Annotated in this window: 51 protein-coding genes; 20 read left to right on the forward strand and 31 right to left on the reverse strand. The window is 49.3% G+C overall.

All coding sequences use genetic code 11. The annotated features are described in order from the left end of the window. Positions 1–968 precede the first annotated feature (968 nt). Positions 969–1,775, reverse strand: coding sequence for a transcriptional regulator TbsP (gene tbsP, locus AC1XDK_RS17000; RefSeq protein WP_483351154.1), 807 nt, complete (start codon positions 1,773–1,775; stop codon positions 969–971). 355 nt (positions 1,776–2,130) lie between these two features. Next, entirely contained in the window at positions 2,131–2,418 is a 288-nt protein-coding gene (locus AC1XDK_RS17005; RefSeq protein WP_483351155.1) for a hypothetical protein, read from the reverse strand. Between the two features lie 479 nt (positions 2,419–2,897). Here AC1XDK_RS17005 and AC1XDK_RS17010 point away from each other — a divergent pair, with 479 nt between their 5' ends. Further along, positions 2,898–3,134, forward strand: coding sequence for a hypothetical protein (locus tag AC1XDK_RS17010; protein ID WP_483351156.1), 237 nt, complete (start codon positions 2,898–2,900; stop codon positions 3,132–3,134). 347 nt (positions 3,135–3,481) lie between these two features. Here the strand turns inward: AC1XDK_RS17010 and AC1XDK_RS17015 are convergent, their stop codons facing one another. Both AC1XDK_RS17015 and AC1XDK_RS17020 read right to left on the reverse strand, forming a co-directional pair. Further along, positions 3,482–3,760, reverse strand: coding sequence for a helix-turn-helix domain-containing protein (locus AC1XDK_RS17015; RefSeq protein WP_483351157.1), 279 nt, complete (start codon positions 3,758–3,760; stop codon positions 3,482–3,484). Between the two features lie 1,222 nt (positions 3,761–4,982). Further along, entirely contained in the window at positions 4,983–6,356 is a 1,374-nt protein-coding gene (locus tag AC1XDK_RS17020) for a CoA-binding protein (RefSeq protein WP_483351158.1), read from the reverse strand. A gap of 1,924 nt (positions 6,357–8,280) precedes the next feature. Here AC1XDK_RS17020 and trpD point away from each other — a divergent pair. Beyond that, complete coding sequence (gene trpD / locus AC1XDK_RS17025) at positions 8,281–9,282, forward strand: anthranilate phosphoribosyltransferase (RefSeq protein WP_483351159.1); 1,002 nt, start codon at positions 8,281–8,283, stop codon at positions 9,280–9,282. A gap of 586 nt (positions 9,283–9,868) precedes the next feature. Here trpD and AC1XDK_RS17030 read toward each other — a convergent pair. Further along, on the reverse strand, positions 9,869–13,039 hold the full coding sequence (locus tag AC1XDK_RS17030; RefSeq protein WP_483351160.1) for an FAD-binding and (Fe-S)-binding domain-containing protein: 3,171 nt from the start codon (positions 13,037–13,039) through the stop codon (positions 9,869–9,871). 639 nt (positions 13,040–13,678) lie between these two features. On the opposite strand from AC1XDK_RS17030, the gene AC1XDK_RS17035 reads away from it, so the two are divergent. Together AC1XDK_RS17035 and AC1XDK_RS17040 are read left to right on the forward strand one after the other, a co-directional pair. Further along, positions 13,679–14,017: a hypothetical protein gene (locus tag AC1XDK_RS17035; protein WP_483351161.1), complete on the forward strand. Its 339-nt coding sequence runs from the start codon at positions 13,679–13,681 to the stop codon at positions 14,015–14,017. Positions 14,018–14,184: 167 nt separating this feature from the next. Then, the gene (locus AC1XDK_RS17040; protein WP_483351162.1) at positions 14,185–15,339 is read left to right on the forward strand and encodes an acyl-CoA dehydrogenase family protein; all 1,155 of its coding nucleotides are present in this window, start codon (positions 14,185–14,187) and stop codon (positions 15,337–15,339) included. Positions 15,340–15,453: 114 nt separating this feature from the next. On the opposite strand, the gene AC1XDK_RS17045 is transcribed toward AC1XDK_RS17040, so the two are convergent. After that, on the reverse strand, positions 15,454–16,308 hold the full coding sequence (locus tag AC1XDK_RS17045) for an enoyl-CoA hydratase/isomerase family protein (protein WP_483351163.1): 855 nt from the start codon (positions 16,306–16,308) through the stop codon (positions 15,454–15,456). A 78-nt stretch (positions 16,309–16,386) separates the two neighbouring features. On the opposite strand from AC1XDK_RS17045, the gene AC1XDK_RS17050 reads away from it, so the two are divergent. Next, the gene (locus tag AC1XDK_RS17050; protein ID WP_483351164.1) at positions 16,387–16,821 is read left to right on the forward strand and encodes a pyridoxamine 5'-phosphate oxidase family protein; all 435 of its coding nucleotides are present in this window, start codon (positions 16,387–16,389) and stop codon (positions 16,819–16,821) included. Here the strand turns inward: AC1XDK_RS17050 and AC1XDK_RS17055 are convergent. From AC1XDK_RS17055 to AC1XDK_RS17075, 5 genes are read right to left on the reverse strand one after another with little or no spacing between them, the layout of a single operon-like run. After that, positions 16,818–17,015: a PaaD-like zinc ribbon domain-containing protein gene (locus AC1XDK_RS17055; protein WP_483351165.1), complete on the reverse strand. Its 198-nt coding sequence runs from the start codon at positions 17,013–17,015 to the stop codon at positions 16,818–16,820. The two genes, AC1XDK_RS17050 and AC1XDK_RS17055, sit on opposite strands and share 4 nt — an antisense overlap. Continuing rightward, positions 17,012–17,776 (reverse strand): Phenylacetic acid catabolic protein, encoded by a 765-nt coding sequence (locus AC1XDK_RS17060; RefSeq protein WP_483351166.1) that lies wholly within the window; start codon positions 17,774–17,776, stop codon positions 17,012–17,014. Before AC1XDK_RS17060 ends, AC1XDK_RS17055 begins: the two co-directional genes overlap by 4 nt. Next, positions 17,773–17,982: a phenylacetic acid degradation PaaB family protein gene (locus AC1XDK_RS17065; protein WP_483351167.1), complete on the reverse strand. Its 210-nt coding sequence runs from the start codon at positions 17,980–17,982 to the stop codon at positions 17,773–17,775. The genes AC1XDK_RS17060 and AC1XDK_RS17065 overlap by 4 nt, the downstream gene beginning before the upstream one ends. After that, positions 17,979–18,347: a metal-sulfur cluster assembly factor gene (locus AC1XDK_RS17070; protein ID WP_483351168.1), complete on the reverse strand. Its 369-nt coding sequence runs from the start codon at positions 18,345–18,347 to the stop codon at positions 17,979–17,981. Before AC1XDK_RS17070 ends, AC1XDK_RS17065 begins: the two co-directional genes overlap by 4 nt. After that, positions 18,344–19,264, reverse strand: a complete 921-nt coding sequence (locus tag AC1XDK_RS17075; protein ID WP_483351169.1) for a Phenylacetic acid catabolic protein — start codon at positions 19,262–19,264, stop codon at positions 18,344–18,346. The genes AC1XDK_RS17070 and AC1XDK_RS17075 overlap by 4 nt, the downstream gene beginning before the upstream one ends. A gap of 303 nt (positions 19,265–19,567) precedes the next feature. Here AC1XDK_RS17075 and AC1XDK_RS17080 point away from each other — a divergent pair, with 303 nt between their 5' ends. Further along, a complete protein-coding gene (locus AC1XDK_RS17080) occupies positions 19,568–20,050 on the forward strand; it encodes a GNAT family N-acetyltransferase (protein WP_483351170.1) in 483 nt (160 codons plus the stop codon). 2 nt (positions 20,051–20,052) lie between these two features. Further along, positions 20,053–20,334: a 2Fe-2S iron-sulfur cluster-binding protein gene (locus tag AC1XDK_RS17085; protein ID WP_483351171.1), complete on the forward strand. Its 282-nt coding sequence runs from the start codon at positions 20,053–20,055 to the stop codon at positions 20,332–20,334. A gap of 455 nt (positions 20,335–20,789) precedes the next feature. On the opposite strand, the gene AC1XDK_RS17090 is transcribed toward AC1XDK_RS17085, so the two are convergent. Further along, a complete protein-coding gene (locus AC1XDK_RS17090) occupies positions 20,790–22,445 on the reverse strand; it encodes an acetate--CoA ligase (protein WP_483351172.1) in 1,656 nt (551 codons plus the stop codon). 237 nt (positions 22,446–22,682) lie between these two features. On the opposite strand from AC1XDK_RS17090, the gene AC1XDK_RS17095 reads away from it, so the two are divergent. After that, positions 22,683–23,456 carry an SDR family NAD(P)-dependent oxidoreductase gene (locus tag AC1XDK_RS17095; RefSeq protein ID WP_483351173.1) on the forward strand — a complete coding sequence of 258 codons (774 nt, stop codon included), beginning with the start codon at positions 22,683–22,685 and terminating at the stop codon, positions 23,454–23,456. A gap of 122 nt (positions 23,457–23,578) precedes the next feature. Further along, a complete protein-coding gene (locus tag AC1XDK_RS17100; protein ID WP_483351174.1) occupies positions 23,579–24,397 on the forward strand; it encodes an enoyl-CoA hydratase/isomerase family protein in 819 nt (272 codons plus the stop codon). Positions 24,398–24,680: 283 nt separating this feature from the next. Here AC1XDK_RS17100 and AC1XDK_RS17105 read toward each other — a convergent pair whose 3' ends face one another. The 3 genes from AC1XDK_RS17105 to AC1XDK_RS17115 all read right to left on the reverse strand — a co-directional run bounded on the left by AC1XDK_RS17105 (position 24,681) and on the right by AC1XDK_RS17115 (position 27,371). Continuing rightward, on the reverse strand, positions 24,681–25,520 hold the full coding sequence (locus AC1XDK_RS17105) for an acyl-CoA thioesterase (protein WP_483351175.1): 840 nt from the start codon (positions 25,518–25,520) through the stop codon (positions 24,681–24,683). A gap of 299 nt (positions 25,521–25,819) precedes the next feature. Then, positions 25,820–26,269: a MaoC/PaaZ C-terminal domain-containing protein gene (locus AC1XDK_RS17110; protein WP_483351176.1), complete on the reverse strand. Its 450-nt coding sequence runs from the start codon at positions 26,267–26,269 to the stop codon at positions 25,820–25,822. Between the two features lie 118 nt (positions 26,270–26,387). Next, positions 26,388–27,371 carry an MBL fold metallo-hydrolase gene (locus AC1XDK_RS17115; protein WP_483351177.1) on the reverse strand — a complete coding sequence of 328 codons (984 nt, stop codon included), beginning with the start codon at positions 27,369–27,371 and terminating at the stop codon, positions 26,388–26,390. 1,373 nt (positions 27,372–28,744) lie between these two features. Here AC1XDK_RS17115 and folP point away from each other — a divergent pair. Further along, positions 28,745–29,584, forward strand: a complete 840-nt coding sequence (gene folP / locus AC1XDK_RS17120) for a dihydropteroate synthase (protein ID WP_483351178.1) — start codon at positions 28,745–28,747, stop codon at positions 29,582–29,584. 536 nt (positions 29,585–30,120) lie between these two features. Here folP and AC1XDK_RS17125 read toward each other — a convergent pair. Both AC1XDK_RS17125 and AC1XDK_RS17130 read right to left on the reverse strand, forming a co-directional pair. Then, on the reverse strand, positions 30,121–31,083 hold the full coding sequence (locus AC1XDK_RS17125; RefSeq protein WP_483351179.1) for an MBL fold metallo-hydrolase: 963 nt from the start codon (positions 31,081–31,083) through the stop codon (positions 30,121–30,123). 55 nt (positions 31,084–31,138) lie between these two features. Then, complete coding sequence (locus tag AC1XDK_RS17130; protein ID WP_483351180.1) at positions 31,139–31,645, reverse strand: gamma carbonic anhydrase family protein; 507 nt, start codon at positions 31,643–31,645, stop codon at positions 31,139–31,141. Between the two features lie 355 nt (positions 31,646–32,000). Here AC1XDK_RS17130 and AC1XDK_RS17135 point away from each other — a divergent pair, with 355 nt between their 5' ends. From AC1XDK_RS17135 to AC1XDK_RS17165, 7 genes are all read left to right on the forward strand, one after another. Continuing rightward, positions 32,001–33,389 carry an acetate--CoA ligase family protein gene (locus AC1XDK_RS17135; RefSeq protein ID WP_483351181.1) on the forward strand — a complete coding sequence of 463 codons (1,389 nt, stop codon included), beginning with the start codon at positions 32,001–32,003 and terminating at the stop codon, positions 33,387–33,389. Beyond that, positions 33,386–34,105, forward strand: coding sequence for an acetate--CoA ligase family protein (locus AC1XDK_RS17140; protein WP_483351182.1), 720 nt, complete (start codon positions 33,386–33,388; stop codon positions 34,103–34,105). The genes AC1XDK_RS17135 and AC1XDK_RS17140 overlap by 4 nt, the downstream gene beginning before the upstream one ends. Further along, positions 34,098–34,562: an acyl-CoA thioesterase gene (locus AC1XDK_RS17145; protein WP_483351183.1), complete on the forward strand. Its 465-nt coding sequence runs from the start codon at positions 34,098–34,100 to the stop codon at positions 34,560–34,562. Before AC1XDK_RS17140 ends, AC1XDK_RS17145 begins: the two co-directional genes overlap by 8 nt. A 134-nt stretch (positions 34,563–34,696) precedes the next feature. Next, positions 34,697–34,867, forward strand: coding sequence for a hypothetical protein (locus tag AC1XDK_RS17150; protein WP_483351184.1), 171 nt, complete (start codon positions 34,697–34,699; stop codon positions 34,865–34,867). A 112-nt stretch (positions 34,868–34,979) separates the two neighbouring features. Beyond that, positions 34,980–36,071, forward strand: a complete 1,092-nt coding sequence (locus AC1XDK_RS17155) for a cupin domain-containing protein (RefSeq protein ID WP_483351185.1) — start codon at positions 34,980–34,982, stop codon at positions 36,069–36,071. 372 nt (positions 36,072–36,443) lie between these two features. Further along, complete coding sequence (locus AC1XDK_RS17160; RefSeq protein ID WP_483351186.1) at positions 36,444–37,316, forward strand: fumarylacetoacetate hydrolase family protein; 873 nt, start codon at positions 36,444–36,446, stop codon at positions 37,314–37,316. Positions 37,317–37,664: 348 nt separating this feature from the next. Next, a complete protein-coding gene (locus AC1XDK_RS17165) occupies positions 37,665–39,317 on the forward strand; it encodes an acetate--CoA ligase (protein ID WP_483351187.1) in 1,653 nt (550 codons plus the stop codon). Between the two features lie 439 nt (positions 39,318–39,756). Here the strand turns inward: AC1XDK_RS17165 and AC1XDK_RS17170 are convergent, their stop codons facing one another. From AC1XDK_RS17170 to AC1XDK_RS17195, 6 genes are all read right to left on the reverse strand, one after another. Next, positions 39,757–40,038, reverse strand: coding sequence for a 2Fe-2S iron-sulfur cluster-binding protein (locus AC1XDK_RS17170; RefSeq protein ID WP_483351188.1), 282 nt, complete (start codon positions 40,036–40,038; stop codon positions 39,757–39,759). Positions 40,039–40,040: 2 nt separating this feature from the next. Beyond that, positions 40,041–40,523, reverse strand: coding sequence for a GNAT family N-acetyltransferase (locus AC1XDK_RS17175; protein WP_483351189.1), 483 nt, complete (start codon positions 40,521–40,523; stop codon positions 40,041–40,043). Between the two features lie 458 nt (positions 40,524–40,981). Next, entirely contained in the window at positions 40,982–42,367 is a 1,386-nt protein-coding gene (locus AC1XDK_RS17180) for a UbiD family decarboxylase (RefSeq protein ID WP_483351190.1), read from the reverse strand. After that, entirely contained in the window at positions 42,367–43,866 is a 1,500-nt protein-coding gene (locus tag AC1XDK_RS17185) for a UbiD family decarboxylase (RefSeq protein ID WP_483351191.1), read from the reverse strand. The genes AC1XDK_RS17180 and AC1XDK_RS17185 overlap by 1 nt, the downstream gene beginning before the upstream one ends. After that, positions 43,863–44,366: a hypothetical protein gene (locus tag AC1XDK_RS17190; RefSeq protein WP_483351192.1), complete on the reverse strand. Its 504-nt coding sequence runs from the start codon at positions 44,364–44,366 to the stop codon at positions 43,863–43,865. The genes AC1XDK_RS17185 and AC1XDK_RS17190 overlap by 4 nt, the downstream gene beginning before the upstream one ends. Before the next feature lie 296 nt (positions 44,367–44,662). Beyond that, positions 44,663–45,277: a hypothetical protein gene (locus tag AC1XDK_RS17195; RefSeq protein WP_483351193.1), complete on the reverse strand. Its 615-nt coding sequence runs from the start codon at positions 45,275–45,277 to the stop codon at positions 44,663–44,665. Positions 45,278–46,109: 832 nt separating this feature from the next. Here AC1XDK_RS17195 and AC1XDK_RS17200 point away from each other — a divergent pair. The 3 genes from AC1XDK_RS17200 to AC1XDK_RS17210 all read left to right on the forward strand — a co-directional run bounded on the left by AC1XDK_RS17200 (position 46,110) and on the right by AC1XDK_RS17210 (position 50,007). Beyond that, positions 46,110–47,414 carry an RNA-guided endonuclease InsQ/TnpB family protein gene (locus tag AC1XDK_RS17200; protein ID WP_483351194.1) on the forward strand — a complete coding sequence of 435 codons (1,305 nt, stop codon included), beginning with the start codon at positions 46,110–46,112 and terminating at the stop codon, positions 47,412–47,414. A 126-nt stretch (positions 47,415–47,540) separates the two neighbouring features. After that, positions 47,541–48,893: a 7,8-didemethyl-8-hydroxy-5-deazariboflavin synthase subunit CofH gene (gene cofH / locus AC1XDK_RS17205; protein WP_483351195.1), complete on the forward strand. Its 1,353-nt coding sequence runs from the start codon at positions 47,541–47,543 to the stop codon at positions 48,891–48,893. 448 nt (positions 48,894–49,341) lie between these two features. Then, a complete protein-coding gene (locus AC1XDK_RS17210; protein ID WP_483351196.1) occupies positions 49,342–50,007 on the forward strand; it encodes an MBL fold metallo-hydrolase in 666 nt (221 codons plus the stop codon). Between the two features lie 36 nt (positions 50,008–50,043). On the opposite strand, the gene bioD is transcribed toward AC1XDK_RS17210, so the two are convergent. The 8 genes from bioD to AC1XDK_RS17250 all read right to left on the reverse strand — a co-directional run bounded on the left by bioD (position 50,044) and on the right by AC1XDK_RS17250 (position 57,086). Beyond that, the gene (gene bioD / locus AC1XDK_RS17215) at positions 50,044–50,715 is read right to left on the reverse strand and encodes a dethiobiotin synthase (protein ID WP_483351197.1); all 672 of its coding nucleotides are present in this window, start codon (positions 50,713–50,715) and stop codon (positions 50,044–50,046) included. Further along, the gene (locus AC1XDK_RS17220) at positions 50,712–51,968 is read right to left on the reverse strand and encodes an aminotransferase class I/II-fold pyridoxal phosphate-dependent enzyme (RefSeq protein ID WP_483351198.1); all 1,257 of its coding nucleotides are present in this window, start codon (positions 51,966–51,968) and stop codon (positions 50,712–50,714) included. The genes bioD and AC1XDK_RS17220 overlap by 4 nt, the downstream gene beginning before the upstream one ends. Next, positions 51,969–53,036, reverse strand: coding sequence for a (S)-8-amino-7-oxononanoate synthase BioU (gene bioU, locus AC1XDK_RS17225; RefSeq protein WP_483351199.1), 1,068 nt, complete (start codon positions 53,034–53,036; stop codon positions 51,969–51,971). A 9-nt stretch (positions 53,037–53,045) separates the two neighbouring features. Beyond that, the gene (gene bioB / locus AC1XDK_RS17230) at positions 53,046–54,149 is read right to left on the reverse strand and encodes a biotin synthase BioB (RefSeq protein ID WP_483351200.1); all 1,104 of its coding nucleotides are present in this window, start codon (positions 54,147–54,149) and stop codon (positions 53,046–53,048) included. A 185-nt stretch (positions 54,150–54,334) separates the two neighbouring features. Beyond that, complete coding sequence (locus AC1XDK_RS17235) at positions 54,335–54,898, reverse strand: hypothetical protein (protein WP_483351201.1); 564 nt, start codon at positions 54,896–54,898, stop codon at positions 54,335–54,337. Then, positions 54,895–56,247: an NRAMP family divalent metal transporter gene (locus AC1XDK_RS17240; protein WP_483351202.1), complete on the reverse strand. Its 1,353-nt coding sequence runs from the start codon at positions 56,245–56,247 to the stop codon at positions 54,895–54,897. The genes AC1XDK_RS17235 and AC1XDK_RS17240 overlap by 4 nt, the downstream gene beginning before the upstream one ends. Then, the gene (locus AC1XDK_RS17245) at positions 56,244–56,678 is read right to left on the reverse strand and encodes a transcriptional regulator TbsP domain-containing protein (protein ID WP_483351203.1); all 435 of its coding nucleotides are present in this window, start codon (positions 56,676–56,678) and stop codon (positions 56,244–56,246) included. Before AC1XDK_RS17245 ends, AC1XDK_RS17240 begins: the two co-directional genes overlap by 4 nt. A gap of 69 nt (positions 56,679–56,747) precedes the next feature. Continuing rightward, complete coding sequence (locus AC1XDK_RS17250; RefSeq protein ID WP_483351204.1) at positions 56,748–57,086, reverse strand: DUF7344 domain-containing protein; 339 nt, start codon at positions 57,084–57,086, stop codon at positions 56,748–56,750. Between the last annotated feature and the right edge of the window lie 585 nt (positions 57,087–57,671).

The raw sequence follows: 57,671 nt of genomic DNA on the forward strand, positions 1-57,671 counted from the left end.
CTTTCCCTGTGTACAGTCGCTCTGCCTTATCGAATCCTATGATCATTATATTACTCCGCACATACGTAAAGTGGACTCACGAGATACAAAATATGGAATAACTCTCTTGCGAGTCATTCAAACCCCAATATCGACTGATTAGGTTGCATAAGAATAAAAAATAAAATCCTACTGTACTAATACTATTTGCGGCCTATTCAGACCGCATAGGTCGGATAGCTCCCATCCGACTCATTCGATTGCCACAGGAGAACGCACTCCCCCCTTTGTAAGTCCTAACCATCGATGTGAGACAAATGTTTGCTGAGGTGCGTTTGAGTGGCCTATATCTTGTTGAATCTCTTCAATGGGCTGTAATCCATTTCATGGGCATCAGAACGGATACACGAATGTGACCAATCCGAAAGACTATGTGAACTCATAGCATGCAGAGAGATGTCGGGTAAATGTTGTCATCTGAACCACAATTCCCGACGAACGTGGGGCCCAATTACCCCTTTCCCGCATTTTGGACGTATTGAAGAACGCACTGATTCGGTCTTAGCATCGAAACCTCTAATAAAATTACGCAGATCGCCGGCTGAAAATCTCGGATATTTGGGAGTTGTGGTAATAGTAGCTCATAAGCACTGAATCCCCGAATTGGAACTTTCGTGAAAGGCGTGGTCGATTAGTATCGAGTGGCTAGCCCAGTTCAGAGCCTTCGGCACCGTTGTAGTCATGCTAATTCTGTGTACCAGGTGTCAGCAGCATGCCGACGGCGGATACGCTTCATACTCAAAATGGCTACTATTTGCTTAGTGACCAGCTTGACTAGTAGTATCTCGCTGATTTCCCCTCGTTTTACTGTTATTATTCTGCAAGACAGGTCAATAACAGATTCTTCCGCCTTTCTACAGCCAGAGCAGATAGAGTACCTCTGATAGATTCAATTTGAGCTGAAAGTTCATTTCACTCTTCAAATCACGCTATGTGGTTGTCTGCTCGGCGAGATGCTCGACATCCTCCAGATCATCCGGAACGAGAATCAACCGAAGTCGCGGGCGTCCAACCTCGATAGGAACTTTCTCCGTCTTTATCAGACCATGATCCTCGAGTCGAGTTTTGGTTCGCGAAAACGTCGCTTTACTCGCCATCCCGGTATCTTCGCCCCACTTACTGATGTCATAGAATAGTAATTCGTTGTTCGCACCAACCAACAGAGCAATTGTAACCGCGTCGAGTTCATCGTTTTCTCCCGGGATTCTATCAACCGATTCAAAGACCATCATAAAGTCGTCCTCAACCTCGTCTCCGAACTCCTCGCTAAGAGTTTCTCGGACATGCGAAAGGGGTGGTGTTCGCAAATTGAATGTATCACCATCCTCCCAATCGTCTGAAAAGGCTGACTGGATGTTTTCCACTAGTTCTTCGTCTTCTGAATGCAATCCAGTTAGCTCGCCATCTAATGATACAACCGTCACAACCTGTTCGTCACTAACCAGCAAGGAACTTCGTGCAATATCAGTTGTGTTGCGAAGTTCCAGTGTGTCCTGATCGATTAAGTCTGCAATCTGGCTTGCAAGGATGAAATCCTCTGTCGAAGATTTCAATACATCTGATGATGCGAGCACCTGTAGATTAGGTAGAACACCCTCAAAGGATGATGCCGTCTCCATAATTGTTCGAAACACTACCGGTTCCGGATTAACAACGAGAACGGAGTCTGCGTCTTCGAAGAGTGCGTGAATCGTATTATCGAGTTTTTCATCGAACACTGCAGTTTGTGTGGACATACAAATTTCGACTATCTGCACTCTCTTTGTTCTATTTAGATTACTAATTATAGGTAGGAGCTAAAATTAGAGGATAGAACAGACTATCGTGATAAGTTGGTGTTGAAAGACTTTTTAAGAATAGTCTAATTTGTTTTGAACGGCGTGATTACCTGCTGGATATTGTTTATTCAAAAAGGAATCGTTATCGAATGTATTGTGCTTATCTGATCATCCTTCGGTTACGTACGACGTTTACAATCATATGCTCTTCTGATAGAATAACTTGATTTTATCTAATTGTTTGGTTATTATAATATGCTAACATTCTGGATCGTTCGGTAGTAAGTCTTTCTCAGCATACTAAGGGTCGCTTCTACACATCTATTTTCATTGTAGCGAATCTCTGTTCTAGGTCATCGAGTTTTCTATTTATCTCACTAATAAATTCGGAACTCTGATCAGTTGTAACTGCACCGTTCTGTGTTGGAACGATTAGGCTTTCATCTTCTAATATCCGTAATGAATATCTCACTTTATGTCTTGGATGACCGGACTCTTTAGATAGTTTCACGATTCCGATTGGTTGGTCTGTCACGATATACTGGAGCAATTCGAGATGTCGTTCAAGCATCTCTATTTGCTGTTCAGCGTTACTGATCATTCTACATAATGACTTAGAACGGTATTTGTTAACTCTTATCTCTGCGCCAATTTTTGACTTTCTCACCGATCGCCTCAATCTTCACCACCCGGCGTTCTCCACTTTCTACAGGTGGTTCTTCAACTATCGTCGCGCAATCAACTATTGAAATATGGCACATTTCATCAGAGTTTAGTGGATCGTTTGTAAACTCTCGTTTGAGGTGGGTGATCGTATACAGTCGCCATCTTTGTCGATCTCTGTACTAAGCACATAAAAGGATTCATCGAATAGTTCCTTTGAGTTCCTGCTTTACTTTCAAATAGAACTATTCGCATGAATCTACCGATCAGTGTTTTGGGAGTTAGTCCCTATGTTTGTTCACTCAATATATTCTTAATTAATAAATAAAGTTAAAAGGTCAATCAAGAATCATAGACACTCACGAACGCCTTTCGTCCAAAGATTTACTTAGTCCGCTGCCAAGACCATTAGTAACAATGACTTCGAATGAGACATCTCCACACACACCACTTGCGCAAGAAGCACTCGACGCACTTACAACAACATTCGAGAATGAAAGAGAATTCACATATGAGCGAGCATATGCGACCCTCAAAGAGAAAAAGAACCTTGAGCGACCTGCGGCTGAGGACATTATTGAACGACTCTACATGAACGGCTATCTCTATGTGGTTGAGGGAAAACTTCGGTTTACTGACTACGAAGCCAAATAACGAAATCGCTATCACTTGTGGGGAGTTCACAGTACTCTGGTCTGCACAAATGACTGTGCCTCAAGTCGACTTTGTATGTATGATTTCCACGATCATTGTGGCGTGCTACAGGCTGTTTATGGTGGCCTAGAGACGCCTTGCTGATTCGTTTTGTTGCTTATAATTGGTTTGTGCCCAGTGTACGATGCAATAGTAGGTATAACTGCTCTGAAGAAGTTTAGTTTGTGACTTTTGACAATAAAATGTATTTTCGATTCATCAATTTTCCGTGCATCTCGTAATTCATTCCATTATTGGTTTGGATATCGGTATCATGAGTGAAGCTGGAGCGCTGGTTTATATAGGGTTTAGTTATCAAGTTTGAGTGAGTAATAACGCTTGCGCGCATCTCTAAGTAGAGGGCGGGATTCAATTATGTCCACTTCTTCGAGCCGATTTAATGCATAACGAACGGTCCGTCCAGGAAGTAGAGTTTTTTCCTGAATTTGTTTCTGAGACAGTGGATCATTGTAATCGAGTACTTTTGCAACTAACTTCGCACTCGGTGGTAGCTCAGATAACAACTCGATAGCTTTAGTTCTGTTCTGATTATCGCTATTAAGCTGTGCAGTTGCTGGGGATCGCATTACGATACCTTATGAGGACACCAGTATAATAATTTGGCTGTTGAAATCTACACTTCGACTTAAAAATTAGAGGATGGGAACTCTTCAAAATCTTTCTGAATCAGCCTTATAAATAACTAAATGTGTCGTTTACTCTCGCAAGATTTGCGTAGAACATATGGTCCCGATGCACTGTGTTCAAAATTTTGAACAAGAGGGTAGGGTACCGCGGTAGAGAAACCACAAGTAGTCATACCGGTGCCAGAGGTTTTCACGGTCATTTTCGCTATTTGCTAATGATTTGTCCGAAGATAATGATTCATCGTGACTCTCCTTAAGCTGTATTCGAGAGGAGGTGCCGATGCAGTAACATTCGCTGCGTCGTTAACTTCTATTTGATCAAACAAATATAGCGAGTAACTTTTTAATCAAGCAGTATAGAACCTCTTATCCAAAACTACCCACCATGCCACAACACCGAGAGTCAAGCGGATCGGCTCCGTAACTAACAAGTTAGAGGATTCTAACTGCGTGGTGATCTATCATTGTACCCTTTTGATGGCAGTGACCGTGGTAAGTTGGTGATTCAGAAACTGGTTTCCACGTGATTTCAGCTATAGCTTCAGCCTCATTTCCGTTGAGTAGGTTGAGAGCATCCAACTGGATTCTTACAGCGTCAAATGGCTCTGTGAATACACCACCTCAATCAATTTTGCAACCAGATTATCGAGAATTTATATAATAATCATATTTTAAGAATGGTTTAGTGTCAATTTAGGTGTGTGATTTAGATTTCCCGACTACTTCGATTTTATCGAAGTGGTTAACAATGGTTCTAGAGAGGTTTGTCTGTGTTCCCACATGCCGAAAAATGTTGCATTCCTAACTGGCCTGTTACAGCTATAGGATTGTAATGTAAATATTGGATCGTCTTTTCTATACATGAATGAGTACGTCACAGCTGATCTCTGGTGGTTACCTAAGTTTGAGAACATTGTGATTACTCGAGGAGAATCTGAAACCATTTTACTATGAATGAATGAATGAAGGTTATCCGTTCAAATGTTTTTAAGCAAAGAAATAGCCTCTAATACCCTCCTTCGTTGTTTATTCGCTGAATCTTCGCCCCTATTCTACTTCGGTAATATCGAACCGACCTTAGGATTAGTAGAACGGTTTTACTCAGCTGAACGCAGCATAAATAGTAGTATGATGAACTGATGGGATGCAGATAATTATAGATTTATCGGTTCGATCGGTGGACAACCATTGGGGTCGACTTTTCGTTATTAGAAATCGATTCCACAAGTGATGAAACGGCATATGCACCCCTTTCTGGTGAATCAAAGGTGGGTATCCCGAGATCTTCAATTTGCCAACGTTCTTCTGCAAGAGCGTCATGAGGACCAGCGACGGTAAAGAGGATCGGTTTATCAATCTCATCTGTTAGTGTTTTTAGGGTCTTGACGGGATAACCGATGGCCTCTTCGTAGATCTGATAGACTAGAATAATATCGATGTTCTCATCCCTTGCCACAGACTCAATGACGTCGCCAAACTCGGGGATAGGTCGTCCAGTATCAACGGGGTTATCAGTGAAGGTGATACCGGGGAGAATTTCGTCAATCTGATCCTGTGTTTCCTTATCAAGATTTGGAAATTCAATTCCACGATGTTTGAGGTAGTCCGCGATTATAATACCTGGTCCTGCCTGTGCTGTAACAACTCCAACATTTGGTCCATTAGGTGACGGTGTATTTGCTATTGCTCGACTCGCATCAATCAATTCAGTTATTGAGGAAGTTAATACGTTCCCCGAACCTGAAAACCCTTGCCTATAGGTATCGTAGTTCTGAATGGGAGCTGCCGTATGTGCTTGAACCATGTCGTTAATATCCTCATTCCCTGCTTTGAAGGAGATAATTGGTGTCGTAGAATTACGACAAATTTCAAATATGTTTTCGATATTGCTGGTTCCTTCAACGTGAAGGGCAATTGCATCGGTTTGTGGATCCTCGTCAAGTTTTGGAATAATTTCTTCAAATCCTGTATTTACTCGATTTCCGAGTCCAAACATAGCTGATACACCATAGCCCTCTCGGTCTAATTGGAACGCGGTGGTCATACCAACCCCCCCGCTTTGAGCGACGACCGCGACATTTCCCTTCTCTATGTCACTGACGCCCCTGACAAACGATGCGTATAGATCTCGTTCAGGCAAAATATATCCTGCAGTATTTGGTCCGATAATGGTTATACCGTATTCATCTGCAATCTGTTCCACAGTTCTTTGTAGATCCTTTCCTTTTTGATTGACTTCAGCAAATCCACCGGCGAAGACTACTGCTGCACCGATGCCTGCTTCACCACACTCTTCGAGAATACCTGGCAATATCGAACCAGGTACACAGCACAATGCCAAATCTGCGTTTGTTTCATGAACGGAGTCAACGAACTCATAACCGAATACACTTCCTGAACTCGAAGGATTAACAGGATATATCGGAGTGTCGTACGACTGCACATTAGCCATTGTATCATTTCCAAGTTTCCCCGACGATTTCGAGGCACCAATAACAGCGATTCCATTCGGCTCCAATAGGGCAGACAATCCCATATATAGAGTTAATCGATTATAATAAAATAGATTTCGGCTGCAGCACTATCTACAACTACAGATGATTTCCGATTCTCACAATAGTTGCTTAAAAACTCGGTCATAGAAATAAGTCACTGACTATGATTGGATCTCACTTATTTTTATGTATTATTTTCCTAGGTAATGCTAATTACTGGCACAGATGTGAGTGTAAAAATGAGACGTGCTGGTAGAGAATGATTGAGCTAGTCTCAGTTGCAACAAATAGCAAAGAGTTGAAATTGGACTACAAATAATTATTGCTGGACCCATAACCGATGAAAGCGATCGGTCAGTAGCACTAATCGAGGTATCTCTTAGCAATATTTTAGTGGTATCATTTACTCTGGGTTTGTTTTCGAGTTCATATTGATGTTTTTCAGTCTCCCTCGTCTTTACTGAATAATTTGCAGAAGGCTCACTTTCGTATTGAGTGTAGTATACAGATTTGTTTACAACAAACAATTTGTATCTGTAATGGTCTTATCTTCTGGGGCCTCTTGCTGTGTCAATTCTTTACGATCGTATAACCGTAAAGAAAATCTCGAAGACCATTACACAACTACTATTGTAATGTTGATGGCTCCTAACTGTGTCACTTTTGAACTATAAAATTCTATATAAGTGTTTACAAATACTGAATACGACAATACGATTTTGAAGAGGCTTATACCTTGATTCCATTAAAAAAGGTGTTTGAACCCGTTTTGGATCCGATCCGGTATTCGTTTTTCATCTGATTGAAGCACCTCAATACAAATCAGGACGCAATCTTCTTCACGCTCCTATTCAGAGAGGGACATTCCTTACGTCTAATCAAATTTTCCCTCATAATGAGACCGCAGCAGACTCCACATACACCTAGATGACATTGGTATATCAAATCTATCCTCTGATTTTTCTACAGTTTTAAAAATAAATGTGTTTTTGGAACCTCAATTGCAGCGCTTTCATTGACGAATCCGACTCTGAATTCCTCTACTATCGTTATTCTAGTGGTTTTCCAAAAATCTATTAGCAGGTTGAGCCTAAGCTTTGTTCACATGCATACCACTTCTAAACTTCCTCCTTTATTAGATATCACAACTATACTTTTAGATATCACAATTAAAATTACGAATAAGAGAGTATAACTAGATTGCCGACGTGGTCCATTAGCTAATTAATTTATTTACATTTAGTAATGTATAATTTATTATATCTAAAGTAACTATACTGTCGAAACTGATATATCCTATCAATACTAACGTCTCGATATGGGTTCAGTATCCAATGAAAATTCTGAGCTAACTGTTAGCGAACAATCTCAAGATGCTGGAACAACTATATGTCCATGTTGTGGTGTTCCAAACGACAAATTTTACAGATATTGTCGAGAATGTACCGCATGTTTACGTGACTCCTCTAATGCTCAATATCGAATGTTATCAAGGGTCGCTTAATTCAGTGAATGAGTAAACATGGGAACTGGCATTGTGTGTGGCTTTTTGCCAGATTGGGTGTGTCGTTAGCTGCTATTAGCAGTGTGGATTCGCGCAGTGGTGAACGATGTATTCAAGTTCCAACACAGACAGCGCATATTCAGCGTGCAGGTTTTGAAAGCCATTATTGGTGACGACGAGTGGCGATCTCATTGTGCGTTTATCCAAGGTGACAAATGACGTTTCGATAAAACGTAGCTATCTTAGTGAGGTTCGTCACATAAAGTGCGGTGTGGCTAATTGGGGCGATGCCCGGGATGACAAGCATATGTCCTATACTTTGAACGACTTTGTGGTTTCTCTCTACGGGAGGGTTGTAATTGGTTTACTACTATCGACCGTGGGCCACTCGTACCCAACACTAGACCACAAGCGTTATTTGATGCTCTCTCTTGGCTACTATCGTACTAAACTAAACATCGATGAACACAATAGAGTATTATATCAGCTACGTAAGCAACGGAGGGACACTCAGTGTTGAGGAGGCTCGCGAAGTTTCTCGATTGCTATTGAAAGACGCCACGGAGACTCAGATCGGTGCATTACTCGCTTCTCTTCGCACAAGAGGAGAAACTGAAGCTGAGATTGCTGGTTTCGCAAAAGGAATGCGTGATACGATGCGGACAATCAACCCTGCTGGCTTTCCACTTGTCGATACTTGCGGTACAGGGGGTGACGACTACAATACAATCAACGTTTCGACAATCAGTGCGATTGTCGCAGCGGGAGCGGGCGCGACGGTCGCCAAACACGGAAACTATTCGGTCTCCTCTTCCTCGGGAAGCTCCGACGTACTAGATGTCGCTGGTGTACGTATCGAGGCGGAACCACAAGACGTCAAAACCGCAATCGAGCGCGACGGGATCGGATTCTTGCATGCACCAGTCTTCAACCCGATGATGGAGACGGTTATCGATCCACGCAGGGAACTCGGAATCCGAACTATATTCAACATTCTCGGACCATTAACTAACCCCGCTAGTGCCGACGCACAGGTACTCGGTGTCTACGATCCGGAGCTAGTGCCGATTATTGCTAAGGCATTGGTCCGATTGAGGGTCGACCGTTCACTCGTTGTACACGGTTCCGGACTCGATGAGATTGCAATCCATGGCGCAACGACCATCGCTGAAGTCACTGGTGACTCTATCGACGAATACACCATCGACCCCTCCGACCTCGGATTGGGGACCCACGATATTGAATCGGTATCCGGTGGAACTCCCGAGGAGAACGCGGCAGATCTCCGCGGAATACTCCGCGGTTCGGTCACTGGTGCGAAGCGTGACATCGTACTTGCGAACGCTGGTGCGACAGTGTACATCGCTGGCCTTGCTGAAACGCTCGAGGAAGGAGTTGACTGCGCTCGCGAGGCAATCGAGTCAGGTGCCGCCGCCGCTAAACTTGAAACTCTGTGTGCGTAGTTTTGTAGCCAAAGAGAGTTACCTCAAAGAATTTAGGGTTTGAACTGTACCACGCTGTCAATGGCCGAAGGACATTGTTTCTCAATTTATCACGATCATCTCTATGAACCGTCGATGCACAGTGTCTCTATTAACAGAACACAGATAATTGGGAGAGCGGACTATACACCGGTGATGGGTATTCTGAACTTCGTGCCCGATTCCTTCTCTTAGGATGGTCGTTATACGACGATTGAGAATACTGTTGCACAGGCACACGAAATAGACGGGGTATGTGAAGACGTAATTGATTCCATCTCTTCAACGACTGCGAGAGGGGTACTCGGTTACGACACTATAGCGAGTATCTTCGTTGAGAGTCAAGCTCTGACCGCTGACAATTCCGTCATGGCTCAACGGGGTGAGAACCGAAGCGAACCCATATCCCTGTTTATCACTCACTGTCCTGGTCACATTGACGACCTTTTCGCCACCAATCAGATATTCCGCGTAAGATGTATGATAAATAAATTTTGACGGCAACCAGTATCCCTGTCTGTGAAGAAGTGAGACCACTCCCACATCCATTCGTTTTGTGAGGTGCTAACTATTGGAGTGCACTATCGAGACGCTCGATCGGTGTCTGGATACGTCCGACGTGGTCGCTGAGTTGCGTACGGCAGGAAGCACCGGGAGCAACGACCTCCTCTCCGAGGCTCGCATCTACTTGGTCGTAGAGGATAGAGCCAATTGCCTTGCTCATCGAGTAGTGTTCTGCCTCGTATCCGAACGATCCAGCCATTCCACAACACGTCGAGTCCAATGGGTCGACACGGAATCCAGCCCGCCGCAAGACGCCGACCGCATGATGATCTTTCTTGACTGCCTTCTGGTGGCAGTGACCGTGGTAGGCGAGTGCTGTATTCGTGTCTGTTTCAGGGAGTGCCGCATCAAGCCCGAAGATGTCAAGATACTCCATGACACCGTAAGTGTTCGCCGCAAGGGTTTCGACGTCAGATCCAGACAGGAGGTCGAGGTAGTCCGACTGAAACATCACCGCGTCGGACGGTTCGACAACGACTACGTCCCACTTCTCTTCGACGAGGGGTGTCAACGCCTCAACATTTTCCTTAGCAATCCGTCGAGACTTGTCAAGGAACCCCTTCGAGTGGGCGGGGCGACCACTGTCCGTTTGTTTTGTGAGAGCGACATATATACCTGCAGCTTCGAGTACTCGGACCGCAGCTTTTCCGGCTTCTGGGTGGCTGTAATTTGTGTACGTGTCCGGAAACAACAGCACTGACCGGGTCGCTTCCGACTGTGAAACCGTCGTACCACCCCTCTTTTCGAACCAATCTTGGAGAGTTTCGCGCTCGAATGTTGGGAGATCTCGGTCAGCGGCGATGCCGACCGTCTTTTCCATGAGTGTCCGGGCACCCGGAAGGGTCGATGCGACGTTCGACAGTGGGGCAAGCATGGAGCCGACCGCCGACAGTCGGTCGATGTTCGCGAAGAGGTGGTCTCGGAGGCTCGCCCCGTCGCGCTGATGACGTTCGTGCAGCATTTCGACCTTCATCTTCGCCATGTCAACCTCACTCGGGCAGTCGCGGGCACATCCTTTGCAGCCGACACAAAGGTCAAGCACCTCGTTGGCAAATTCGTCGCTGAACTGCTCGTCTTTAGAGAGTTCGCCGCTCATTGCCTGCCGAAGCATGTTCGCCCGTCCGCGGGTGGCTTGGATTTCCTCTCCGGCTGCGCGGTAGGTTGGACACATCACGCCACCGGTGGTCTCCTGTTCGCCGCGACAGCCGCCACATCCGTGACAGAGCTCCGCCATTCCTTGGAATCCATTTTCGTTTTCCCAGATGAGTTCGGGCTCGAAGCCGGCGTCGAACTCGTAGTCCGGATCAAATCGGAGATGCTCGGTCATACTGTGAGCTTCGACCGGTCCGCCCCCGGGTTCGTGGGTCGGCACATCCTCGTCGGGGGCAACGCCGCAGACGTTCCCCGGATTGAGCAACCAGTTGGGGTCGTAGGCTGATTTCAAGTCGCGGAACGCCTGCCAGAGTCGGTTGCCGTACAGTTTCTGATTCCACTGGGTCCGGGCGCGGCCGTCGCCGTGCTCGCCTGAAACCGACCCATCGAACTCGACGACAAAGTCGGTCACCTCATCGGCGATGGTCTCGAAGGTTTCTAGCCCCTCAACCGTCTTCGTATTGACGAGCGGGCGAACGTGGAGCACGCCCGGTCCGGCGTGGGCGTAGAAACTTGTATTCGCGTCATGAGTGTCGATGACTTCTCGAAAGCGCTCGACGTACTCGGGGAGACGTTCGGCTGGCACGGCACAGTCCTCAATGAACGAAATATGCTTCTCGTCGGTCGTCCGCGACAACAGGATCGGTGCAGCGGCCTTGCGCATCTTCCAGAGGCCTGCCCGTGATTCGGCGTCGTGGGCTTCGATCGCGGCGAAGGCGCGTGCATCGGCCGCCGGTTCGACGCCCTCCGAAGGCTCACCGAGCGGTGTCGCGGACGGGACGCGCGCCGCGAGGAGGTCAGCGACCTGCTGATGACCGTGCGCCTCAGAGTCGGCGTAAAACTCCACCAGCAGCGCCCCGCGAGTCCCATCAGGAAGCGACGCGGCGACGTCGTGGAACTCAGCTGTGTCGAGCGCGAGGTCGACGAGCACGTCGTCGATGAGTTCGACTGCAGCGGGGCCATGCTCGAGGATAGGCGCCACATCGGCTGCGGCATCGACCACATCCTCGTAGGTTAGCAGTGCGACTGCCTTCGTCTCCGGAACGGGTTCAAGTGAGACGGTCGCCTCGGTGATGACGGCGAGCGTCCCCTCGCTCCCAGCGAGAAGGCGTGCGAGGTTCACCGTACCAGGGTCGCTATCGGGGTCGACACCCGAGTCGTCCGGAAGCGGTCGCTCGCCTCTGGCTTCGTTAATGAGGACATCGAGATTGTACCCGGAGACGTTGCGCTTGAGATCCGGATAGCGAGCGTCAATCTCATCGGTCTCTTCGTCGAGGACGCGAATAATTTCAGCGTAGATTCGTGGGAGGAGATCGCTGTCAGGGCCATCCGATCCCCATGCTTCCGCATTGGGGTCGGACTTCTCCCGCAACTCGTCGACCGCAACCTCGCCGAAACGAGTCACCGTTCCATCCGCCAGGACTACCTCGACTTCCTCAACATAGTAGTCGGTCTTGCCGTACACCAGTGAGTGAGCGCCAGTCGAGTTGTTGCCAATGGCACCGCCGAGCACCGAGCGGTCGCCAGCCGCCGGATCAGGGCCGAACTTCAATCCCTCTGGGGCAACCGCACGGTTGAGATCAGCAAGTACCGTCCCAGCTTGTGCGGTTGCCGTTCGACCACTGGCATCAATGGTCAGTATATTATCCATGTAACGCGAGAAGTCGAGCACAACAGCCTCGTTCACAGCCTGGCCAGCGAGACTAGTGCCACCTCCTCGGGGGAGAACTGGAATTGCTCGTTTCGCACAGTATGTTACTGTCCGCGCGACATCGACTGTTGACGTCGGCATGACGACCCCGATAGGCTGGATTTCGTAGGCACTCGCGTCAGTCGCGTACAGTTGTCGAGTGTAATCATCGAAGCGCACGTCACCATCAACGAGTTCGTCTAGATCCGTGATAGTCGTCGAACGGTCAGCACGGTCGGCTGTATAGTCATACGTTGTCGCTGGGTATTGAGTTGGATCTGCAGAGTTACCGTACTCCATCGGATCGATACCGGCGTTGTCACGTCCCGCCATCTTACAGCCCCCATCCGAGTTGAATCGGGACAATGGGACTGCAGGCCCTTCTGTAAGAGCTATTGGTTAAGAGTGATACACTGGTCCGGAGGATTTCCACGTCAAAGCTTGACATATTTTTTAGGGCAACGCGTTGATTGGATAGTTGTGGTCTATTTGGTGATTATTCATTGAATTCATGCTTTTGGATATCAGCATAGGGATGCTGATTGTTGCTCTCGATGTAGAGCGTTCGGGCAGTAGTCTAATGAACACCTTGCTTAGTCCAAATGAATACCGGATTGCGAGAGACATAAACCTTCGTTAACCGCACAAGATAGTCCTTGAGTTCAACTCTTTTATTTGGATCCTTTTCGTACGATAAGAATTCGAGAGATTCCAATACGTACATTTCGAATTAACTATCCAGTGAACAAACTGACGTCGCCTTGTCAGATCCGTGAGCTTACCGCAAGGGTGGATGGCGACCAGGAGAAGGACGACAGGCAAGTAGACACCCATTCATCGTTCTTCAGACCCTAGCGGGACGATGTCGCTTGGGTCGGCAAAACAACTTGATCATCGCTTGGAGGCTGTTCGGTAAAAGACCACTCTGATTCTGCCCACACAGTTAACTGTTAGTCGCTCGGATTTCATGGTGTGAGCTCAAATAACGACGAGCAGAGTGAAGCGTTCATTGAAAATGCTCTTCTCACCGAAGTGTTCGGACTTCATCCTCAAACCAGAGTGCTTGCTGCAATGGTGACTAAACACGACGAAAACCTCGCTGCATTCACCGAGAGCGAGTTACGTCGTATCGGAGGAGTGGATTCAGATGAACTCTCGGAAGCACTTGATAAGCTAATGCAAATAGGACTAATCACAGTAGTCGATACGGATACTCCTTCCAAAGCCGCGTACCAACTCAACCGTGGCAATCTCGTTGCAGAACAACTGATTGAATTCAACGAAGCGATCACTCAAAACCTGCGTCAATAGCCAGTAGCTCACACTGTTGGTGAACATACGACTATACAGTTGTGAACGGGTGAAATCCCGAGAAATTCTGGCACCTGATAGAGTAGAGAACAGTTGTTGATTTGGAAACCGACCGGAGGAACTTGAGGACAGAGGGTTTTATTTGAATTGCGGTAAGTCGTACCTATATGGCGCTTATAGAGAGAGCACTCTCAGCTGAGAACAAAGAGATCCGCGACCGCGCACATGAATTCGCCACAGAAGTCGTCGCACCGAGAGCCGAAGAGATTGAGGAGACAGACGAGTTCCCACGTGATGTTATGCAGGCTGCCGCTGACTACGGACTCCTTGGAATCCTCCTCCCCTCAGAGTACGGAGGGCTAGACTCCAATTTTCTCTCGTACTGTCTTGCGGTCGAGGAGGTCGCTCGTGAAAGCGGAGCCGTCGCGGAGAGCATTCAAGGACACACGTTCGCGGCGCTTCCGATAGCTCGGTTCGGTACGGACGAGCAGTGTAAAGTCCACTTGCGACCGATGATCGAGGGTGAGAAAATCGGTGCAATGCTGTTGACGGAACCGGGTGCAGGTAGCTCACCCACAGAGCTTGAGACGATTGCTGAGCAGCAACAGGACGGCTACCTGCTTTCGGGTGAGAAAGCGTTTGGCACAAATGCCGGTGTCGCCGATCTTCATCTCGTAGTAGCGAGAGCTCGTCCCGCGCCAGAGGATTCCCACGGTGTCAGTGTCTTCTTGGTGCCTGGACCCGAGAATGTTTCCGGACTCGAGTTCGACCGGACGCGTTTCATGGGCATGCGTGGCCATGTTACTGGCGATACGACCCTCAATGAAGTATCTGTTCCTGATGACGCACTACTTGGCGACATTGGTCAGGGATTTCGAATCGCGATGGGGACGATAGACATGGCACGCACTGGCCTCGGTGCGATTGCTACCGGAATCGCTGGGTCGGCGTTTGATCGTGCGGTGGCATATGCTGGAAGTCGTGAGCAAGGTGGACAAGCAGTAGGGAACTACCAAGCAGTTCAGGTGCTCGTCGCCGATATGGACGCCCAACTTGACTCGGCCAGACATCTAGTGTTCGACTCTGCCGCTGCCCTTTCTTCAGGGGAGGGAAGCACTCGCGCTTCTAGTAAGGCCAAGTTTGTCGGCAGTGATACCGCAGAGTTTGTCACACGGAATGCCATTCAGATTCACGGTGGCAAGGGGTATCGAAAGGATCTCCCCCTTGAACGATACTATCGAGATGCAAAGATTCTGAGTCTCATCGGTGGAACAACCGAGATTCAGAAGACAACTGTTGCCGGTACTGTGCTCAATCTCTGATTCCGCACAGATATTACCTCTTTCCATCGATTAGTTTAGACCCCTACACGACTTCTGCTCCCTGTGATTCTCAGGGAAAGTAACGTGTCGGGCATCCCTGTAACGAATTTTATCTTATCGCTCGGAGTCGACTTCTGATGGATCGGGAACGTCCTTCTCTCCAAGTTCTGCCTTGACGAAGTCCGGCTTGCGCTTTTCGAGAAACGCTGAGATTCCTTCCTTGGCACCAGGCGTGTCGAGTAATTGGTTCTGTAGTTCCGTCTCGTACGCCAGGGCGTCCGAAAGTGGAAGTTCCATTCCGTGATTGACCGCAAGCTTGTCGAACCCGACGGCTTTGTTCGGGAGCTCGGCCACCTCATGTGCGAACTCGAGTGCCTCTGCCTCTGCTTCGCCCGCGGTAGCGAGTTCATCAAACAATCCAAGATCATGCGCTTTCTCGGGTGTGAGCGTATCACCAGACAGCATCAGTTTTAGTGCTTTCGAACGGCCAATGTATCGAGGCAGCAACTGAGAGCCTGCTTCACCGGGGATGAGACCTAGGTCAATTTCGGGAACACCGATACTGTACTCCTCGTCGTTTCCGATGTATCGGATGTCTGCTGCAAGGGCAATCTCCAGTCCGCCACCCATACAGTGACCATCGACAGCGGCAATGAACAGTGTGTCCGTCGCGCGCATTTTCATGAGCACTTCTTTGCTCGTCTGACTTACTTTCCCGACGTGCTCACTGGATTCCTCTTGGAGCCCCTCAATGTCGTATCCCGTCAGGAAGAATCGATCGTTTCCACTTGCAAAGACGACGACACGGACGTCGTCATCGAACCGGACACTCTCTACAGCAGTCTGGAGTTCCAGAACCGTGTCAAGAGTGTGTGCGTTCGCTGGCGGACGGTTCACCCGAAGAATACCGACGTGATTGTTTACTTCTGTACTGAAGTCAGTCAACTCGAGCTCGCTGAACGAATTCATGCAGTATGTTATCCTCGGACCATCTACTTATAGGTTGATGTACGAAACGTTGAACCGGATCCCTGCCGAAATCAAACTGTGCCACGAAACTACGAAGAGATATCCCTCACGGATGACGAACGACATGAACTCCTTGAGAACGCGCCAGTGATGCGGTTTGCGAGCGTCGGAGAGAATGGACTTCCGCACGTCGTCCCGGTAGCGTTCGCGGAGATCGATGGTCTCCTCTGTTTCGAAACGGATGAAGACTCTATCAAGACAGCAAACGTCAGATCTACCGGCAAGGCTGCAGCTGTCATTGACGCTGGTGCGAGTGAGTATTCACAACATCATGGACTGATGTGGCGCGGTGAGGCAACCGTCATCGATGACCGTGAGATGGAGAAGGCAATCGAACGGGCATTGTTCGGGACGGTCAAATCGATTCCAGACTCCGGCGGCCATGCCAGAGTGAAAATAGCGCTGGAACCCAAGTCCAAAGTGTCGTGGGATTTCAGGAAACTCAGTCCCTAACGACCAGTATCTGGCCGTTTACCGTCGTATTTTATACGTTCGAACATGGTTCGGCAGTCACGGCAGTAGTATTGGGTCTTTGAAATCTCCGACCCGAAATCCGATTCCTTCTTGACATCATTTGACCCACAGAATGGACACTCAGGCTGGAAATCATCATGTTCGTCTACTGGCTTTTTAGTCACGATGCTCATTCGGCTGCGAACTCTTTGTTTCGAACGCCGACGAGAGAGTCGATAACTGACTGATCGATTCCGCCATTACCGACTCGCCGGCGTTCCTGGTTCCACTCTTCGACAGAGGGCCCTAAGCGGTCGACGGAATCGAGAGCTACGTCCGTCTCTGCAAAGAGGTCTTCATAGTGAGCTAAGACTGCTTCTCGGAGCTCGGCGGCCGATCTGTCAGTGAATCCGGCCTGAACTACTGGGTCTGACTCACTGTCGAATGAGGACGGGCCAATAAAGGCCAGAACCTTCGGGAGTGCTGTTTCGAGCATTGACTGAGTGCTTTCTGGGTCATCTTCGGCGAGCGTGAGGAGTTTAGCGTCGTGGTAGTCGAGATGGAAGTACTCGTCTTCCCCGATTTTGCTAATCATCCCTTCTAAGTTATTGGACGTGATCGAATCGAGCATGTACCAGACGGCTCGGTCCGTCGTTGCAACCGTCACTAAGAACTCCTCCCAGCTTTCACTTTCGGTGTCCAAGGTCGCTGCGTTGTTGAACTCTTCTGGTGATCGATCCCCTTCGAGCCACTCGCTTTCCGAACCTTGTTGTTCGAGCTCCCGGAACAGCTGTCTCACGTGTCCGACTTCGTCCTGTGCGGCACTCGCCCCGCCGATGTCGTCTTCGAGGGACGGTCCGGCAAGCATCCACTCCGCATATCGATGTGAAAGCAGCAGCTTTGTGTCTGCGATGGCTTGAACGTATTCGGTTGTCTCCTCGTTCCACTCGCTCATGCATCCACCTCGGGCGATGGCGCTTTCGGGTTACTGGTCACTTCCACCAAGTTCTCCTCGGCAACGACTGACATATAATCCCAGTCCTCTTCGTTAAATGTCGTCCGCGCGTAGGACTTCGCTAGCCGATCGTTGTCGGCCTCAACGCGGCCGACGTTCAGGGTTTCGTCACCTGCGTTCACACGTGCAAATACTTCGTATCTCATAGACTTATCCCGGATTCACGCATTTTCTCTCGGACCTCCGGTTCGAGCATATCTTTTGACCAGACAGGGTCCCACACGATATCGATTGTTACCGAATCTACGCCTTCGACCGGTCTCAGGATACTTCGGATGTCATTCTGAATGAATTCGTAGGCGGGACATCCCATGCAAGGGAACGTCATTTGGACGGTAACGTCCCTCCCGTCGACACTTACGTCGTAAATCATCCCCATCTCCACCAAACTCACGGGGATGTGTGGGTCTGGGATCTCATCGATAAGGTCCCAAAGGTGCTTTTCAAACCCCGAAGTGTCTTGGCTTGGCCCGACATCGAAATCATCACTACCTGCAGTGTTTACGCTCACGCAAGACCCTCCAGCTTCCCGGATTGGATCATGTTAACATATTTTTCGTTCGCTGGACCGCGAGCCCGCCAGCGGTCGATTACGTCGGACCAGGAAATCGGTTCATCGAATAGCCACTGCTTGTTCTCTGCATCGTACGCAACTGGCAAGTCGTACTCGAGCTCGTATTCCTCTGTTTCCTCGTTGTAGTGGGCCGGCACATCTAGACCGAGCTCGTTACAGAGAGGCACCGATCGGCTCATCCACTCCTGACGGAGTTCGTCGTTAGTGAGTCCCTTGATTGAATATTCGATCTGGTCGCTGTGTTTCTTCTGGTCGTCCGGAAGGCCGAACCACTCGATTGCGATGGGGAACATCCAATCGACAGCATCCTGCAGTTTCTGCTTTGTCTTTTCGTTCTTCGTCGCCAGTCGGCGCATCCAAGTCTCACCATGACGGAGATGGAATTGCTCCTCCTTACTTACTTTTGTCAACGCGCGTTTCCAAGGTGCGTACGAGGTATTCTCGTGAACGTCGCTTAGGAGAACGATTCCAGCTCGGTCGAACAAGCCGTGTGCGGAGACTAGCTCAGCGAAGTTCTCGATCTTCTGGTCGAATCCATAGGTGTTCCTGAACTCGTGGGGTTCCCGACCATATACGAGCTCTTCGCGGCTCTCACCGAGGTCCTCAAGGAGTCGGTAGGCGATGTGGCCGTGTCCGAGCTCGTCCTGAACGACGCTCACACATGATGTGCGTGCATTCAAACTCGGGGCGTTGAGTGATTGCTCGTAGTACGCTGGAGCGCTCATTAGCTCCGTGTCCCCAGAGACCTTCAGGATGGTTTTCAAGGCATCTCGGTATCCCTCGGTCATCTCTTCGGTCGACTCGATCATCCGACCGTTTTGCAGCTCTTGCTTGAACTTCCGTTCGCTAACCATAATTTGGCTTCCTCGTGCAATCGTTATTGCTACCACCATATAACCCTTTGGGAGAATCCAATTACAAAGCTCGAATCGGCCTACAGAGACTCACTACCGGCTGAACAGCTATTGCAGGGCAGGACAATCTCCGGTCGCCTACTCGTTCTGACTTTTACCAATTCCGGGGTAATCAACGCTTTTGAATTGGACATAAGATCTCACCACATTGGTTCTATTATTCCAGAGGTTCATCACAAAGATAGTGGTGCAATCGAGTTATCGAGGATAACCTATTTACCTCCACCTGTTCATCTCGCGAGTATGGATTTTAATATCCGACATGCCACGGTTGATGATGGCGAGGGATTAGTGGAACTCTGGCACGGGTTCACCGACCATCTGGCTGGATTCGACGATAGATACGAGCACAACGAATCGGCCGACGATCGATGGCTTTCATATTTCGAAAACCAACTCGTAGACTCAAAGTATGGCACGGTCATCGTTGCAGAACATGACGGCGACCTAGTGGGGATTCTGGAGGCGCGTATCACCGGCAATCATCCGATATTCAGACTAGAGAATCACGGACATGTATACGGGCACTACGTTGAGGATCGAATCCGTGGCGAAGGTGTTGGAAAAGCGCTCCTCGAAGCAGCCGAAGAGTGGTTCCTCGACCCCGCTCGGGAAGCCAATTTCTACCGCATCAACGTTATCGAAGGGGATAAGAACGCGAGCGAAATCTACGAATCGTACGGCCTACGTGCTGTGGAACACACCTTCGAGAAACAACTCAAGTAACAATGGTAAATACTTACGAAGTGGAATTCGTGGATGAAGGCCTCACAGTCGAAGTCACAGAAAATCAGCCCATTCTTGAAGCGGCTGAACAAGCCGGCCTCGACCTTCCGTATCAGTGTCGAATGGGGGTGTGTGGGGTTTGTGCGGGAATGGTGCTTGAAGGCGAGGTCGACCAGACCGAGGCTATGTTTCTCTCTGACAGCGAGCGCGAGGAAGGGTACATACTTACCTGTATCGCAGAACCCCGATCAGATCTCAAAATCAAAACACAAGAGAGCCCGTAACGCAAACTCGCCATTTTAGACGCTATTCTCGTTCCATACTTTGATGAAGGCTATATCCAAATTCGAATTAGTAATGTATACGATAGGCGTATTCAGACAGGATTACAGTCGTAGTGTTGTAATAGGGGGCGGCGACCGATACCAATCAAATACTGTTACAGTTGCTAAGATCTGGTGTGTGAGTTCCGGCCGATATCAATATACGATTAGTACTGTGATCCGGTGTGTGGGGTCGTTGATCTAATTTTGAAAACGCGGTCATATTTGCCAAGGTGCGGTGTGGAACCTCTACTACTTGGCGTATACTATTTCGAATACGCTAATTGTATACGGCCAAATGGGGCCCAAAACCCGCTACTACCCGGATATTGAGGGATTCATCACGAGGTCAATACACTACAACTAAAAATAAGGTCGCGTCAATGCGGTGATGGCGGATCAGTGTATACAATCAGTTATACCGCTGAATCGAGTTGGGCTTGGTCCTTTTCACGAAGTTCTTTTCGTTGTATTTTTCCAGTCTCTGTTCGCGGAAGCTGCTTGACAAACTTGACCGCTCGGGGGTATTTGTATGGTGCAAGTGTGTTTTTCACCTTGTTCTGCAGTTCGCTGATGAGTTCCTCGCTAGACGAGTATCCCGAATTGAGGATGACGTACGCTTTGACGATCTGCCCCCGCTGTTCGTCCGGGCTCCCGATTACAGCAACTTCACTTACTGCATCATGCCCTTCCAGTACCTCTTCTACTTCTGGACCTGGAATGTTATACCCGCTTGAGATGATGAGATCACCGCGACGGGACTTATATTCGAAGCGACCATCTTCCCGCTGAACGAAGATATCTCCTGGGAGGCTCCAACCGTCTTCTACGACGTCGGCCTGCTTGTCTGGACGGTTCCAATATGTCATCCCCGTTGGTCCGCGAACGGCAAGTAACCCGGGTGTGCCGCGAGGAACATCTTCTCCGGTATCGGGGTCAACGATTTTACACTCGTATCCAGGCACGGGAAAGCCAGTCGCGCTCGAATCGATGTCATCTGTGTGGCGGTGGCTGATGAAGATATGCAGCATCTCGGTTGTGCCGATACCGTCGAGTAATTCGATTCCATACTCCTTTTTGAACCGTTCAAATGTGGTCGATGTCAAAGGCTCACCCGCGCTTAGTCCAAGTCGAAGGGACGATACGTTGTACTCTTCTGGTCCATTTGGGTTCTTTGCGAGGATTTGATTGAACCCCGTCGGAATGGAGCAGAATACGGTAATCCCATGATTTTCAATCGCTTTGAGAAGCGTCTCTGGATTCGCATCTTCGACTAAACTGGTGCTTGCTCCAAATCGAAGGGGAAATGTGACCAAGTCGCCATACCCATAGGCAAACGGTAGTGGTGGATTCCCACCGAATACGTCCTCCTCTGACGGGTCAAGGCAATACTTTGCATAGCCATCTGCAGTAGCTAGCAGTTGCCGATGAGTATGGAACGTGCCCTTTGGTCGACCCGTGGTTCCACTCGTATATAGCATGAGAGCGAGGTCATCACGCTCTGTTTCGTACGGGTCAAGTGTGGATGATGCCTCGTCGATGACGTCGTCGAAACCGAGGTGATCGTGATCAACGTCATTAGATCGATCTGCAACGATAACAGTTTCAACCGTCTCGAGATCGTCTAGTGCCTGCTCAACTTCATCTAAAAGACCGCCGTATACCACGATTGCCGAAACCTCGGCATCGTTCATTATGTACGTGATTTCTTTCGCCCGGAGGAGTTTCATGGACGGCAGTGGCACACCCCCGAGCTTCTGCACAGCGAGACATGCGATTATTGCTTCCGGACGGTTTGGGAACCGAACGAAAACACGATCTCCAGATTCAATCCCTCGGTCTCGAAGTGCGTTCCCAAATTTGTTCACTAGGGTCTGTAACTCGTTATAGGTGATCTCACGGTCATCGAAATATATTGCAACATTATCTCCACGTCCTTCGTCGACGTGTTTATCGACTAATTCAACCGCGACGTTCACCTGTTCTGGGTAATGGATCTCCGGAAGTGGATTGATGAAATCTGGGCGCTCCTCTGCATCCGGCAGGAAATCCTGCGGGATATTAACTTGCATACCGTCTGTACCATTCTGGTTAGACTGAATATACCTTACGGATATACCCTCCGAATTTGGGTTTAAATTATTATTTATGATGGCTGAGTCAGAGCTCGAGCCATTGCATACTAGAAATGAGTGGTCATAGGAACACGTTCGTTGTGCGTAAGCACTCTCTTATCAAAAATATATAGTATGAGGTCGATTCGAATAATCGCTGGATATATCTGTGAGATCGACGACTAACCAGTCGCTATGGGTCAGCCTAATATCGAACAACAGATTCGGTTAGACGGGAAAATCGTATGTATCACGGGCGGTGCGGGAGGAATTGGGACGGCAATCGGTGAAACCGTCGCTTCTCTCGGCTCAGACGTCGCCATCGCAGACGTCGCCGAGGAGAAGGCAAGCGAAAATGCACGCAAACTCGAAGAAAAGTACGACGTCAACGCAATTGCAGTCGAGACCGATGTGACGGCGTATGACGATGCCCAAGAGATGGTCGAGACTGTCGAGGATGAGTTGGGATCGATCGATATACTTGTAAATAATGCCGGTATCGCGAGAGCAGAATCATTCATCGAGACCGAACCCGAAGATTGGGATACTTTGATTGGGGTTGCCCAGTATGGCACTCTGAACTGTACTCACGCCGCTCTCCCGGCGATGATTGCACGAGGTGAGGGCGTAGTTATTAACTTCGCTAGTGGCTCATATCGCGGGAATGATCCGAGACTTTCGATCTATGGAGCAGCGAAAGCAGCAAACGTTTCATTCACAAAGACACTCGCAAAAGAGGTGGGCAGTGAGGGAATCCGTGTCAATTGTGTGTCCCCAGGCACAGTTCGAACACAGGCTACAGAAGAATGGATCGACAAGTATGAGGACTCAATTTCGGAGTCATACGCGCTCAAGCGAGTTGGGGAGCCACAGGAAGTCGCAAATATTGTTGCACTCTTAGCGAGCGACATAGCTGGTTGGGTGACCGGCGAAGTCGTTCACGTCGACGGAGGCTATCTTCGACGATAATCGACGTTCAGAACCGAAGAATATCCTTGGTAGCTCCGGTGACACGACTTCTTCTGGTTATCTTGTATCTTGCTGGATCATTCCCCTAGAGTATATATGGATGGGTCGATAAACCCTGTTTGATGTCTGAACGCGAATTCGACACAATCTCGTGGAGCTTCGATGATGAATCTGGGATTGGTGAGGTAGTTCTCGATCGTCCCAATGCGATGAACGCAATCGACGAAACAATGCAGCGAGAGGTCATCGCTGCCTTTGATGAGTTCCAGAAGGTCGATGAAGAGGCTGACGGCGTCGCGGTTAGTGCCGTGATTATGTCTGGCGCTGGAGATCGTGCCTACAGTAGTGGACTTGATCTCAACGAAATGAAAGGCCTCGATACCCACGATCAGCGAAAACAAATACCCGACCTCTTCTGCGAGGCAACGGATGCGATCGAGTCATATGATGCCCCAGTGATCGCAAAAATCGATGGGCTCTGTTTGGGTGGTGGATTTGAGTTCGCCATTGCCTGTGACTTCCGCTTTGCGAGTGAGGAGAGTCGATTCGGACAACCAGAAGTCAACTTCGGCCTCCTTCCCGGAGGCGGGGCTGCACAGCGACTTTCGACGATTATTGGTGTAAGTCAGGCAAAAGAACTGTGTATGACTGGGAAGCAGATCAGTGCAGAAGAGGCAAAAGAATACGGGGCACTAAATGAAGTTCATTCTGCTGATGAACTCGATGACGCTGTTCAGGAATTCGCGGAGACGCTTGCGAGCAAGCCACCCCTTGCTCTTCGTGGCATCAAGGACGCATCGAACATGACTCGACAAGTCGGTTATAAAGAGGCACTCGATTACGGGGGCCACATCTGGGTCACTCTATCCGAAACTGAAGACTACACTGAAGGGATGGAGGCATACGCTGAAGAGCGAGAGCCAGACTACCAAGGGAAGTAGCGCTCTCAGAGCACAGCCCGGTTGAATTTTTACGTCTAAAGAAAAGATAGTTTGTGAGAAAGATATTGGGGTGAGAGCGGTGACTGAAACTCAAAAGAGAGGGTACCGTATTAGCAGCGCCCAACATATTCCCAATACGCCGGTTTGGGCTGTAACAGACCTACTCGAACAAGTTTACTGGCGTAATAGCATCGAGGAACTTCGCTGCTGTTCTGACCAGATATCCTAGAACACGTTCGAACGGTAAACTCGTGTTACTCGGTTCAAAGGCCGAGAATACGTGTTACTTAAAGGGCATGAGCATTTCTGTATCAAAAGAAATGGGATATCCCGATCGATCATAACATCCGTATTCGGTGATACCCCTGATGTTCGTTTGCCCATTACTCGATAGCTCGTGGGCAATTTGGATAGTCTCATTATCCACTTCAAGAACGTCGCATGAGACTGACAACCTTGATTCGAAATACACAGGGGATAAAAATTCCCAGCTCCAATTTCGGAGATGATACGGTTGCTTTTCACCTTGTAATTCAGCACGGCTTGTTCCTCGTTCACACAAGAACTCTTCGAGCGAAATGTCCGCAAACCGAGGATACTCTTCGAAGTATGCAAGTTCTGCCCCCTCTATATGTGGACTGCGAATATCGAATGCCGTGGAAAATGATGGGTAATTGGATTTACTGGAGGTTTCTTTCACAGCGCCAACTTCGGGACTTCGATCAACACAAGCATCGATGAAATCCGAGCGAGTGTGATCGGGTAGCGGTAATGCAGTTCCAGTAGGAGAAATCGTAACATGAGTCATCCGAGCTGTTGCTAGCTGTTCATCGTCGCCGTTGACTACCTCATACAGTAATTCAATGCTAGAATCCCCCACATTTGTCGGTTTTGTTTCAACGGTTATGGTCTCACCAATCGTTGGATATCGATCAATCGAGGTATGGACTATTACGGGTGCATAAGGGATTCCGTCAGCAGCAAGGATTTCTTCGAAAGAATAATCGAAAGCCCTCGCGATCTCTTGTGTAGAAATCAGCTGCCAATCAAAAAATGATGCACCATGCACAAGCGGACCAACAAGTTCGCCGAATTGCACTGGGTGATCAACAATAGTTTGCATGTTCCGAGGAGTCGTGATCAATGATTATTAAGGTATGGATCTTGAGTAGGAACTCCGGTCTCTATACTATTAATTACACCTTGTTCGTACGTCCATATGAGTCGAGTAGTAACAATCTTGCCCGATACAAAGAATTAAATAATACTTCCATGAGGAACTCGGAGATTAGTTCAAACCAACATCGGTACTCAAGCGCGGGGTTCAGGAGAGAAAACTCAAAAGAAGTACAGCGAGGTGTTTTATAGATAATATCTGCTATTAGTCGTAAGCTCTACCTCAATTTCGGCATATAAAAAATATCAATGATCTTTGCGTGAGAAGATATTCGTTGCACGCCAGAACACCACTTCGTCGCCATCCTCGTTTGTTCCCGTTACTTCGAACTCAATATTCCCCCGACCTTCGTGTGATGTTGAAGCGGTTTTTTTAGTGATTAGACACGTGACATCTATATTGTCGCCCGGTCTAACAGAATTCGGCCATCGTACCTCATCAAGTCCGAACGATCCAGATGTCGCTGTATCATTCAGAAACTCATCCACCAATAAGCGCATACATGAGCTTGCAAGATACCAGCCACTCACAATAATGTCATCTTGTAACGTCTCCATAGACATGTCTTCGTCCGGTTGGAGTAGTTGAGGGTGCCACTGTTCAGCGAATTCTATTTGTTCGTCTCGCTTGGCCGTAAAACTTCCCAAGTCGTGGACATCTCCGACATCAATATCCTCGTAGTAAAGCTTCTTCATCAAACTAATCTATTATCCCTTGTTAACAAAAGTCTTGGCCTTCCTGCCAGGTGTTAATGTACATTTGATTTTTTCACCTCTTTAAATAAGGCAAAAATAATTAAATGTGATTGATCTATTATATGTCTTTAAATAGATCGTCAAGTCGATGGTGTACGTCCGGTTTCGTGGTGTACATTCCACCCTCCTCAGACAGAAGGTTGTTGTTAGAAAGATGGTTTAGGTGTGCATACGCTTCCCCCGGACCATGAAGAATGTGAATCCCGTCTAAATCACCAAATAGCTCTGCACTAACCGTCCATGCATCCATAGCCGACTGCTCAGACAAGATTTTAATAATGCGCTGACTCCGCTCGTGATGATGATCGATGATTTCTTGAGCTCGAGTTGCGGGAGCGTCGATGACGTGTCGGTGTCCGGGGTAAGCACGTTTGTAGCCAGCATCTCGAATCCGGCGTAGTGTGATAAGATACGACTTTAATGGATCTGAAACGCGCACATCTGCTCCACCAACGTTTGGTGTATAGTGAGGTAAAAGTGCATCACCAGCAAACAGCGCCATTCCATTGTCGGCTTCGAATGCAAAACCAATATGGCCGGCTGTGTGACCAGGCGTATGGACGACGGTTAGTTGCTGGTCCCCGACCGTGATAACGTCGCCATTGGTATGCATCACGGGGTCGGCGGGTTCGTCACGTAGTTTATCGTGCTGTTTCAGGAAGTCAAGTAACTCACGTTGGGCAGTCGTCGGCATTCCCCACCGATCGAAAAATGAACGCTGTTGTTCACGAAATTGATTGACTGCTTCCGATTCTCGTGAAATGAGCGGCGCATCAGCAGTGTGAGCATGGACGGTTGCTCCACTCTCTTGCTGGAAAGATCCTGCTAGGCCGATGTGGTCCTCATGTAAATGCGTCAAGAGGATATGGTCGAGATCAGCCACTCGCAGGTCATGATCATTAAGTCCCTTCCGAAGTGCTTCTTCTGTTTGAGGCACTGATACACCAGTATCGATTAGAGCAGTTTCGCTGCCATGAAGTAGGTAAGCATTGTTCTTTCCTTCGAATTCTTTATTGCTCAGCTGGATCGCGTCGACAATCACGACTAGTGAGATGTACTGATCAATAATAATAATCTAGGATATTACCCGGATAGATAACTGCCTTGATTTAAAATAGAGAATAAACTCTCGCGTTCTTTTTAGGAATTGAGGATTCTAAGTAGATACAACATGAAATTAGATAATATCAAAGGGCACTGTCTAGATACGGAAAACCAAGCAACAGCGGTACGGGTGGCGAAGTGTTACCCAGCGATCATAGGTGACTGATTTTTGATATCTAGATTGGCTGCACTGTAAGAAGACGGAATTCGGCTGCTTCACCGAAAACCTAGCCATGATGATACAAAGTGGTTCGCTCGCTACTCCCGTTAAAGACGCTGAAACGCCACTCTACAACAGAATCCCTTAACTAGACAGTGCCTATCAAAATTAACTGTCCGGCCCCTGAACGTTGTATTACTAATAAAAGATTGTAAAGTATACCGATATAAATAGATGTGTTTTATCTTTGTCCTTCTCAATCTACACTGGTTCTACTGCTTCACTCTTATTCTGGGAAGAAACCTTGCTACACCCGAGTTTGTTGTGTTCGATAATATCGCCAAATCCATTACTGTATTTACAGACTATGAATCTTTGTATGCAATAATTAGTCGAATAGAATTCAATCCTCATTCTGATTAATTTTATTTCTACTGACAAAAAGAGTTCTCACTTATTAGACTGGCGATTAGTCAATCGAATTCTCCCCTCGACTTCGTAGATATGGCCTCGCATGTAGAGCCGTTCAACGATATCTTCCGCAGCGGGTCGATCGAGATCCTTTTCTTCGTTGAGAATCGCAAACGCATGTTCATACGTAATCCCTCGCTCACTCGGAAATGCTACGGCGAGCGCATCGAGTGCTTCTTGCGCGAGAGGGGTAAGTGGCGGTTCCTCATTCGAAATCATTCGTACTACTGAATATGTGTACACAACAAGTAAATCCTGGGATGTGATTATGTGTATCGCTGTTTTCTATAGGTTAAGCACTCATTCATTGTCTATTGATTCAGAGTCGATGAAATTTCTATCCACGACGAGGCCAGCTTCGTAGATGTCACCGACAACACGGGAACTGTTTTCAAGCTTATAACATTAACTCGATTTTGGGATGATTCTTTTGAAAGAATGCGGACGACTTTTGAAGGTTGCTCACAGGAAAGATCACAGATGTAAAACGTAAAATCGTACTCGCGAATGCCAGCACAACAATACATGTAGCTGACATTACTGATTTACTCTTTGAGGAAATCGGTGACGCTCGTACGACGATTAAGTCGAATGCCAATATCATCAAACGCGTAGATCTGTGTGCATAGTTCCTAATTCACTACATTTATTCGAATCAAGCAATAACATACAGTAGTAGTATGAAGAAAACACAGGTGTTTGGGAACTCAGATCGGACAGAAGTGATGGGTATCCTAAATGTCACGCCAGATTCCTTCTCTGATGGCGGTCAATATACAACAATCGAGGATGCGATCGCAAGAGCTCGCAAAATTAGTGAGGCGGGTGCAGATATCATTGACATCGGTGGTGTAAGTACGCGTCCTGGAGCGGATCCTATCTCCACGCAGGAAGAACTGGATAGAGTTCTCCCTGTTGTCGAACGCGTTTGCGCTGAGCCCAATATCGAATCACATATATCAATTGACACATACGATTCTGACGTCGCTGAGGCGGCACTCAATGCTGGTGTCGATATCATCAATGACCAAAATGGGCTTGGTAATTCAGATATGAGATCGCTTGTTTCTACCCACGAATGCAAAGCAGTACTTATGGATTCGGTCAATTTACCGGTTGACCCCGAATTCAAACCTGACACTACTGATATAGTTGCTGATGTCCGTGAGCGTTTAAAAGAACGAGTCGCAGACGCTCGCGCAGCAGGTATCTCTGATGATCAAATTATACTTGACCCGGGAATCGGGTTCGCAACGACTGAGGACGATGATCTCGAATTACTTGCTCGAACTGCTGAATTCGTCGAACTTGGCCTACCTGTGCTCATAGGCGCGTCGCGAAAGTCATTCATAGAGAAATTCACTAACCTCTTACCGAACGAACGAGTTTCACCAAGTCTCGCTGCTCACCTAGTCGCTGCAGAGAACGGTGCTGACATCGTACGAGTCCACGATGTCGCTGAAACCGTCAGTGCACTCCAGACGGCAGAAGCATTGTGGAGTCGTCAGCCGGACAGGTGAGGCGTTGAGAACCGAGAGAAGCCAGTGGTTGCCGCAATCGACGGTACCTGCGTTAGCAGCGGCTTCAACCTTATTTCGGTATGCGAGCTCCAGAATCGGAATTTCAAATAACGCCTGGGTTCTCCAAACACAACATCAGTCTCACCCCTGAACTCGGTGGCTGTTCTCGATTCATCCAGAAGGTTTGTGCGGGGAAGGCCAAAGATCTCATCTTCACAAGCGAACTGTTTGACGGGGAGAAAGCCTATACTTTCGGCGTCATCAAATAATTGGCAGACTAGCCCATAACGAGAGTGTAGGAAGCGAGAGCTTCCAGGACTAGCCATTACAAATATCCGGCCACACCGATCGTATGACAAAAGGGCAAGTTAAGGAAAGTCGCACTGCTTACTCGAAACGTCGAGGTGTGATTCGAAAGAGCGCCCGCACAGGCACTAACGCGTCATTTGCAATTAATGAAATCAGATGACTAGGAGATAAGAGAAGGAGAGAAATCTGACGAACGAATGCCGTCTACACCGAAGAAAAATAGGGTCTTAGAAGCGCGTGGACAGTTCGACCGCGTCGATTGCCTTTCTTGTCGCTCGATAGGCAATCGGGCAGTCAGCGACTTGCTCAACGAGGCCAATCGCTTCCGCGTACTCGAGGTGAGCAGCAGCCTCTCCCGCACCCATCTTCGCGTGGATACCGGACATTTCCCCGAAGAGCGTCTGAGCAACATCCCAGGGTGTCATGACACCATCCGCAGATGTCGCCTCCGCGACGGCACGAACGCGTTCTCGATGATGCTGTCTCGTCGTCTTGATACGCTTGGCGAGGTGAACCGTTGGGCCGTGGCCAGGACGTGCACAGGGATCAACATCCAACGCTATGAGTGTGTCGAGGGTGTCAAGGTACGTCGCAAGCGGATTCTTACCCTCGGTACGGGTGTCGCTTCCACCAACGTTCGGCGTATACATCGGAAGGATCGCGTCACCGGTGTAGAGAGTTTGATCCGCTTGAACGGCGACATGACCGCACGTATGACCCGGTGTGTGTCGAAGCGTGAGACCAGCGACAGTATCTCCGTCTTTGTGTCCAGCGACTGGAACAGAGTCAGGCATCGATGACGGCGTATCGCTCTCGCGAATGTCGGAGACAACCCAGTCTGGAACGCCCCACCGGTTGAGCGTCGCTACGTCTCGCGTGAGTCGACGATCTCGTTCGCTCGCGTACTTGCGAACTAGGGGGGCATCCTGCGTGTGCAGGTGGAGAATGGCATCAGCAGCTGCCACTAAACGTGGTGCAAGACCCGTGTGGTCGGAGTGCCAGTGAGTTACAATTACATGGTCAATTGTAGAGAGGTCGACTCCATGGTCGGCGAGTCCAGTACGGAGTGTCGTGTACGGTACGTCACCCGGTGGGCCAGGGTCGATGACGACCCCACGTTCGGGAAATACGTATGTACTGTTTTCACCTTCGGGACCACCGTGCCCGTGAGCAATGCGAAATGCGGTCATGGTCGCGCGAACACATCCTGATCGGTACGTCGCTTGGTCTCTCTTGTTCTTGTAGTCATTCGAATCGTCCGGTTTGCTTGTACTTCTGCCCGTACTTGAGGTAGTGTTCGCACACCTTTTCGATCTCTGCTCGTTGAGCATCGCTCAGTGGACGCGTCTCCGCCGGAACACCGTAGGCAAGGTGTCCTTCCGGGACGGTTTGACCCTGTCTAACGAGACTTCCCGCCGCGACGAGGGAGTTCGCTTCGACTGTTGCATCCTGAAGTACGGCACTGTTTATTCCGACGAGCGAGTGTTCTTGGATGGTCGCGTAGTCGATGACAACACTGTGACCGACAGACACTTTGTCTTCAAGGGTAGCTCCATGGAGCATCGAGAATTCCTGAACGTTACATTTATCGCCTACGATTGTAGGCTCTTCGTCCTCGCCTCCCCGAAGACAGACGAACGGCCAGATGCTCGACTTTTCTCCCACAGTAACATCCCCGATAAGGTAGGACATCTTAGAAACGAACGCTGAGTCTGCTACTATTGGCGACGATCCAAGTATCGATTCTTGCATATCTATACATCTGTTGATTACCTACATGATTCTTGCGCCGTGATCGACGGATTGTGTCTTGGTTCGGACCGTTGTTAGCATTGACAACTGGGTACCTCTGATTTAGCCGCTATTAGGATGTATTGAATCTTACTTACAATCAAGATTACAGCGTCAAGCAACCACTATTATCTGACCTCCTCGAACCCTCTTTAGGATATAACAACCTCCACTGCATCGAAGAGTCCTCTACGGCAACTTGATTTCCGTGATGTTACCTCCTACAGGATTCTTCGCTTTTGACCTATTTTGCATTCCAGAGGTATCGATGAAGCGGTGGGAAAACACTAAGCCAACCGCTAACAGATGTCTTAGTGTGGCACTCCGGAAGTTATTTGAACCGCAGGCGATCGCTGTCGTTGGCGCATCTCAAACCGAAGGGAAAATCGGGTATGAGGCGATGGCAAATACAGTACAGTACGACAAACCAGTTTACCCAGTGAACCCCTCTACGGAGGGGAAATTATTTGGTGAACCTTTTGTCGAATCCGTAACCGAAATCGATGACACCGTCGATCTTGCATTGTGCTGTGTTCCGGCATCGGTTATCCCTGACGTACTAAAAGAGTGTGGAGAGGCAGGTGTTAGGGGTGCAGTCATCTATGCCGGTGGATTTGCCGAAGCAGGTAATGATGGGGAAGCACTACAAGATGCCGCAATCGAAGTCGCAGATAAATACGGTATCAGCCTACTTGGACCAAACACGAGTGGGTTCGTCGTCCCTGGAATTGGGTTGATGGCGTCATTTACTAGCGGTGTCGAGTACCTCAAACCCGGAAACGTTGCTGTCGTAGCCCAGAGTGGCGGTGTCGCCCACTCTTTGGCATTTGGTGCAGCACGAGAAGGCCGAGGCCTCTCAGCGATGGTTGGCCTTGGAAATCGCGCTAACACAGACTTTGCGGAGGTAATCGGCTATTTCGATGACCACGACGTGACGGAAGCCATCGTACTTCATGTGGAAGGCACTGATGACGGCCGTGCATTACTAAGGGCATGTCGGTCTTCCAAGACCCCTGTCGTTGTATACAAAGTCGGAAAGGAAGACGTCGGGGAATTTGCCGAGTCCCATACGGGTGCACTCACGGGTGACCACGATCTCTACCAAGGTGGGTTCCGTCAGTACGGTATTCCATCGGTCGAATCTACGACTGAATTGCTTGATGTGGGTCAAGCATTAGCGTCGTCGCCGACACCGACGGGCCCCAACGTCGGTGTCGTGACTGCACAAGCTGGTCCTGGCATTATCATTGCGGATCGGTTGAAGGGTGCTGGAGCTGCCTTACCTTCTCTGGAGGAGTCAACCCAGGAAACCATCGACGAAATCCTCCCTGGGATTACATATGCTGCAAACCCGGTTGACACCGGCCGCCCGATGCCCGAGTTCGGTGAGGTTATTGAGGCGGTTGCTAATGATCAGAATGTCGACGTAGTGCTTGTCTACGAACTACATGAGGAGGCTCTCGGCTATCCGGTTGACAAGGTTGATGGCCTCGCCGAAGCTGCCGGCAAGCCGGTATTGTTTGCGACTGACGGTCCCAACGAAAGCGTCGCCTCCGACCTCGACACTTTGCGAAATGTTGGTGTTCCAACGTTCCCATCACCTGAGCGCGGTGCGGACGTAGCAGCTGCGTTAGCTCAGTATGGTGCGGACCGACAAGCATTGGATTCCATGAATGTGAATGCAGCAGAAGAGAGAGAACAATGAATAATCGTATTCAAGAACCCATCGAACAAGCTCAGAATCAGGGAAGATCGACACTCACTGAGGCCGAAGGGAAACAGCTCCTACATGAGATTGGCGTTGAGACCCCATCTTTTGAGATAGTCACGGATCCTGACGATGCCGTCAGCGCTGCAGAGAGGATCGGGTATCCGGTCGTTGTAAAAGTATCGTCGCCGATGGTCACTCACAAGAGCGAATGGGCAGACGGTGCGGGAGTCGTAGTCGGCCTTGAGGATTCAGATACCATTCGAGCAGCGGCAGAGCGCATATTCGATGCTGCCGAGTCAGAAGGCATCGACGCAGACGTCCTTATTGAGGAGAGTGCCGACCTTGACGCTGGAACAGAGGTAATTGTCGGCGGTTTGCGTGATGCTTCGTTCGGTCCGGTCGTACTGATGGGTCTCGGCGGTGTCTTCACAGAAGTATTCGAAGACACTAGCCACCGACTTGCCCCTGTCTCAGCTGACGAAGCTGAGCGCGCGCTAAAGGAGCTACAGGCAGCGAAGCTACTCTCGGGCTATCGTGGTCGGCCACCCGCTAATCTAGAGTCATTGGCGACAACGGTCAGCGCAGTCGGTGACTTGCTGGTTGAGCGTGAGATGATCCGAGAAATCGACCTGAATCCTGTGCTCGTGTCCGAGGATGGATCGGTGGCGCTTGACGCTCTTATTGTACTTGAGGATCCTAATAATGAGTGAGGAACAGAATATGGGAAGCGACAACGGTGATACTAAGACGGAGACTGCGTCTAAAACGTTCGAGCATGTCTGGACAGTTCGATTTTCCGATACTGACCCATATGCAATTGCACACTATCCACGGATTATCGACTCCATTCATGAAATTGCGGACGTGTTTATGCAAAAGATCGGATTTCCTATCTGGGTGATTTGCCAGGAAAAGGGATATGGACTGCCGATTGTTGAGATTGACTTTGAATTCATGCGGCCGGTTCGTGCCGGTGACGAGGTGACGGTCGAACTGACTCCGAGTCTCGGCACCAAGTCTGTGCGATTTAATTACATCGCACGTTGTGATAATGAGGTGGTGTTCTCCGGTTATGAACAGCGAGTCTGTGCTGAACAGGGAGGCGGTGAATCGATGGAAATTCCCGATGACCTCCGAGCGGCGTTGAAACCTTACGCAGTCAACTAACCCATCCGTCTGTTGAGTAACCTTTCTCTATCGAAGGTACGCCATCTCGAATTTCGAAGCGTATTCCCGTCTGTCAGTATCGCTGGCAAGGGGTGCCCGATACTCTTTTACAAATTCTTATCTTATACCGGCGCATGGCTGAGTTCGACAACCCATACGCGGAAGAAATCCCATTCGTTCAAGCACACTTTGATTGTGAGAATTGTGGCGGAAAGCTCTGGGAATATGGTATTCAGCAAAAGATGGTTTGTGAAGAGTGTCGCTCGATTTTCAGCTCACAAGACATTTTTGAGACACAGGCATAGCGCTCCGCTTACAGTTCTCTGCAGCAGCATTCAAGCAGTCCGGTTTGATTAGTCGCCTCGCGGTGTAGAACTCTCCAACATCTTTAATACGTATCTGTGTCAACTATTCTCTATGGTACAGACAGATCCTGATCCAGAAGAACTCTTAGAACTGAGTTCCGATACGCGAAGCATCCTCAATGAGCATGGTCTCCGTCCACTCTGGGAAGTAGAAAAAGACTTTGGGACTGTCCAAGAGAATCCCGTCGCGGATATCTGGAAATGGGAAGACATTCAGACGGCAATCGATAACATCGAACAGGATGTTCCTATCGCCGACTTGCCACCGGGATTCCAGCGGCGCGTCGCCGTCCCGATCAACACCTCGCTCGGGAATGCCATCTCGAACACCATCTACGTGGGTGTCCAAACCGTCTCACCAGGTGAGACAGCTCCCTCACATCGGCACTCAGCAAACGCCCTCCGATTTACCATCGACGGTAACGAAGATATGAAGACCGTCGTTGCCGGTGAGGAGTTCCCGATGCAGGACAATGACCTCATCACGACACCACAATGGGAATGGCACGACCACGTCAACGACTCCGACGAAACGGCCGCGTGGCTCGACGTGCTTGACCTCCCACTCGTCCTTGACTCTTTGAACGCGCGGAACGTGTTCGAAAATCATGAACTCGAGCGCCAGCCAGTTACAAAAACTCAGGGGTACTGGGATTCACAGTACGGTCGCGCCCGCGATACGGAGGCCTCGAAAGACAACTCGATTCCTGGTCCATTCGAAGGAATTCGTGAGGCTACGCCTCCGTATCGGTTTGGTTGGACGGAAATGCTGGAAACACTCCGGCAGCGTGCTGATAATGATGATCCAAACCCCCATGATGGATACAGCCTCTCGTACGTCAACCCAGCGTCCGGTCAGCCACCGTTGTTCCCGACGATGTCGTTCCGCGCGCAATTGTTGAACGAAGGGCCGACCGATCCACACTTCCATAACGCGACAGAAGTGTATTTCGTCATCGAGGGGGAGGGTGCGACCCACGTCGGTGACGATGCCCTTGAGTGGAGTCAATGGGACATCTTCGTTGTTCCTCCAGATGAAATTCACCATCACGAACCGGACGACGAAGCGATTCTGCTCGGGATGACCGACCGTCCAGTGTTCGAGGCGTTCAACCTCTACGCCGAGGCTGAACCGTCGTCGTAGCGGACCTGACTCCTCATTACATCCGTTCGATGAATTTCGAGAAATCCACAGAACATCGTCTACTTCCAATATTGCCTGGTGACCGACTCTTTGCTTAAATATCTCCGTCCATTGTTGAACGAATATCTGGTTTTAGCGAATTTTTATCTTGTACTGGATCGGGATATTACCTATCCATCGAAGTGAAGGAATAGCAAGTGCAGATAGAGTAACACCGAATGTATAGACTAGTGTATAGCTATCGATTTATGAAGTTCAGAAACGTGGAGAGAGAGAGAGACTTATTCAGAGTTCTATAACTAGTAAGACTAGACGACTCCACTCATCGCCGCAACAATATTATTTAAGTGGCTTACAATCGTATACGTCCCTATGCGATTCGTTCGATTCAACGATGAGCGGCTAGGATTGCTCACTGACAACGGGATCGTCGACCTGACCGATCGGTTCGGTCTTTCCTCGACGGACCCACTCGTCGAGTACATGAATGGCGACTACGACGCTTCCGAGTACGAGGACGCCGAGGCTGACTACGACGTAAGCGATGTAACACTCGAGTCGCCTGTTCGACGTCCAGGAAAGGTAATCGCGGCGCCGCTGAACTACGAGGCTCACATTGAGGAGGCCATCGCAGACAAAGACATCACTACTGATGAGTGGTTCTCTATCAAGGACAAGGGGTACTTCCTGAAGGCACCTTCCAGCGTCATCGGGCCCGAGGAAAACATCGTCATCCCGTTCAGTGACCGCCGCATTGACCACGAGGTCGAACTTGGCTTTGTCATCGGTGAGGAAACGAAAGACGTGGATAACGAGACTGCATGGGACAACATCTTCGGCTATACGGTGCTGCTCGACATTTCCGTTCGCGGTGATCAAGACCGCTCCAATCGGAAATCTTACGATACATTTACTGTTATCGGTCCGGCGATTGTGACGCCTGACGAGGTAGGCGACCCGCAGGACCTCGATCTTTCGCTGTCGGTCAACGGTGAGACGCGTCAGAGCGCAAACACCAGCGATATGGTGTACACTTGTGCCGACGTAGTGCAGTACGCTTCCATCGGTGCGACTCTACAGGTTGGAGACGTCATTACGACTGGAACACCCGAGGGTGTCGGAGCGCTCGCTGACGGTGACACGGTCGACGCCGAAATTGAGTCCATTGGTTCGATGCAGATTGACGTCGAGGAACGTGACGTAACATTCGCTGACGTGGACGTCCAGAAACACGGTCAAGAGTAATTCAAGCTCACTATCGACAAACTGCTATCCGCCACATTCTTTCGACGCCCTAGAGGATTTTGATTAGTCGTGCACTTTTTGTTCAAGCACGGTCACCTGCTGGTAGTATACGACCATATCTACTTGGTTTTGGTCTTTTGTCTCTATTTATCGCCAAAGAACTACAGACGGCAGTCGATATTTGAAGAGTCGGCTTGAGACGACAATCGAATCGACATCTAAGGAGCTCGGTTTGATTCAGAAATTTAACCCAAACGGATTTTGGACTAGGTTGTTATTTTCCTAGAACAAGAGATGGATACCAACCGGAAGGTATTTTGTTCGAAACCATAATTAACAATCTAGGCTATGCAAGCCAATATCCCACAGTCATATCTCCCAGATGAAGCTGATCATCCGGATTTGATACACGCAGTGCCCGAGGTTCACTACCCCGAGAAGCTCAATGTAGCAACAAAACTTGTAGATCGACACGTGGAAGAAGGACGAGGGGACAACGTAGCCATCCACTTTGAGAATGAGACGATAACATATAGTGAGCTTCAAGAGCAAATTAATCGATTGGGGAATGCCCTTAAAGAACTAGGTGTTGGGCCAGGAGACAGGGTCGTAGTTCGATTTACGAACAGGCCAGAAGCAATAGTCTCCTGTCTCGCAGCCCAGAAGATTGGGGCTGTAGCGCTCCCGTCGATGAAATTATTGCGGGCAAAAGAACTCACATACATTATCAACGACGCTGAAGCAACGGCAGCTGTCGTATATGATGATTTGCTAGATGAAATAGAGGCAGCCAACGAGGATCTCGAGACACTCGAGGAGATTATTGTCGCTGAACGCAGTGGTGTCAATCACGACTTTCACAGTTATGATGATTTAATAGAGAGTGCCTCTGCTGAACTCACTACGTATGAAACGCATCGGGAGGATCCGGCTCTCATGTTGTACACGAGTGGAACCACAGGCCGATCAAAAGGGACATTTCACACCCAGCGACAATTACTAGCAACCGCCGATACGTATGCTAGATATTGTCTCACACCTACGGAAGATGATGTTTTCGGAGGCAACCCACCACTCCCATTTGCCTATGGGTATGGTGATTTGGTGACGTTCCCATTGCGGTTCGGTGCTAGTACAAGTCTTGTCGAAAACGCCACCCCAAAGTCGTTGCTGGAAGCGATTGAGGATCACGGAATCACCGTCTTTTGTTCTATCCCAACAGGGTACAATCAGATTCTATCAAAACATCCAGATGGACCAGAAAAATACGACATCTCTACCCTCAGAGTGGGGATAAGCGCAGGTGAGCCACTCACCCCCCATACATTCGATAAAGTGAAGCAGGAATATGGTATCGAAGTTTTCGATGGCATCGGTACCACTGAGATGCTCCATATTTTCATCAGCCATCGTCAATCGGATGACGTTGACCCCAGTGCCACCGGGTTCCCGGTGCCAGGGTATGAGTGCAAGATAATTGATCCAGATACGGGTGAAGATCTCCCTCGGGGGACACCCGGTTTACTTGCTGTACGAGGGCCGACCGGTATGACATATTGGAATCGTCCAGACAAACAGGCCGACGTCGTAGAAGACGGTTGGAGCCTCCCAGGAGATATCTTTGTTCAGCGGGAAGACGGTCGCTTCGAGTACAAATCTCGCTATGATGATCTTATCATCTCTAGCGGCTACAATATTCCTGGCCCTGAAGTCGAGGCAGTTCTCGAAAAACACGAGGCAGTGAGCGAAGTCGCTGTGATTGGAAGTCGGCATGAACAACGCGGACAGATTGTTAAAGCAGTCATTGTACCGAGTGATGGAACGATCACGGATGATGAACTCGTGGGAGAACTGCAAAATTCAGTGAAGAATACATTAGCACCGTACAAATATCCACGAGAAATCGAATTCGTAAATGATCTCCCCCGAACAGAAACTGGGAAGATACAGCGAGTAAAGCTACGAGAGCAGGAACAAGATCAACCTGAAGAATCGGCCTGATAGAACAAACCTCTCGCTTTTTTGTTTGCCCCTTACGATTGGTGTGTCCATAGATCCATTTCAAGAAGCTAGATGAAACCTATCTTAGGAGTTGTGCCCTGGTTTACGAAATTCGATTACGAATTTGTATACACTGTTTGCTATCGATGCCTGGGTTTCTTCTCGTGACCAGGGACTCTAATTGGACCGTACATTACACCTCTAATATTGTAATGTTGAATAAGCCGCCTTTGATATCGCCAATCGAATAGTACTAAGGGCCCCGACCTCGCTGTTACTTCGCTATTGCAGTAATATTAGGCCAGGTTTTCGCAACTTTCTCAAACAAAACTGTCATATTGGATTTCAATGTTTACAGTTACTGTATACAGCACGCTACGGCAGTTTCTTTTCTCTCTTACAACAATTGAAAAACAGGATATCTCCACCTATCCAGCTGCTATGGACCTGTGTTCGTCTCTATTTTTATATCTGAGCGCGGTTTTGCGACACAAGTAAGCACATAGCCCTCTTCTTGTTCTGAGTCAGAGAGGAACATCGCCTCCGTTTGATCAACTTCTCCCTCAACGATGAGGCCAGAACAGACTCCGCAAACTCCCATTCGGCATTGATAGGGGAGATCGAGACCCAGTTCTTCTGCAGCCTCTAGAATCGGTTGGTTCTCGGGAACCTCAATGGTGATATCTTCATTGATGAATTCTACGTTATATTTCTCTACCATAGTTATTCCAGTTGGTTTTCATAGACATGTTCAACGGGGGAGAACCCAAGCGCTTCATACATCTCTTGTGCTGCTTCATCACCTTCGATGGCATTGATTCGATAGAAGTTCACATTACGAGGAGAGGCGCGAAACCAGTCCTTGGCAGTCTCAAGCATTGCTCGTGCAACTCCTTCGTTCCGATAAGGCTCAATCACGTAGAGACCGTTGACATGACCATGATCTTCGAGACGGAATACCGGGTGGTTACCCATTATTCTGGCCTCAACGACACCGACTATTTCGTCGTCAGATTCTGCAACGACAACTGTACCGTATTTCGAATCAACTAATTGGTTTTCAAAATACGAAAGCCAACGCTCGTCTGCATTTTCCTTGTGACGGTATCGGTCATCGTATTTCGAGAGATGGTCTGTAAATCCGTGCCACAGCTCGAGAAGTTCATTACCGTCTTCTGTATCCGCGTGTCTGATTGTTACACCCATGAATATGGAATCGGACACGTGGGCTAAATAAGTTGTCCCCTCCAAATCTTAGAGTCCATACAGATGTTCTACATCGCCGTGAAAAATCGCGTTGAATGTGAATATGGATATCAATGGTACCTCTGTCTGGCGATTTGAAAACGGATGTCATAGTTCTATCGTCGCATCATCCCTCAAAAATGAACATGATGGAAAATTTTTCGCGAAATATGCTATGGCGTTGTAAGTATTGTGTGGTCAAAATATTAGATATACGAATCACCTACAATGGTTAGCGAACGACAGTCCAAGGATGAATTATAAAATGTGTGGGTGATCGGATCGACAAATGAAATGACGGATGGCTACCGAGATGTCCCGAGGAAGTCGGATTCAAATTATTAGCTCTCGTTCTGGGAAGACATATGGGTATTTGCCTCTTCGGGATTGCCATTATCGACACTGACCTGTTTCATTTGTCATAACTCTCCGGGACCTGTCGAAAATCCCATTGTATCCCAATTGTCGAGAACGAATGCTCTAATGTTCTCTGGATACGACGACTCGAAATCGACCTGTGGGGCGATAAATTCGTCGTCCCATCGGGGATCCCATGTTGCGTCAATGAATAATCTAGATCCCGTTGTTCCATCGCTTCGGTACTCAGTTGCTGTTGCGGCAGGGGCCTCTGGCTCGCTGAAATGCCAGTCATGAGATGGATGTGCCTTGATCCACATATCATCGAACGCTTTTGCAAGATCTCCTGGTGGTGTGTCCTCATCGAGGATGAGCACTTTGTCGAACAATCGTGAAAACGAAAAGAGAGTGTTCGCGAGTTGCCATTCGAATCCTGCATAGAGAATTTCTGTTGCTACAAGGCACAACCCGAGGTGTGTTTCAGCTGGAAGGTGGATCCATTCTACTGGACTTACTCCCCAGTAGTTATTCAGCCGACGGAGCAATCGAACTGACTCTACGATGCTCACCAAATGAATATCGTCTGCGAGAGGTGCTCCAAGTGGTGAGAAGGGGAGTATTGCGTTCTCGCGTAGCGCAAGGTCGGTAACGCGAATTTTCAGTGTTACAGTTTTAGTTGCTTTCTCCCATCCTTCTCTGGGGCGTAGGTGATGGTCGGTCATCTCACCTACCGTTCCACTAATGACTCCTTCAGCACTTGCCGGAATAAAGCCACCTTGCTCGTTGGCGAATGCTATATCGCTATACGATTGTGCCAATGCAAGGGTATCTCCAGCTTTCGTTTCACCCATCCACGATAATTCTGCAGCGATGAGACACGCTGTAGGCACACCCAGTGCAATAGTGACGTTAGTTTCGGGTGACAACTGCTCTCCGAGAGCAGCAGGAATTGAGGCGATTAGACTGCCATGGTTTTTCACGACCGCATGGATTGGCGCCCACACCGTTTTATCGCTGATAGTTACTGCACAGAGTCCAAGTGTAATTGTTGGTGCTTCGTCCGAAAGTGCCGGTAACCCAAGCGAATAAAGATCGACGCCAACTGGCTTAGCCTTGAGAGACGTGGGATCGGGCCGTGAATTGTTTGATGGTGTCTTCGTGAGCTGACGAGTGAACTGATCATATGGTATCTTACTATCTAATCCAACCCCCATGGCAAGACGTGACCAAGGAGTTCGATTCCTTGGGAGCATTTGGTCAAGTCCCCCATATATGCCACTCACTAACCGAGTCTTTCCAGGGACATTCTCGAAAAGAATTGCTGATCCGTTTTGCCTTGCTCCCTCTGCTCCGATAGCTGGTGCTTCATCCATCCAGTGAACCGATTGTTCGATCTGAAGAAGGTCGTTCTCTGCCTCGAGCATCGAAATTAGATTCCGAATGCTCATTATGAGACCTCCGAAGCAGATACTGCTTCGAGTGATAACCCCGATTCGACAAGTGTTTTTCGTGCCTCTTCTACTATCTCGTCATTGTGGAGATAAGGAAGAGATGCCTGTGAAGCATCACTTGTCGCATCGATATATGCTTTTGACGTCTTAGTCTTCGAAGTTCCTGTTTCGATATTGCCTTTTTCCTCAGGAGTTTGGTAGATGTTGAGTGGTACCTTGGGCATCGTCTCAACACCAAATTGGTGGAAATCTTGATTCGGATCTGCATTCATAGCAATTGCTTTGAGGACAGCACGCTGGTCCAATGGATCGACATCGGAATTAACGAAGACGAAGAAATCGATATGGAGCATTCCCCAGGTTGTGAAGATAAAATTCGCGAGTTCATGGAGATAGCCGGGTCGAGGATTTTCAGTTGATACGGTATATGCTGTACGCGGGGTGAACCGCCACGGAACACATTTTTCGACATCAAACCCTGCAGCTCGAAGCCCTAGCGTTGCATCTGGTCCAACACAACTCACTTCCATTGTTGAGCTTGAGTTGTGTGTATGACCAACACCGACCCCTTCTACGCAAAACGGGATATACGGTCGTTTGCGGTGTGTGATTGCATCGACCTCCAAAGCCGGCATTGATCGTCGAGGGCCGTTCATATATCCGAAATAATCCCCGAAGGGACCCTCATCTAATCGTTCGCCAGGTAGCACCGTCCCCTCGATGATGATTTCTGCACTGGCAGGGACTAAGAGGTCGCTTGTCTCACACTCGACGAGTTCAACCGGCTCTTGTTTTAACGCTCCTGCAAAATCTGCTTCATCACGACCGGTTGGAATCCACATCTCTGATGAGAAATAAACCGCTGGTTCTGATCCGAGCGCAATTGCAATCGGCATTGGATCATTGCGTCGCTCATATTTGTAATAGTAGAGGTTTGGCGTTTGTTCACCGGCAAGAAGCAGAATACTCGCTTTCTTTTGGGAATGGATCATTGCCCGGTGAGACGACCAGTCAGTCCATTCCGAATCAGGGTCGGTCGTAATTGCAGTATGCAGATTCGAATATCGCCCTCCATCACCTTCGTGAATATATGGCCACGGAAATTCAAAGAGGTCGACCTCAGAGCCTGTCCGTATAACTTCTTTACAAGGAGCAGATTCGCTCGTAACAGTTGTTGGTGAAATTGGTGATTGAAGTCGATCGATTATTGTCTTGTAGTACTGGTCACCTGTCATTCCTGTCGGCAAGTTGAGTGCTACAGCCATTCGGTCCCATGGGCGGGCTCTTGGGCCGCGATATGGATCTCCAACAAGCTGTGCATCGACTGATACTTGATCACCAACGTCTTCGAATATTGGTATCTCAGCATCAGTGAGATCCGCTTTCATCGTGAGTGCACTCGCCTCAAGATTCCATGACACCGGCTGAGCGATCCTTGTCGTCTCATTTGCAGCGTCAAGAAGTGAGAGATAATCTCGAAAACTATCTGCAGTCATTGACCGCCGTCACCTCCTAATTTAGATGACAATTCTTCGCGTTCAAGTTCCGTCCGAGCGTCAACGTATTCGTCTACCAAATCCGAATAATTATCAGCAAGATGGTCTTCTAATAATCCCCGAACAGCTTCTGAAACAGAGTTGTATCTTCTCGTTTCGACTAAATAGAGTAAAAGCGCTCGGAGCTCTTCTGAGCGGGCGTTGATAACATTCGAATTCTCTTCACTTTGTCTGATACATTCAATCAAAACTTTTCGGTCAATTTCCATCTCATCGATTTCTGTTTCTAAAATTTCGATGTACATCTCTTCTTCGACACTCTCGTGTGGGCCTCGAACGATAGTAAGAGGTTCTGGATCGGACAATTTTTCTGGATCTTGTGAAATATACGCTCGTGTTGTGAAGATTTCTTTCGTGTTCTCATCTGTGACTTGTAGGGTCACTTCTCCATCAGGATTTTCGGGAAGATATTCCTCTGAGGTAGTGTATGCAGCAGTCATCGTTCCCACCTCCTTGTGCCCCGGGAAGATAAATAATCCATGTCAATACCCACCGTACGACGGTATATAAGCTCTTCCTCCTCAGAATGTTGTTTCTAATAGCTATCGACTTTACAGGGAAAAGTTTGGATAGTAACTGAACTTTTTTGTTGAGTACTCTCTCTTGTTGATCTGTAGGAGCAAGATCTAATAGAAACGCTTTCTCGCGCGTTCTGTTTTTCCGATTCAGATTTCCGGTGATACCATAGAAATCCATCCGGAAGTGTTGTAGCCAGAGATTTTTATAAATATTTCCATCACAATTCCACCGTCAATTCTTGGATCGGGGATTTCCCTGAATCAAGACAGAAAGTTGTGTCATTATTTTGAATAGGACGTAAATTCCCATTCTCCGTGCGTGACCACTGAACACTCCTTTGAAACACATGAGTAGGGCCTGCTGTAGTTACCGGTGAGTCAGGGTTATATCGACAAGAATCACTAATGACCCCAGGCACGAGAGTATCCGCGAAATCGGCAACAACAATTGTGCCTCTTTGAAGATCTTCTACAAACCGAATAATCGATCCCGCGACCTTTGCAGCGTGATTCTCTGCAATAGGTTTTAGGACTCCATCAGATCGTATCATCATATCACGAAGATACTTCCACTCGAACGTTCCATTGAAGGGTGCTGCTGCCTTTCGAGTGATTGTATCTTTATTAACGTGTACATCCTTACCCTGAATTAGTGGTGCATTGCTACTAACTCCGCCGTCAGATATAGAAACAAGATTGTGATTATCCCATTCTTGTTTCAGATGTGGAACATATTTGCCTTTTCTGTTTACTGGACTTATCTTATAGATTGTCTTGCCTTTCAAATCTTCTGTGTGGATCTCTATCCGTTTGGCTGGATCAATATCTTTCATTTTTATTGAGTTTATTTTATCATCTGATATTGGAACTTACAATACTGAGATTGTCTCTCGTACTTTGTCGACAAGATGGGGCTGATCACAGAACTCTCCTCCTATATCTACTAGTGTGCTCTTACGGGTTATACAGACCATATGAGTACAATACACGGTACCGGATAAAGATGTTTAGCTCTCAATCAATAGTCCACAGTTACGTCGCTCCATAACTGATTTCACATAAATAAGACGCAAAAGTATCCTTTCACAACCAATATCGGGTCTACGAGTAGGACAAGAGTAGTTGATGACGAATCGTTAATCATTCGCGAGGACGGGATGCAGCCATGAGATAGATTGAACCAGAGTAAATGAAAGAGGTCGAGATCATTTTCATCGCCTGAACGAGTAATCGAAGTATGAAGATATTATGTGGGAGAGGAGGAGCATTTCTACATCGGGTTTTTGACGTGGCATTTCGTGAAAATCAAAAAACGAACAAAAATACGCGAACTCGCTATGCAAGACGTAGATCATTGAATCACTGATTCACAGAGTCAGGGATATAATGAGTCTCGCATCGCCAGGAGGTTCTCAGTGTCAACCCTCTTCAATCGCTTTTGAATGCCAAATTCACTATTCAAATACGGTTTATCGGTGGATTCCATAATTAGCTAAAATCTACCGGATACCTACCTCCGTCGCTGCTATCTTTCTGCGAGGAGAGAATCCCGCCGTTTACGGCGGGAATGAATCCGACAACTCCCACAGAATCCACCGCCGATGGCAGGCTGGATATTCCATGTGAATCCACACCATTAAGTAGGTTTGTCTACATAGTCTATGTATGGCGATTCGGGTCACTCGCACCTACGTTGCTTCCATCAGGAACCAGCATCAGATCAAGAGTGACTTGGACTCGCTTGGGTTTGCCGCCTCGAAACTCTGGAACATCGCACGCTGGACGTGTGATCGTATCTGGAGCGAAACAGGAACAATCCCCGAGGATGGCCCGCTCAAGGCATACTTGAAGACCCACGAACGCTACGCCGACCTCAATTCTCAGTCGAGTCAGCGAGTCATCGAAGAACTCGCTGAAGCGTTCAACGGGTGGTACGCCAAGCGCCGAAACGGGGACGACCGTGCAAACCCACCGAAGTACCGAAAACACAACGGCGACCACCCTCGCTCTACGGTTACGTTCAAAGAAGACGGCTTCAAACACGACGCGAAGAACGACCGAATTCGCCTTTCGAAAGGTCGAAACCTCAAAGAACACTGGTCGGACTTCATCCTCTGTAAAATCGAAACCCGACCAGATGTTATTGTCGAGAACGTCCGTCAAGTCCGTGCCGTTTGGAACGGAGATGAATGGGAACTCCACATCGTGTGCAAGCACGAAATCGAGGCCGAGTCTCCCGGAGACCAAACCACTGGTATCGATCTCGGTATCTCGAACTTTGCCGCCATCGCGTATTCCACAGGCGACCACGAGTTGTATCCGGGAAACGCCCTGAAAACCGACGAGCGATACTTTGCTAAGGAGATAGCGAAGTGCAACTCCTCTCGGTCAAACGAGGCGCTCCGACTCCGACGGAAGCGTTCCGAGCGTCGGTCGCATTACCTGCACGCCGTCACCAGACACATCGTCACGGAGTGCGTCGAACACGGTGTCGGAACGGTTGCTGTTGGCAACCTCGAAGGCATCCGTGAAGACGGCGAAACTGGCGAGCCCCGAAATTGGGGCGATCGTGGCAACGAAGGCTTGCACGGGTGGGCATTCGACCGCTTCACGAACTTGCTCACGTACAAGGCGAAAGCCGAAGGCATCACCGTGGTCACGGTGAGCGAGCGAGATACGTCAAAGACGTGTTCGCGTTGTGGGCAGAAGCGAGACGCCAACCGTGTGGAGCGTGGCTTGTACGTCTGTCGTGGGTGTGACGCCGTGATGAATGCCGACTCGAATGGTGCGGAGAACATTCGGCGTCGGTTAGATCAAGTAGAAAAGGTAACTCTGAATCCCCGGTCTCCCGGGGATAGGAGTAGCGGGCGTGTGGCACGTCCAGTAGTCAACCTGTTCCGTCGTGGAGAACACGACCCGAGTAGTGGACAGGGGACGTTCGCTGAACAAGCGAGCATCTGCGAACCGTAAATATCCTAACGCGGCACGGGAAGCCCCGCCGTTCACTGCGGGGAGGATGTCACTCCATATGGAGATAATGTGGCATATCTTTGGGGAAACCTGCTCTCTTTTAGATGTCCGCACGCAACTGGATGTATGTCTTGGATCGACGAGCAGGCGGCGGCTCTTGACGCCGACGAGTTCGGCTTCGAGATATTGCCCGAGACCGACCAATCCTTCGAGAACGCGCTCGCAAAGGCACGTGACGGTGAACGACTCACAGTCGACGACGGGATTGAACTCATAACGACGGGGACGGACGTCATGGGTCTTGACCCGCGACGGAAGGAACTCGTCCTCGAAACCGCTGACCGCCGTCGCGCGGACATCGTCGGCAACGAGGTGACGTTCGTCGCGAACATCAATAATAACATTACGACGGCATGCAACGTCGGCTGTCTCTTCTGCAATTTCAAGGACACTGCCCACCTGTTTGAGGAGTCCTACCAGGATGACCACGGCGGCTTCACGAAAACACCCGACGAATCGCGTGAAGTTGTTCAGGATGCGGTTGATCGCGGGGTCTACGAAGTGACGTCCGTCTCAGGTCTCCATCCAGGACTCGCGCTCGACGATGAGCATCACGAGGCTCTCGATGCCAACGACCCCGAACTCAATTACAAGCCCCCAGAGACATACACAACCGATCCGTCGACCTATCGCGAGCAGATCGCGGCGATGGCCGAAACAGGTGCACACGTCCATTCGATGACTCCCGAGGAGGTCTATCACGCTCAGCGCGGCGCCGACTGGGACTACGAATATGTTTATCGCGAGCTACGGGAGGTCGGTCTGAAGACGGTGCCGGGCACGGCCGCCGAAATCCTCGTCGACGAGGTGCGCGACGTCATTTGCCCAGGCAAGATAAGTACCGAGGAGTGGGTTGAATCGATGGAGTCAGCCGCCGCGGTTGGCCTGCCGATGACCGCGACCATCATGTATGGCCACGTCGAAAACGAGGCCCACCGTGTCCACCACCTGAAAATGATTCGAGACCTGCAGGACCGAACGAGCAACATCACGGAGTTCGTCCCGCTCTCGTTCATCCACCAAAACACGCCACTCCACGAGCACGGCGTCGTCGAGTCCGGCGCAAGCAAGGCCGAGGATGAACTCATGATAGCCGTCTCACGCCTTTTCCTCGACAATATCAAGCACATTCAGTCCTCGTGGGTGAAGTACGGTGACGAGTTTGGTCTCAAGCTCCTGAACTGTGGTGCGGACGACTTCATGGGCACCATTCTCTCTGAGGAGATCACGAAGCGCGCCGGTGGCGAGTACGGCGAGTTCCGCTCCTTCGCGGACTACACGGAGATGCTCAAGGCAATCGGTCGCCCGCCGGTTGAGCGCAACACAGACTACACCAAGCGCCGGCGTATCGACCCAGACGCAGACATCATCGGACCCAAACTCGGACCTGAAGCCGACGGCACACCACTCCTCAACTAGATAAGGGTGGTAATTGTGTGGTGGATTTCGTAAAATCCGTGCTCGCCATGTTCCACTCACCAATGTTGACTACTCATACGAAGAGTTGCGTAGTAGTCCCGAGTCATACCTGTACGTAAACTCCCGACTGTGTTCGTCAGCACCGTCGGTAATGAAGTGCTCGATCGAGACATCCATCGATCGACATTCGGAACCGAATATCTTCATCGATTCGTCCTCAAAGTACGGTTTCGTGTACTGAATTTCGTCAATCGCGGACATGCGCATCTGCCTACAGCATTCTGGAAAAAGACGTACTTCGTTCCTGAGGAAACGCGCAAGCAATATCCACTTCGTAGATTCTTGCGTCTTTAGACGCCAGAGCATATCAATTAGCTGTCCATCCGATCTCCCGCTATTCGTTCTATATCGGGTTTTATATACAAAGGGTTTGTAGCCATTCATAATCATGTCCGTCACTCACAACGAGCTGGCGTTCGAACGGCTTGGTCACGCGAGCGTTCGCATTGAAACTGACAATGACACTGTCGTTTATATTGACCCGTGGAATGATGTACTCGATACCGAACCGAGTGATGGTGACATTGTATTCATCACTCATGACCACTTCGACCACTACGATCCTGACGCCATCGAAGCAGTCGCTGGACCTGATGTAACTGTCGCTGCGTATGAAGCGATCGACACTAGCGACCTTGCATTCGATGTGACTGACCTTCCGCATAAAGGCAAAGTAAACGTCAATGGCGTTACCGTACAGACTTTACCTGCGTACAACGATTCCGGAGGCAAGCACGTTGACGACGATGGGAATCCATTCCATGCTCGGGGCGAAGTGATTGGACTTCTGCTGACAGTTGCGGACACGATTGTCTTTTTTCCGTCTGATACAGACTTCCTCCCCCATCACGAGAACCTTCTTGCTGACGTGTTCATCCCACCTATTGGTGGTCACTTTACGATGGATCGCCACGAAGCTATGGAATTCGCTCGGAGTATCGATCCTGAAGTAGTTCTTCCGGTCCACTACGATACGTTTGACCCGATCGAGACCGATGTCGATTCATTTGCGACAGAACTGGAAGCAGACGGGATTCGCGTTGAAGTGTTCTGATGATATTTAGTCGATGAAAGAACACAAATCAGAAGACTACTTTGAGTCCTCCAGAAGAGACCGTGGAAGATGTTTAATCGCTCCATCAACGGCTGCACTCGGGTCTGCTAGGTCTAGGGGTGGAATTGTCCAGACCGTCAAATCAGTCATTCGCTCCATTACAGGCGGATTCGTTTTCTCGGCGATGCTAGCACCTTCATACTGATTAAGAACAATACCAAGAACAGGAATATTCCGCTGGCGAAGTGCTTCGACAGTCAACATCGTATGATTCAACGTACCTAACCCTGACCGGGCAACAACCACCGCAGGCAAATCGAGGTCCGCAACCAAGTCAATAACTTCACGGCCGTTGGCTAATGGTACTCGGAGGCCACCGATACCCTCGACGATGCCACATTCTGTGTCAGCTAACATCTGTTCACATTCCTTCAATATTTTTGCATAGGAGAGAGTCACACCTTCTTGTTCAGCTGCGATCTCAGGTGCTAGCGGCAGTTTCAAACGCCGAAGACAAGTCGCCGCAGTGTCTGTCCTGCAGACTTCAGTGACGAATCCAGCATCGTCATCCGGAGGATAGCCTGTTTGACAGGGTTTGATGGCCTTCGCGTCAATGCCATCCGCTCGGAGCATTCCTACCAAGCCTGCGGTTACAACAGTTTTGCCTACACCCGTATCGGTTCCAACGACTACGAAATCATCACTCATAGTAGATCCAGATCCTGGCTAGCCTTTCGGAACGCTGATAGACAATGGTCGACATCCTCCTCGGTATGGCTTGCCATCGGTGCCACCCGAATTCGGCTAGTGCCCTTTGGTACTGTCGGCGGTCGAATACCAGGGGCGATGACGTTCTGCGTGCGCAGATACTCGTCCAGTGCCATCGTGTCTTTTCGGTCGCCAATAATGACAGGTAGAATCTGGGTTTCCCCCCAGACGTCATACCCCATTTCCTCAAGTCCACCGCGAAGACGCTCAACGTTTTCCCAGAGTTGTGCTGAGCGATCACCGTTGCGAGCAATGCATAACGCCTCGCGTGCCGCCGCTGCAGCCGGCGGTGCAAGCCCAGTCGAGAAGACAAACGAGCGGGCGGCGTTGAGCAGATAGTCAATCACCTCCTCGGTACCAGCGACGTACCCACCCTGGCTCGCGAAGGCCTTCGAGAGCGTCCCCATCTGAATGTGAACCCGATCTGAGAGCCCCTTGTGTTGGACAATACCACCCCCACCTTCGTAGAGCCCGGTCGCGTGTGCTTCGTCGACCATCAGCCACGCACCGTACTCCTCGACGATGGTACAGAGTTTTCGTAGTGGTGCCACATCACCATCCATACTAAAGACGGAATCAGTAACGACCAACCATGACTCATCGCTACTTCCCTCGCATGCTCGCTGCTCGAGTGTCACATGGAGATCTTCGGGATCGCAGTGGTCATACACTAGTGTCTCTGCATCAGTCTGTCGGCAGCCATCGATAATACTCGCATGATTCAGCTCATCAGAAATGATAACATCGGGATTTAGCGCCGAAATTATCCCGGTATTGGCTGCATAGCCTGACGAAAACACGAGTGCACGTTCTGCGTTCTTGGTCTCGGCGATGTCACGTTCCAGGGCACGGTGGATCTGTGTGTCTCCAGTCACGAGTCGGCTCGCGCCTGCACCAGTTCCAATTTCTCGTGCTGCGATAGCGGCGGCCTGTTGGACCCGTTCGTCAACTGTAAGCCCAAGATAGTTGTTTGCCGCAAACACCAATTGTACTTCATCATCAAATTCAGGCGGTAATCCCTTCGGATCGGGAGCCACGCGACTGCACGCTGCGACCTGATCGACCGGTGTGAGATTCCGTTTGAGGGCCTGTCGCTCGCGCTTGGCGAGACGTTCCGCTAGGTCGAACCCGTGCCTTTGATCCCGATCTTTCCTGGCCCTCAAGCTCGTATTGTTGTCTGTGTCGTCGTACATCTAAAACCCGGGCATTAGTTCTGCAGGCCCAAAGACCCCGTATTCACCAGCCCGGTTGCGACGAACACCGGCTTTCAAATAGCCGAGAGCTGGTCCATTAACATTGGCTTCCATGCTCGTGTTGTCGTCGAGCTGGAATGTGTTGGTCCCCGTCTCTCCGTCGAAGGTTTTCCCCGTGACCTGTACAGTCGTCGTTGTCGGCTTTTCATCTGACGTCACATCAAGAATGCCACCGACAGTCACGTCTTCTGCATCGCAGATATTGGCTCGTTCTAAGAGGACGTCGTCAGCATGCTCCATGTCCTCGAATTCAATGACGCCATTATGTTCGTCGATGACTGCATCAATCTCTTCGTCACTCATCTCGCGAGCATCTTGGATGTCGTATTCAGGTAGATGTGCAATATCTTCGCGAACAGTGCCCCGATTGTCCTCATAACCGGATTTGAGACCAACACCCCACCAGATTTTGACCGCCTCTATCTCAACGAATGATTGGGCTGCGATGGCCGCTGCACCGGTAAGGAAACCAGGCGTAGCACCAGCGCCACAGACGAACGTGATGCCCACTTCCTCAAACGTCTTCGTCCGGTTGTCAAGCATATCAATGACTCGCGAGCGTTTCAGCACGTCCACGAGAACGCCAGAGTAGTCGGCTTCCGCAAAACGATCAGCCACCCGTGGGATAAAGTCGTGTTCGAAATTTGGAAGCGCAATGAGCACTGCATCGATTCGCTCGCTTTCCGCGATGATATCGTCAATTGGTGTCTCCGAAGGACCTGCCTGAGAGGACGCGACAACCCCGGCATTTTCCCCAGTTTGCTTGACACCACTTTTATTATCCGTCGAACCGCCATCTATTGCCATCTCGCGGGTTTCAGGATCGCTCGCGATGTTTCCCTCTGTCGCCCTCAGTAGTTCGTCTACATCGAGTCCATCGTGGTTGATGGCGACTCCATGACGATCACACGCCGCAACAGGCGTTAATGTCTCTTTCTTCTTTGAAACGTCGAGTGTTCGTCGACCGATACCACCTGTACCAAGTACTGCGAAGCTTATTTCATCCATGTTAGTCGTCTAGTCCGTATTGCTGATTCCGTGTTCCGCTGTCGCTGGCGCGCTATGCTTCTTCGTCCGTTCTTTGACGGCTTCTACGTCGAACTCATTTACCTCCATGCTGGGTTCCAAACCAGCACGCTCCATTACCTCGATGTCATCACCGGGTGACTGGCCCGATGTCGTGAGGTAGTCTCCGGTCAGGATTCCGTCTGCCCCCGCCTCAAACGGTAAATGCTGTTCATCCGTCTCGAGATTAACCTCACGACCGCCGGTCAACCGTACCCGGACTTCAGGATGGAGCAACCGGTAGACTGCGATGGTCCTGATGATCTCTTTGGTGGAGATGGTTGCAGAATCACCGAATTTGTTGCCGAGTGCCGTTCCCGCGACCGGATTGAGAATATTCACAGGAAGCGAGGACACACCGATGTCCTGGAGGGCAATGGCTGCATCCACACGATCCGTAGGCGCCTCACCCATGCCAAGAATAACCCCAGCACACAAATCCATGCCGGCACTTTTGGCAATTTTAAGGGTTTTGACCCGGTCCTCGAAGGAATGGGTGTCGACAATCTCTGGGAAGAACCGCGGCGACGTCTCGATGTTATGATTGTAATGATTGACTCCTTCATCAGCGAGAATCTGAGCTTCCTCTTCCGTGAGGATTCCAAGCGAAGCATCAACCTCTATATCAGTCTCGTCGCGAACCAGGCGAATGGCTCGGAGGACGTCCCTCCACTCCTGTGGACGCTGTTCTTTTGAAACGCCTTTTTCAGCAACAACGATGCCAAACCGTTGAGCGCCGTCTCGTTCGGCTCGTTTTGCGGCAGCGAGTATCTCTGCTGGCTCAAGAAACCCATACGTGTCGATACCGGTGTCGAAGTGAACTGATTGCGCACAGAATCCGCAGTCTTCTGCGCAATTGCCTGCTTTTGCGTTTACGATCGAGCAAGCATCGACCGTATCGTTACCGAACTGTGAACGAACGTAGTCAGCAGCGACTGCGAGCTCTTCAACTGGCTGTGCGATAAGCGCTAATCCATCGCGCCGAGTTAACTGCTCACCTGCCAGTATGCGTTTGACAGCACCCGCTATTGTCGCGTTTTCAATCTCGTCAACCACACTCTCATTACTGGTTGACGAGGATAAAAAATTTAGTAAAATAGTCAATATTCATATACTAAATTTTAAATGAAGGTACTGATATCGATCTCGCTACCCTCTTGAAAGAGTAAATTGAGAAGAATCAGATCCGTATTATACAGAGAAAAATCCTAAGATCGTAACGGCAAAAATTGACAGCCGAATTATCCCGATTCAAGTGTAATGGTTCGGTCGACCCATGTCTTGAGCGCATTGAGGGTGGCACGTTCCTGTCGTGATACTGGATTGTCTGTGCCGAACTCATCGCTTTCGAATGCATTGAGGATGGCCATTTCGGCAGCGTCACAATACTCGATGAGGTGGTTGATCTCGCCTAATGCGTGTTGAAAGCCGATGGTAGTGTCGTTGACAAAAACAGCGGTCGGGTCTGTCGGAGCGCTTGCGAGACAGCGCTTCATGCCGTTAGCATTCTCGCTTGCAAGACGTAGTAGTTCCGCTTCGGTATCGCTCTCCGCTCGTGGTGCGTGAGCGTCTAAGATACCTTGGAACGTCTCGTCAGGGATATCCGTAAACCATGAGAGGCGTCGACCTAGTATCTGTCCTTCGTATTCGTATTCAGGGCCAAAATCAAAGATGACGACATCCTGAGGGCCGTGCTGATGGATCCATGCGTCAAGGGCGTATGCGGTAAGTCGGGTCTTACCAACGTTTGAGGCACCAGTCAGAAGGATCGAACCCGTGAGAGAGAACGGCAAGTCGGTAGTCATGTACGCGCTTCCTCTCGGACAAACTTGACGACAAGACCAAGACTAGCCAGTGTGACCGCGACAGCGAAGACGACGGCGAACAGCGTTATTGGATTGCCGAGTCCGCTTGCAACTTGCTGGCGTATGAACGATCCTGCAAGTATCGATGTAATGGTGATAAGAACAAGTCCGCTAGCATTGGCGGTCCTGGAGTTCCGTACTGCTACTACGTCGGGTTTATTCAGGAGATAGAGGATGAGTATGAGCACGAATGGTGTGCCGACAAGTCCAAACGCCAGCACGAGAATAAGCAAAGGGAAGAACGCGCCGCCGACAAATGTTCCGCCAGCACTGAAGAGAGCCACGGCAGCGAGCAAGCCACGGTAGCGGACGTCTGTAATGTCAGTATTCCACCCGAGTTTGTCCGCGACTACGTAGGGTGGGACCACTGTGTTCCCACCAAGTGTAGAGACGGCCGCACCCCAGAGACCGAGAAGGAACAACCATTTCGCGTTCGCTCCAACCAGTGGACCGAGGACCTGGGCTGCGTCAATGGCAGTCAACTCGCTCGCTTGTACGTCGGGCGCGTGCAGCACACCCGCGGCCACGAGAAAGATAGCGAGGCTGTACACACCAAACGCGACAAGCATCGATGCGCCGATGTCAAAGGTTGCGAGGCCGTAGTCTCTTCGAGTCCATTCACGCGCTCGCATCGTGTAGGATTGCATTGTCACGAGAGTAATATGAACGGCGCCGCCGAGAATACCCGCCGCGACGAGTGCGCTATCGACGCCGCCGGGAACGGTTGGAACGAACCCTGCTATTGCCGGGTCGAGTTCGACAGGGATGACGAACACCGATGCGAGGAAAGCGACGACGACCGCACTGACGAGGACTTTTGCGCCAAATTCGACGACGTGGTAGCCACGGCCGGCGAGTCCAACTGTAAGTAGAATCGCCCATATGATGCCCCAGATTCGAGCATCGATTCCGGTCACGGTCTCAGAAACGCTGCCAACCGTTTTCATGATGACCAGTTGGGCGAGACCTGCCGCGAGCACGACGTCGGCGACGAGAAACCAGGCCCACCCATTGCCAAGTTTCGTTTCAACGACGGAGACGATTCCTGACTCCGTCAGAAGGCCGAGTCGCATCGCAAGATACTGCGCAGTGGCACCGAGAACTGCCGAGAGGACCACAACCCACAGGAGATCGTAGCCAAAAGTTGCACCTGCGGTGATGAGGCTGGCCATTGTTGCGGGGCCTGCGGCGATTGCACCAGCGATCCACGACGGTCCCATCTCGGAAAGGTATTTGCTCAGTTGGCCGTGAGTGGCGGCCCAAACGTTATACCGCGTTTCTTCACTCATGTTTTCCAGATCGTTGATCCTATTAGAATAAGGTTTCTACTTGGTAGTACCACTGGGTAATTTAAGTCATCACCCTCGCCATCAGTGGATTGATCGTCGAGTTCCTCGTCTTCGTAAGGAACTGTGTCAACCGACTTGAGTATCATCAGAAAGTTCTTTTCAACATTGTCGTTGAATTCCTCGATGAGCGTTCTCGGCCAATATGAGTATAATGGTGTTCGCAAACTGAATGAATCTCTACTTTTCCAGTTATCCATAAGTCCTGACTGGCTGGTTTCGACTGGCTCTTCATCCGTAGAGTGCTTCCCTGTCAATATTTCATCTAACGATACTACTGTCACTAATTGCTCGTCACTCACCAGCAGAAAACTTTGTGTACTGTCAATCGTCGTACGAAGTTCTATTGTTATGACTATCGTTATCTTAAACACCGCTTTTAATATTTACTAAGAAATCGGTTAGCAGGTATTAGAGTTCAGTGGCATCATCGTGTATCTCTTTTACTGGTCCCTTTCATGGTCTGCTGCAAACGCGATCGCCGATTCGAAATATTGCCCACTGTGATAGCGCACCATTTCGGTCCGTTCATCATATTCGATTACCCCATACTCCGCAAGTTTTGGTAAGTGAGTATGGACAAGTACTATTCGAATTTGTTGTGGTGTCTTTGCTGACTCGGTTTCCGAGTTGATATACTCGAGCAGTTCGTCAAGTGACGCAACCGACTGCTCCATATTTTGTAAGTAAGAGAGGAGATGGCGTCGCACAGGGACGGCAAGTAATTTGAATACCGTTTCCAGCGTAAGTGTAGGCGTATGATGATTATCGTCAACTGTCATGTGTGAGGTTTTGAAATTGGTGATCGAAGGTGCACTTTGGCAACAATTGTAGTCTTTTACCACTAGCATGTAATTCATACCATTTTACATCTAGTATTCATTGGGGGTACTACTGAGTGGTGATAGAAAACCCTACTTGTTTAGGAAATATTGATTGGTTAGGTTGTTGAATAGGCTAATAAATTAAGAGATATCCATGAGTCTCATTCCTCACGTCGTGTTATATTCATATTTCTCATTTCATTGCGGTAACTTAATTATAGGAATTTTGATATGTTTGTCAAGACTCTATCGGACGGGCTGTTTGATCAATTGTGACAATTTTCTGTTGTAATGGCGCGACCAGGGAGGGGCTTTAGCGCCTGTATCGAGATAAAAACCGGCTCAAACGAACTTCAAAACCAATCTGCTGTTTTCCTATCCCCCTCGCCAGGATGCAATATTTTCATCAATACGAATTCCTATCTTTGCTATCCTGCAAAGGTCACTTGTGGCATGAACGCCACAGGACTGCTCGGCTAAGGCTTGTCATCCACCAAGATCGATTACATTGTTGCACCCAATGTCGTTCATGAAATGCCGAGC

The organism is Haladaptatus sp. HS23, from assembly GCF_056892285.1.

Excerpts from the sequence above, each read along its gene's own strand:
- trpD (WP_483351159.1), top strand. The coding sequence starts at position 8,281 with ATGAACACAATAGAGTATTATATCAGCTACGTAAGCAACGGAGGGACA.
- AC1XDK_RS17235 (WP_483351201.1), bottom strand. The coding sequence starts at position 54,898 with ATGACTACCGACTTGCCGTTCTCTCTCACGGGTTCGATCCTTCTGACT.
- AC1XDK_RS17190 (WP_483351192.1), bottom strand. The coding sequence starts at position 44,366 with ATGACTGCTGCATACACTACCTCAGAGGAATATCTTCCCGAAAATCCT.
- AC1XDK_RS17075 (WP_483351169.1), bottom strand. The coding sequence starts at position 19,264 with ATGGTTAGCGAACGGAAGTTCAAGCAAGAGCTGCAAAACGGTCGGATG.
- AC1XDK_RS17080 (WP_483351170.1), top strand. The coding sequence starts at position 19,568 with ATGGATTTTAATATCCGACATGCCACGGTTGATGATGGCGAGGGATTA.
- AC1XDK_RS17140 (WP_483351182.1), top strand. The coding sequence starts at position 33,386 with ATGAATAATCGTATTCAAGAACCCATCGAACAAGCTCAGAATCAGGGA.
- AC1XDK_RS17160 (WP_483351186.1), top strand. The coding sequence starts at position 36,444 with ATGCGATTCGTTCGATTCAACGATGAGCGGCTAGGATTGCTCACTGAC.
- AC1XDK_RS17125 (WP_483351179.1), bottom strand. The coding sequence starts at position 31,083 with ATGACCGCATTTCGCATTGCTCACGGGCACGGTGGTCCCGAAGGTGAA.
- AC1XDK_RS17060 (WP_483351166.1), bottom strand. The coding sequence starts at position 17,776 with ATGAGCGAGTGGAACGAGGAGACAACCGAATACGTTCAAGCCATCGCA.
- AC1XDK_RS17200 (WP_483351194.1), top strand. The coding sequence starts at position 46,110 with ATGGCGATTCGGGTCACTCGCACCTACGTTGCTTCCATCAGGAACCAG.
- AC1XDK_RS17155 (WP_483351185.1), top strand. The coding sequence starts at position 34,980 with ATGGTACAGACAGATCCTGATCCAGAAGAACTCTTAGAACTGAGTTCC.
- AC1XDK_RS17195 (WP_483351193.1), bottom strand. The coding sequence starts at position 45,277 with ATGAAAGATATTGATCCAGCCAAACGGATAGAGATCCACACAGAAGAT.
- AC1XDK_RS17045 (WP_483351163.1), bottom strand. The coding sequence starts at position 16,308 with ATGAATTCGTTCAGCGAGCTCGAGTTGACTGACTTCAGTACAGAAGTA.
- bioD (WP_483351197.1), bottom strand. The coding sequence starts at position 50,715 with ATGAGTGATGATTTCGTAGTCGTTGGAACCGATACGGGTGTAGGCAAA.
- AC1XDK_RS17180 (WP_483351190.1), bottom strand. The coding sequence starts at position 42,367 with ATGAGCATTCGGAATCTAATTTCGATGCTCGAGGCAGAGAACGACCTT.
- AC1XDK_RS17175 (WP_483351189.1), bottom strand. The coding sequence starts at position 40,523 with ATGGGTGTAACAATCAGACACGCGGATACAGAAGACGGTAATGAACTT.
- AC1XDK_RS17240 (WP_483351202.1), bottom strand. The coding sequence starts at position 56,247 with ATGAGTGAAGAAACGCGGTATAACGTTTGGGCCGCCACTCACGGCCAA.
- AC1XDK_RS17055 (WP_483351165.1), bottom strand. The coding sequence starts at position 17,015 with ATGAGCATCGTGACTAAAAAGCCAGTAGACGAACATGATGATTTCCAG.
- folP (WP_483351178.1), top strand. The coding sequence starts at position 28,745 with ATGAAGAAAACACAGGTGTTTGGGAACTCAGATCGGACAGAAGTGATG.
- AC1XDK_RS17030 (WP_483351160.1), bottom strand. The coding sequence starts at position 13,039 with ATGGCGGGACGTGACAACGCCGGTATCGATCCGATGGAGTACGGTAAC.
- bioU (WP_483351199.1), bottom strand. The coding sequence starts at position 53,036 with ATGGATGAAATAAGCTTCGCAGTACTTGGTACAGGTGGTATCGGTCGA.
- AC1XDK_RS17145 (WP_483351183.1), top strand. The coding sequence starts at position 34,098 with ATGAGTGAGGAACAGAATATGGGAAGCGACAACGGTGATACTAAGACG.
- AC1XDK_RS17090 (WP_483351172.1), bottom strand. The coding sequence starts at position 22,445 with ATGCAAGTTAATATCCCGCAGGATTTCCTGCCGGATGCAGAGGAGCGC.
- AC1XDK_RS17110 (WP_483351176.1), bottom strand. The coding sequence starts at position 26,269 with ATGAAGAAGCTTTACTACGAGGATATTGATGTCGGAGATGTCCACGAC.
- AC1XDK_RS17100 (WP_483351174.1), top strand. The coding sequence starts at position 23,579 with ATGTCTGAACGCGAATTCGACACAATCTCGTGGAGCTTCGATGATGAA.
- AC1XDK_RS17010 (WP_483351156.1), top strand. The coding sequence starts at position 2,898 with ATGACTTCGAATGAGACATCTCCACACACACCACTTGCGCAAGAAGCA.
- cofH (WP_483351195.1), top strand. The coding sequence starts at position 47,541 with ATGTCTTGGATCGACGAGCAGGCGGCGGCTCTTGACGCCGACGAGTTC.
- AC1XDK_RS17040 (WP_483351162.1), top strand. The coding sequence starts at position 14,185 with ATGGCGCTTATAGAGAGAGCACTCTCAGCTGAGAACAAAGAGATCCGC.
- AC1XDK_RS17085 (WP_483351171.1), top strand. The coding sequence starts at position 20,053 with ATGGTAAATACTTACGAAGTGGAATTCGTGGATGAAGGCCTCACAGTC.
- AC1XDK_RS17005 (WP_483351155.1), bottom strand. The coding sequence starts at position 2,418 with ATGATCAGTAACGCTGAACAGCAAATAGAGATGCTTGAACGACATCTC.
- AC1XDK_RS17020 (WP_483351158.1), bottom strand. The coding sequence starts at position 6,356 with ATGGGATTGTCTGCCCTATTGGAGCCGAATGGAATCGCTGTTATTGGT.
- AC1XDK_RS17130 (WP_483351180.1), bottom strand. The coding sequence starts at position 31,645 with ATGCAAGAATCGATACTTGGATCGTCGCCAATAGTAGCAGACTCAGCG.
- AC1XDK_RS17185 (WP_483351191.1), bottom strand. The coding sequence starts at position 43,866 with ATGACTGCAGATAGTTTTCGAGATTATCTCTCACTTCTTGACGCTGCA.
- AC1XDK_RS17250 (WP_483351204.1), bottom strand. The coding sequence starts at position 57,086 with ATGACAGTTGACGATAATCATCATACGCCTACACTTACGCTGGAAACG.
- AC1XDK_RS17220 (WP_483351198.1), bottom strand. The coding sequence starts at position 51,968 with ATGTACGACGACACAGACAACAATACGAGCTTGAGGGCCAGGAAAGAT.
- AC1XDK_RS17065 (WP_483351167.1), bottom strand. The coding sequence starts at position 17,982 with ATGAGATACGAAGTATTTGCACGTGTGAACGCAGGTGACGAAACCCTG.
- AC1XDK_RS17015 (WP_483351157.1), bottom strand. The coding sequence starts at position 3,760 with ATGCGATCCCCAGCAACTGCACAGCTTAATAGCGATAATCAGAACAGA.
- AC1XDK_RS17095 (WP_483351173.1), top strand. The coding sequence starts at position 22,683 with ATGGGTCAGCCTAATATCGAACAACAGATTCGGTTAGACGGGAAAATC.
- AC1XDK_RS17170 (WP_483351188.1), bottom strand. The coding sequence starts at position 40,038 with ATGGTAGAGAAATATAACGTAGAATTCATCAATGAAGATATCACCATT.
- AC1XDK_RS17165 (WP_483351187.1), top strand. The coding sequence starts at position 37,665 with ATGCAAGCCAATATCCCACAGTCATATCTCCCAGATGAAGCTGATCAT.
- AC1XDK_RS17210 (WP_483351196.1), top strand. The coding sequence starts at position 49,342 with ATGTCCGTCACTCACAACGAGCTGGCGTTCGAACGGCTTGGTCACGCG.
- tbsP (WP_483351154.1), bottom strand. The coding sequence starts at position 1,775 with ATGTCCACACAAACTGCAGTGTTCGATGAAAAACTCGATAATACGATT.
- AC1XDK_RS17105 (WP_483351175.1), bottom strand. The coding sequence starts at position 25,520 with ATGCAAACTATTGTTGATCACCCAGTGCAATTCGGCGAACTTGTTGGT.
- AC1XDK_RS17150 (WP_483351184.1), top strand. The coding sequence starts at position 34,697 with ATGGCTGAGTTCGACAACCCATACGCGGAAGAAATCCCATTCGTTCAA.